Origin of the sequence: Acinetobacter sp. AND/436 (genome assembly GCF_049546925.1) — a bacterium.
GTDB lineage: Bacteria > Pseudomonadota > Gammaproteobacteria > Pseudomonadales > Moraxellaceae > Acinetobacter > Acinetobacter indicus.
This window is the reverse complement of the sequence record NZ_JBMXBO010000007.1, coordinates 1-57,671: the sequence shown is the minus strand read 5'-3', so window position 1 is coordinate 57,671 and position 57,671 is coordinate 1. Positions and strand designations below refer to the sequence as shown.

Below are 57,671 nucleotides of genomic sequence, written 5' to 3'. Positions count from 1 at the left end.
GGTACAGGTTTATGCCGATGAACCGCATCAGGCTGCCTTGCGCCGTTCGCAGTATGCAACCGCAGCGGGCGTGCTGATGTATAGCCAGAGCTACAGTCAGGACACCATTGTCGAAACCGAAGACCCGGAGACCTTATCGGTCTGGGCGCGTGTAGGTCGTGCCTGGTCAGGACTCAACGAAAAACTGAAATCAATTTTTTAGTTGATTTTTTAGGGAATATTGTTAGGAAGTTGTACGGATTATCGCTTGTACTTGACAAGGCAGCCGTTGGACAGCATTCTTAAAAACAATTTTTTATTAAGATCAAGGCAGTATACGGGCTGAAGTGACTGCCAATTATGAATTAGGAAAGCTAAAGGTCATGGCCTCATTTGAATTTTTTGAAGATGATCAAACCGATAACAACGGTCAAGCCCGTTTCACTGTATTTGGTGTAGGTGGTGCAGGCGGTAACGCCGTACAGCATATGCTGGAATCAGATATCCAGGGTGTGAAATTTGTCTGTGCCAATACCGATAAACAGGCACTGGACCGCATGAATGCACAGTGCAAAATCCAGCTGGGCGAGCAAAGTACCCGTGGTCTGGGCGCAGGGGCTAATCCGCAAGTGGGTCAAACCGCTGCTGAAGAAAGCCGCGAGCTGATTCGCCAGCAGTTAGAAGGCACCGATATGGTGTTTGTGACTGCCGGTATGGGCGGTGGTACCGGTACCGGTGCTGCACCTGTTGTCGCTGAAATTGCCAAAGAAATGGGCATTTTAACTGTCGGTGTCGTAACCACACCGTTTAACTTTGAAGGTAAACGCCGTCTGCAATCTGCAGAAAAAGGTATTGAAGCTTTAGAGCAGCATGTTGATTCCCTGATCATCATTCCAAACCAGCGCTTGTTAAAAGTGTTCCGCGACATTTCCATGAAAGATGCTTATAAAAAGGCAGATGACGTGCTGTTAAATGCCGTGCGCAGTATCTTTGATTTAGTGGTACGTCCGGGTCACATCAACCTTGACTTTGCCGATTTGAAAACGGCCATGAGTACCCGTGGCTATGCCATGATGGGTGTCGGTCTGGGGCGTGGTGAAAACCGTGCCCGTCAGGCAGCAGAGCAGGCGATTCGCAGTCCGTTACTGGATAACGTGACCATCATGAATGCCAAAGGTATTCTGATTAACGTGACCGGTGGTGATGACGTGACCTTTGGTGAAATTGAAGAAATTACCGATGTTGTCAACCAGATTGTCGATCTGGATGAAGGCCAGGTATTCTACGGTACCGTATTTGATCCGGATGCGCGTGATGAAATCAGCGTGACCGTAATTGCCACTGGTTTGACCCGTAATTCAGCCGATGCGGTTGAGCCAGTCAAGCGTTCTTCAGTGGTGCAGTCTGCACAGGCAACCGCTCAACAGCCGGTTGAAGAAGATGATGTTCCGGCCATTCAGCGTCAGGCAGAGGCAGCGCCGGCCATCAATGCGACTGCAGGCAGCAGCAATAATTCACGTCCAACGCCAATGAGTATTCAGGAATATCTTAAAAATCAACAACGTAAATAATTTTTACGATATAGATTTTTATTCCAGAACTTGTAAAAGGTAGCCAAATGGCTACCTTTTTGTTTTTTATCAATGGCTAAATATGCTAACGTATAGCGGTTTTATATACAGATGAATTGAGAGCATGTTGAAACAACGTACCCTAGAACGTGTCGTGAAAGCGAGTGGTATAGGTCTGCATAGTGGACAGAAAGTCATGATTAACTTTGTGCCGCACCATGCTGACGGGGGAATCGTGTTTCGCCGTATTGACCTGAATCCACCGGTCGATATTCCGGCCGATGCCATGCTGATTCAGGAAGCCTTTATGTGCTCGAATCTGGTTCAGGACAATGCCAAAGTCGGCACCATTGAACACATTATGAGCGCGCTGGCGGGTCTGGGAATTGATAACCTGATTATCGAGGTTTCCGCCTCTGAAGTGCCAATTATGGACGGCAGTGCCGGTCCCTTCATCTATTTATTAATGCAGGGTGGCTTAAAAGAGCAGGATGCGCCAAAAAAATTCATCAAGATTTTAAAACCGGTCGAAGCGCTAATTGATGATAAACGTGCCATTTTCACCCCGCATGACGGTTTCCAGCTCAATTTCACCATCGATTTCGATCATCCCGCCTTTAAAAAAGAATATCAGTCTGCCACCATTGATTTTTCTACCGAAACCTTCGTCTATGAAGTCAGTGAAGCACGCACCTTTGGCTTTATGAAAGATCTGGATTATTTAAAAGCCAACAATCTGGCCTTGGGCGCCAGCCTGGAAAATGCCATTGGGGTCGATGACACCGGTGTGGTCAATGAAGAGGGCCTGCGTTTCTCGGATGAATTTGTTCGTCACAAAATATTAGATGCGGTGGGCGATCTGTATTTGCTCGGTCATCAAATTATTGCGAAATTTGATGGATATAAATCGGGTCATGCACTGAATAATCAGCTCTTACGGAATGTGCAAAAAGATCCAAGCAGCTATGAAATTGTAACATTTGATGACATCACTCAATGTCCAATTCCGTATGTGAGTGTGACATAAGTCATTGTCTTTCCTTGGTGATGTTATAATGTAACATCTAAAAAAGTGAACTAATTCTCGTTTTTATCGGTTTTGTATTTTTTAGATTGGCGCAATGTTACTTTTTATTGCTTGCCAAACGTAACAAAGCTTGGCTAAGCTTAGGGTCGCTCACAAAGTCAGCAGCACCGCGAAGCATTTCCTGGGTTTCTGTACTGAGTGTTCTTGAAGATTTTTCCTGTTTTGGGGGCGTTTGCAACTGCGGTTTTAACCGGACCTGAATCTTGTGTAAATCTTGAAGTTCTGCCAATTGTGATAGCTGAGCAACATACTGTTTTTGCAAATAGGCCAGTTGACTCACCATCGCCTGATTGGTGCCAGTAATGGTAAGAATCCCTTGCTGATAACAAACAACCTGCCAAAGTTCGGGTTGGGGCAACAAGGGTTGAATAATTTGAGTAAGTTTCTGCCAGGCAGCAACTTGCGTTGAGAGAAACGTTAGGTTTCCTGTTTTTATGTGTTTTCTTGTTTGGCGAAAGACGTTACAAGGCTCGGACATACATATTTCCTTCATGTTTATGTCTTAATCTTATGCGCTCCTTTCAGTGAAGATCAAGGAAGAGATCACCAAGGAACTCTGAGTAAGAACAGTTTTTATGAGGTTTTTATGCATACGCGACGTATTTTATTAGCGTTTTCTTTGGCGGCTTCTGCGGCGTCAGTGGCTTTTGCTGATCTGGTTGACTTAAACAGCCAAAATTCATCGACAGACCGTATTGAAGAATTGACCCGCACCCTGGCACAAGGGACCTATAGCGAGTCACAAGACATCAATATTCCGGCGCAAACTGAAATTAATGTCAAACTGCGTGAAAAAACGGTTGAATTAAACAACGAATCTTTAGCGAAAAAATACGGTTCAGCGTCTTCTGCGAAATCTTATAGCGCTAATCCATATAGCTGGTTAGTGGCGCATCCTTTACCAAATGCCCGTGTAAGCTCAAACTATGGCGGTCGTACCATGAATGGTCGTGCTGAACGTCATTCAGGTTTAGATTTAGCAGCGCCAAGCGGCACACCAATTTATGCCACTGGCCCGGGTATCGTAACTAAATCAGGTTGGGGTACAGGTTATGGTCAATATGTTGAAATTAACCATGGCAATGGCTATTTAACCCGTTACGCTCATGCATCACGCTTAATTGCACGTGTCGGCGATCGTGTTGCTGCAGGTGAGCATATTGCAAACGTGGGTTGTACAGGTCGTTGTACCGGTCCTCATTTACATTATGAAGTAGTAAAAGACGGCGTTCGTAAAAACCCATCAACTTACCTGGCAATGCTGCCTTAACAGCTTGCGGCTTTTGCTCAAAAGGCCTAATTTTTGAGCACGTCATGCATTAAGACCTTATAACGATTATATTATCACTCAAAAGAATATTGTCTGTATATTAAACCGCCGCTATTGGCGGTTTTTTGTTATTTTGGGTAATAAAACGTCAATAGATATTTTTTCTCGAAATACTAGTCTAAAGTCGTATTCACCGATGGCCATACCTTTAGAAAGCAGAAATATGGTACATATAAACCATATAATTAGGATTCAGGAATGACCGACTATGGCGTATTATGGTGATACCGACGCGCAGGAAACCCAAGAGTGGCAGGATGCGTTTGATTCAGTTTTGCAGCACATGGGAACCGAGCGTGCGGCATTTTTATTAGAAAAACTTTATCAACGGGCAATCGCGAAACATGTTCCCATTCAGCGTCTAAATACGCCTTATTTAAATACCATTTCCGTTGAAGAGCAACCACCAATGCCGGGTGATCAGGATATGGAACGTCGTATCCGTGCCCTGATTCGCTGGAATGCACTGGCAATGGTACTGCGTGCCAACAAAACGGGCGATGACCTTGGTGGTCACCTGGCCAGTTTTGCTTCTTCTGCCACCCTTTATGATGTTGGCTTTAACCATTTCTTCCGTGCCAATAGCGATAACTTTGGCGGCGACATGATCTATTATCAAGGTCACTGTGCTCCGGGTATCTATGCACGTTCTTTCCTTGAAGGCCGTCTGACGGAAGAGCATTTAAATAATTTCCGCCGTGAAGTGGGTGGTAAAGGTCTGCCATCTTACCCACACCCATACCTGATGCCAGACTACTGGCAGTTCCCGACCGTATCCATGGGTCTGGGTCCGATCATGTCAATCTATCAGGCGCATATTCAAAAATACCTGATGAACCGTGGCCTGATCAAAGAAGAAGACCGTAAAGTCTGGGCTTATCTGGGCGATGGCGAGATGGACGAACCGGAAAGCCTGGGTGCAATCTCGCTGGCCGGTCGTGAAAAGCTCGACAACCTGATCTGGGTGGTGAACTGTAACCTGCAGCGTCTGGATGGCCCGGTACGTGGTAACGGTAAAATTATTCAGGAACTGGAATCACTGTTCCGCGGCGCAGGCTGGCGTGTAATTAAAGTGGTCTGGGGCCGTCATTGGGACCCGCTACTGGATAAAGATAAATCTGGCGCGCTGAAAGCAGTGATGGAAGAAGCGGTTGATGGTGACTATCAGCGTTATCAGGTGAAAGGTGGTGCTTATGCACGCGCACATTTCTTTGGTAAATATCCAGAAGCAGAAGCTTTGGTTAAAGACCTGAGCGATGAAGATATTGATAATCTGAACCGTGGTGGTCATGATCCGTACAAAGTTTTTGCTGCCTATGCAGAAGCGACCAAGGCCAAAGGTCAGCCAACGGTCATTCTGGCAAAAACCGTAAAAGGTTATGGTCTGTCTGATGAAATTGAAGCGGTGAACAAGACGCACCAAATCAAGAAAATGCAGCTGGAATCATTGAAGTACGTACGTAACCGTTTCAACCTGCCATTTACCGATGAGCAGCTGGAAGAAGTGCCATTCTATCGTCCAAGTGAAAACTCGCCTGAAATTAAATATATGAAGGCGCGTCGTGAAGCACTGGGCGGCTACTTGCCGGCACGTCGTAAAGACAGCGAATCTCTCGCGATTCCTGAGCTGTCGGTGTTTGATGCAGTGCTGAAAGGTTCAAACGGTAAAGAACAATCGACCACCATGGTGATGGTGCGCCTGATCTCTGCGCTGTTAAAAGAAAAAGCCATTAAAGACCGCGTAGTGCCAATTGTTCCAGATGAAGCGCGTACCTTCGGTCTGGAAGGCATGTTCCGTCAACTGGGTATTTATGCCGCACATGGCCAGAAATATACCCCGGAAGACCAGGAACAGTTGATGCATTACCGTGAAGCCAAAGACGGTCACATGCTGCAGGAAGGGATTAACGAAGCCGGTGCAATGAGTGCCTGGGCGGCGTTGGCGACCAGTTATTCGACCAATAACCTGCCAATGATTCCGATGTACATGTACTACTCGATGTTTGGTTTCCAGCGGATTGGCGACATTGCCTGGGCAGCCGGTGATGCACAGGCGCAAGGTTTCTTGCTCGGTGCAACCGCAGGCCGTACTACCCTGAACGGTGAAGGTTTACAGCATCAGGACGGTCACTCGCACATTCTGGCCAATACCATTCCAAACTGTGTCTCTTATGACCCATGTTTCGGTTATGAACTGGCGGTTATCGTCCATGACGGTTTACAGCGCATGTATGTCAATCAGGAACGTGTGTTCTATTACCTGACGGTTATGAACGAGAACTACGAGCATCCTGAAATGCCACAGGGCGTTGAAGAAGGCATCAAGCGTGGTATGTATCTGCTTGAAGAAGATGAGAAAGCCACGGTTCAGCTTCTTGGTTCCGGCGTGATTCTGCGTGAAGTGATTAAAGCCGCGAAAATCCTGCGTGAGGAATACCAGATTCACTCCAATGTCTACAGCGTGACCAGCTTCAACGAACTGGCGCGTGATGGTATGGCATGCGAAGAATACAACCGTCTGCATCCGCTAGCGGAAGAAGCCAAAGAGCCGTGGGTATCGAAACAGCTGCGTGGTACGGACGGTATTGTGGTATCTGCAACTGACCATATGCGTGCTTATAGCGAACAAATCCGTGCTTATCTGCCAGACAGCCGTCCGTTTGTGGCGCTGGGTACAGATGGTTATGGCCGTTCGGATACACGTGCCAACCTGCGTAGCTACTTTGGTGTCGATGCCGCGCACATTGTGGTGGCGACCTTGAAGAAACTGGCCGATGAAGGCGAAGTTGATGCGCGTCTGGTCAAAGATGCCATTTCAAGCTTTGAGCTGGATACCGACCGTCCGGTCGCGTGGGCACCACAGGCTACGCCTGAGCTGCACGCTGTGGCTGACTACAAAGAGGAGAACTAATCATGCACATTACGACTCCTGATATTGGTGTAGATAAAGCCACCGTGGCTGAAATTCTGGTCAAAGTCGGCGATAGCATCGCGGTCGATGACAGTATTGTGTTGCTGGAATCCGACAAAGCCTCTGTTGAAGTGCCAAGCACTTCAGCCGGGGTGGTGAAAAGCATTCTGGTCAATCAGGGTGATGAAGTCGCAGAAGGCGCGGTGCTGATTGAACTGGAAGCCGAAGATGGAACGTCACAAGCCGTTGAACCACAACTGGCTGATGCACCGCAAAAAACGTCTGAAAACACCCCGACCTCATTGTCTGATCAGGACATTATTGCGGAAGTGAGCAGCCATCAACCTGCGGCAGCCTCGCAAAACCAGACAGCAGCGGCTGGCAGCGCTGTAACCGTTGAAGTGAAAGTGCCGGATATTGGTGTAGAAAAAGCGCTGGTTGGTGAAATTCTGGTTCAGGTCGGCGATCAGATTGATGTCGATCAGAGCATTGTGGTGGTGGAATCGGACAAAGCCACGGTGGAAGTGCCAAGTACGGTATCGGGTACGGTGGCCTCTATTGAGATTCAGGCTGGCGATAGCGTCAAAGAAGGTGTGGTGATTCTGACCGTGGCCACGGCAGAGGCAGCACCAGCAGCTGAACAGTCGCAAGCTCAAGCCGAACAGCAACCCGCTGCTCAGGCGGCGCCTGAACCCAAAGCTGAACCAGCAGCGCCAGCTTCTGCAGCACCGGCGGGTGATGTCGAAGTGAAGGTCCCGGATTTAGGGGTTGATAAAGCCGCGGTTGCAGAAATTCTGGTTCAGGTCGGTGATACGGTCGAAAAAGATCAAAGTATTATTGTGGTGGAATCGGACAAGGCCACGGTTGAAGTGCCAAGTACCGCCGCGGGTGTAATCAAGGCGATTCATGTCGAGCTGGGCCAGAATGTGTCAGAAGGCATTGCCTTGGTGACTATTGAGGCGGAAGGTCAGACAGCGCCTGCACCGCAAGCAGCAAAAGCTGAAGCGCCAGCACAAAAAGCCGCACCTGCTGCGCCAGCCGCACAGGCCTCAAGCGCTGTACCGAGTACACATACTGCAGACAAGCTCACCAAAGAGCAAAATGCAGCGAACTCGAAAGTATATGCTGGTCCTGCAGTGCGTAAACTGGCACGTGAACTGGGTGTCATCCTGGCCGATGTCAAAGCTTCCGGTCCACATGCACGGGTTATGAAAGAAGACCTGGTGGCCTATGTGAAGTCGCGTCTGACAGCACCGCAAACTGCTCCGGCAGCCGCAGCGGTGGCAGCAGCACCATCAGGCTTGCCGAAACTGCCAAGTTTCGATGCGTTTGGTGGTGTGGAAGAGAAAGCTTTAACCCGCTTGCAGCAAGTGTCCATCCCACAGCTATCTTTAAACAACTACATTCCGCAAGTAACTCAGTTTGATGCAGCAGATATCACTGAACTGGAAGCATGGCGTAATGAGCTGAAAGGCAACTTCAAGAAAGAGGTCATCAGCCTGACCATTATGGCCTTTATCATTAAGGCAGTGGCTTACTTGCTGAAAGAAGAGCGCGAGTTTGCCGGTCACTTGTCTGATGATGGTAAGTCCGTGCTGCTCCGTAATGAAATCCATATGGGGATTGCGGTAGCGACACCAGATGGCCTGACGGTACCGGTACTGCGTAATCCGGATCAAAAATCAATTAAGCAGATTGCAGTTGAATTGGGCGAGCTGGGCCAAAAAGCGCGTGACAAGAAACTGTCACCGAAAGACCTGCAAGGCGCCAACTTTACCATTTCCAGCCTTGGCGCAATTGGTGGTACTGCCTTTACGCCGCTGGTGAATTGGCCGCAAGTGGCAATTCTGGGGATTTCTCCAGCCACCATGCAACCGGTCTGGAATGGCGAAGGCTTTGATCCACGCTTAATGCTGCCGTTGTCGCTGTCTTATGATCACCGTGTGATTAATGGCGCAGATGCAGCCCGATTTACCAACAAGCTGACCAAGCTGCTCAAAGATATCCGGACTTTGTTAATCTAAAACGCCGCTTGGTGTGTCTCTGTTGCGAAGAACGCGCAAAGTTGAAAAAACCCTGCTTCGGCAGGGTTTTTGCTTTTGGTACTTGAGTTTTTTCTGTGGCCGATTACAATAACAGCACTTCATTGGGGAGTAGCCGCTTTTTACGCAAAGTAAAAAGGTGATGGTCAACATATTTGCTCAACAGGGCATGGTCATCATAGCAAAGAACCAAAATGCTTTTCTCAAGCTTTCTTTTGTTGGCAAGACCTTTGATTTATCACTCTGCAGATTTGGCTAGCAGGAGGGATAGGTCATTGGTATGTGTGCTAGCCAGAGAAATCCATCATGTATGAATTCCTGATCTCAACTGCAATTGTCGCTTTGGCCGAAATGGGTGATAAAACCCAGCTGTTGGCCCTGTTACTGGCGGCCCGCTTCCGTAAACCGCTGCCAATTCTGCTGGCGATTCTGGCCGCCACCCTGATCAATCACGGTTTATCTGCAGCCTTGGGACAATGGATTACCACCATTTTAAGTCCTGAAATTCTGCGCTGGATTCTGGCACTCGGTTTTATTGGAATGGCGATCTGGATGCTGATTCCGGATCAGCTGGATGATGAAAATGAAAGCATCAACAAATGGCAGAAATACGGGGTGTTTGGTGCCACCTTTATTCTGTTCTTCCTGGCAGAAATTGGTGATAAAACCCAGATTGCAACTGTAGCCCTGGCCGCGCGTTTTGACAGTATTTTCTGGGTGATGATTGGCACCACCTTGGGGATGATGATTGCCAATGCGCCGGCAGTATTTATCGGCAATAAAATGGCAGAGAAATTACCGGTATCCTTGATTCATAAAATTGGTGCACTGATTTTCCTGATCATCGGGGTCAGCACCTTGTTGCAATATTATTTCTTTTAAAGGCTGCTACTGATTTTGGCCCAATCTTCCCGGTTGGGCTTTTTTATGGGCTGAACCTGACCCGTGCTTCTACAAAATAGTTGAAAGTTAAATTGTATATTGATTGTAAGTTGGCGGAATACCCTTTATTTTATAGGGAATTAAAAATTTAATGTAAAGATAAGATTTTTTTGGGGACAAGGTATGGCGTTCGATCGCACCACATCACAAGTATTATTTGATAATGGCACGCATAAATGTATCAGTTTCACCAGTCTGGTCAAAGGTGAGGGCGTACAGGCCAACCAGTTTCTGATTCTGGACAATGACCGTGCTGCGGTTCTGGATCCGGGCGGCGATTTGACTTATGTGCCGCTGACCATGGAACTGAATAAATATACCCGCCTGACCAATCTGGACTATGTGATGGCATCGCATCAGGACCCGGATATTATTACCTCAATGCCGCGCTGGCTGGTGTATACCGATGCCAAAGTGGTGGCTTCGAAACTGTGGGCGCGTTTCTTGCCACACTTGAACTCGGCCTTTATGAGTGACCGGATGAAAGGCAACTGGCTGGAGCGTCTGATTGAACTGCCAGATCATGGCCAGGTGATTCCACTGGGACAGGCATCCATTGTCGCCATTCCTGCGCATTTTCTGCATTCGGTCGGTAATTTCCAGTTTTATGATCCGGTGGCTAAAATCCTGTTTTCCGGCGATATGGGCGCTTCAATGGTCGAAGATGCGTCCAAGCCGTTAGAAAACTTTGCCGCGCATATTCCAAAAATGAAAGCTTTTCATCAGCGTTATATGTGTACCAATAAAGTCATCCGTTTATGGGTGAATATGGTGCGTCAAATGGATGTCGAAATGATTGTACCGCAGCATGGTACCGCGTTTGTGGGCAAGGAGCAGATCAACCAGTTCCTGGACTGGATTGAAACGCTGGAATGCGGTGTCGACCTGATGGATGAGTCGGTATTTACCTGTCCGACTTAAGCCAAAAAATCGCGTAAAAAAACTGAAAAAATAACTTGAGTGTAAAAACAACATTTTTTATATTTTCTTCCCCAAAAAAACTCTTTTTTGATGACGAGAATTTTAACAATGTTGTCTCAAGTTGCTTCCTCAGATGCGTGTCTTAGCTGCGGCGCATGCTGCACCTATTTTAGAGTTTCATTTTACTGGGCAGAAGGCATTCCCATGCCTGAGCATTATACCGAACCGGTAAATGCCCTCTATTCATGCATGAAAGGGACCAATCAGGCCAATCCGCGTTGTATTGCGCTGGAGGGAACGGTCGGACAACAGGTCAGCTGCTCTATGTACGAGCAGCGCAGTTCCAGTTGCAAAGAGGTACAGATTGCCGATGAGCAGTGCAATAAGGCACGCCGTGCGCATAACCTGATTCCTTTAGTGCTGGTCGAAGCGGCCAATGATGGCCAGGACCCGGATTTTGACCGGGTCAGTTAAAGACTTCAGCATCCAGATGCTGTTATCGTAGAAAAGCAGGCCATGGCCTGCTTTTTTCATCAGCAAACTCATCCGAATTGTCAGGATGTGCGGAATAAATAATTATTTATGCAATAACAAATGAAATTTATAGCAAGATTTGTTTATAATAGCGCACGGAAATTACCAGTGAGACTGTTATGTTGACCATCGTTCAAGAAGCGCTAACCTTCGATGATGTCTTATTACTCCCTGCCTACTCAACTGTCCTCCCAAAAGATGTCTCTCTAAAGACACGTTTAACTCGCGGCATTAATCTGAATATTCCTCTTGTGTCTGCAGCCATGGATACGGTGACTGAATCTCGTATGGCCATTGCAATGGCGCAAAATGGCGGTATTGGTATCCTGCATAAAAACATGGATATCGCAGCGCAGGCGGCTGAAGTACGTCGTGTGAAAAAATTTGAAGCCGGTATGGTCAAAGACCCGATCACTGTGACCCCAGAAACCACAGTACGTGAACTGATTGCCTTAACTCAAGCCAACAACATCAGCGGTGTTCCTGTGGTGAAAGATGGCAAAGTGGTGGGCATCGTCACCGGTCGTGATACACGCTTTGAAACCAATCTGGAGCAGCCGGTCAGCAACATCATGACCGGTCAGGACCGTCTGGTGACGGTGCGTGAAGGCGAATCAAAAGAAAATATCCAGGCACTGTTGCAACAGCACCGTATTGAAAAAGTACTGGTGGTGGGTGAGAACAACGAACTGCGTGGTTTAATTACGGTCACCGATTTCCGTAAAGCCGAACTTTATCCAAACAGCTGTAAAGATGACCTCGGTCGTTTACGCGTAGGTGCTGCAGTCGGTACCGGTGTAGAAACCCCAAGCCGTGTAGAAGCGCTGGTTGAAGCTGGTGTGGACGTGATTGTAGTCGATACTGCACACGGTCACTCTGCCGGTGTAATTGAACGCGTACGCTGGGTAAAACAGAACTATCCGCAAGTGCAGGTCATTGGTGGTAACATCGCAACGGGTGATGCTGCGCTTGCGTTATTAGATGCCGGTGCAGATGCAGTGAAAGTCGGTATTGGTCCGGGTTCTATCTGTACCACCCGTATTGTGGCCGGTATTGGTATGCCGCAAATCTCGGCGATTGACTCTGTAGCAAATGCATTAAAAGAACAGATTCCATTGATCGCGGATGGTGGTATCCGTTTCTCTGGCGATATGGCCAAAGCGATTGGCGCAGGTGCCAGCACGATTATGGTCGGTTCACTGCTGGCTGGTACTGAAGAAGCACCGGGCGAAGTTGAATTCTTCCAGGGCCGTTATTACAAGGCTTATCGTGGTATGGGTTCATTGGGTGCCATGGCGGGTGCAACCGGTTCTGCAGACCGTTACTTCCAGGACTCTAAAGCCGGTGCTGAAAAACTGGTGCCAGAAGGTATTGAAGGTCGCGTACCGTACAAAGGCCCAATGGGTAATATCGTGCATCAGATGATGGGTGGTTTACGTTCATCAATGGGTTATACCGGTTCTTCAACCATTGAAGACCTGCGTCAGAATGCCAAATTCGTGAAGATTACTGCAGCCGGTATGTCTGAATCTCACGTGCATGATGTGACCATTACCAAAGAAGCACCGAACTATCGCGTTGGTTGATTTTTGGTAATTCGCCTTATAGAAAAGCCGTCATAAATGTGACGGCTTTTTTAATTTTGGTGTAAAGTAAGCGTGTTGAAACAGGATGATGAAAATCACCATAACCCTATAAGAAGTGAGTAAGACATGAGTTATTTTGGAACCGATGGTATACGTGGCAAGTTTGGGGAGCTTCCAATTACACCAGAGTTTGCATTGAAACTAGGTTTCGCGGCAGGTAAAGTTTTAAAAAAATACAGCAAGAAAAATAAACCGATTGTGGTACTGGGCAAAGATACCCGTCTGTCAGGTTATATTCTGGAATCGGCGCTACAGGCTGGTCTGAACGCTGCCGGTATTTATGTACATTTACTGGGGCCATTGCCGACCCCCGCGATTGCACATTTAACCCGTGCCTTACATGCCAGTCTGGGCATTGTCATTTCTGCATCGCATAACCCGTATTTTGATAACGGGATTAAATTCTTCTCCAGCGAAGGCAAAAAACTGCCGGATGAACTGCAGGAAGCGATTAATCAAGAACTCGAAAATGAAATTCAGATTGAAGATAACGCCAATCTTGGTAAAAGCTTCCGCGTTAAAGACTCTGCTGGACGTTATATCGAATTCTGTAAATCGACCTTTCCTTATCATTTCGATCTGAACCATTTAAAAATTGTGGTGGACTGTGCCAATGGTGCAGCCTATAACGTTGGTCCGGCGGTATTTAAAGAGCTGGGTGCCAAGGTCATTCCGCTATATAACACCCCAGATGGTCTGAATATTAATGAAGATTGTGGTTCGACCCATCCGGAACAGTTACAGCAGGCGGTGGTAGAACATCAGGCGGATTTGGGCATTGCCTTTGATGGCGATGCTGACCGGGTGATTATGGTTGACAAAAATGGTGAGCAGATCACCGGCGATCATATTCTGTATATTCTGGCGACGCAGGCCAAAAACAAACCGGCAGGTATTGCCGGAACTGTCATGAGCAATATGGCACTGGAACTGGCGTTAGAAAAAGCTGGAGTCGAGTTTGTCCGGGCCAAAGTTGGTGACCGCTATGTGTTGCAGGCGCTTGAGGAAAATGGCTGGAATATCGGCGGTGAGCCATCGGGCCATGTCCTGACTCTGGATAAAAGCACCACTGGTGATGCGATTATTGCTGCATTACAGGTCTTAACCGTCATGGTAGAGCAGGGCAAAGCCCTGCATGAACTGGTTGCCGATTTTAAACTGTTCCCGCAAGTGCTGGTGAATGTACGTTTAGAGGCCATGTTTGACCCGTATGCCGTGCCCGCTTTAGTGGAAGAATTTGGTAAAGCAGAAGCGCAGCTGCAAGGCCGTGGCCGTATCCTGATTCGTAAGTCAGGCACTGAACCGGTGATTCGTGTAATGGTCGAAGGGGATGACCAGCAGGAAGTGACCGTACTGGCCAACCATCTGGCCGATGCCGTGCGTCATCATGCGATTGCTGCCTAAGGGGAGTATAGATGTCTGATTTAATTAAAGACTTAAGTGAATTACGTTTAAGCTATCAAAAAGGCGAGCTGCATGAGTCAGCCGCTTTGGCTGATCCACATCAGCAGTTCTTAAACTGGTTTAATCATGCACTGGAAATCAAACTGCATGAACCCTATGCCATGTCTTTGGCCACAGCCAATGCGCAGGGCCGTCCGCATGTGCGTACCGTGCTACTGCGCGGTGCAACCGAACTTGGTTATGACTTTTATACCAACTATGACAGCCAGAAAGGCACCGACTTACTGGAAAATCCTTATGCGGAATTGCTGTTTTACTGGCCGGAACTGGAACGCCAGATTCGGGTTAGCGGCCGGGTGAGTAAAATTCCGGAGGAAGAGTCGCATCTGTACTATAACAAGCGTCCACGTGACAGCCAGATTGCGGCGCATATCAGTACCCCGCAAAGTGGTGTGATTGCCAGCCGTGAAGCGTTGCAACAGCGTTTTGCACAGCTTGCTGCCCAGGTGGGTGAGCAGGATGTACTGAGCAAGCCGGAATTCTGGGGCGGTTATCGTCTGGAACCGGATTATTATGAATTTTGGCAGGGGCGCCCGAATCGTTTACATGACCGTTTAAGTTATGAAAAAACCGATGGGGCATGGACACTGCAACGATTGATGCCTTAAATGTCGAATATACAGATTAAACAACGACCTTTTCTGACACGCCCTGAAAGTTTTCAGGGCGTGACGCCGTTGATTGCCCAGATTTTGGCGCGACGTGGTGTGCAATCCGAGCAGGAACTGGAACTGAAGCTGAAACACTTGCTGGCGCCGACCATGAAAGGGCTGGATCAGGCCATTCAGCTTCTGGATCAGGCCATTGACGGGCAAAAAGAGATTGTCATTGTCGGTGATTATGATGCCGATGGTGCCACTAGTACCGCCTTAATGGTACTGGCCTTGCGTGAATTGGGTGCCAAAGTGCAGTATCTGGTGCCGGACCGGTTTAAATATGGGTATGGCCTGACCCCGGCAATTGCCGATCTGGCCTTTACCCGTTTTCAGCCTGATTTATTAATTACCGTTGATAATGGTATTTCCAGTCATGCCGGCGTGGAACGAGCGCAAGCACATGGTATGCAGGTTATTATTACCGACCATCACCTGACTACCAAAGCCACACCAGCGGCGGATGCCGTCGTCAATCCGAACCAGCTCGGCTGCGAATTTCCAAGTAAAGCCTTGGCGGGCGTCGGGGTAGCATTTTATGTCTTGGCCAACCTGTCCAGCTATCGTAAAAAACAAGGCAAATCCAGCAGCAACCTGACCCAATATCTGGATCTGGTGGCCTTGGGCACCTATGCCGATGTGGCCAGTCTGGACTATAACAACCGTATTCTGGTGGATGCCGGACTGAAAAAAATCCAGCAACATCTGTGTCGGCCGGGAATTTCAGCACTGCTGGATATAGCCGGACGAGAGGCAGCCAGCCTAAAAGCCCAGGATTTAGGTTTTGTGTTGGGACCACGGATTAATGCCGCGGGCCGAATGGAAACCATGGATATTGGTATTGAATGTCTGCTGGCCAATGATGCACAAACTGCTTATCGCTTCGCTGAACAGTTAAACCAGTTAAATGTAGAGCGTCGTCAGGTTGAAGGGCAGATCAAGCAGGAAGCATTGCAGGAACTGGAAAAAATCCAGCTCGATGCTAGCGAACTGCCTGCGGCCTTAATCATGTTTGAGCCGCACTGGCATCAAGGGGTGATTGGTATTGTCGCAGGTCGGCTGAAAGAACAGTTCCATCGCCCGAGTATTGTGTTTGCGGCTGATGAAGATGGTATTCATATTAAAGGGTCGGCACGTTCCATTGATGGTATTCATATCCGTGATGCGATTGAACAGGTAGCCGAGCAGTATCCGCATCTGGTCAGCCATTTTGGTGGACATGCAGCTGCGGCCGGACTGACCATTCAAAAAGCTCATTTTCAGGAATTTAGGCAGATTTTTGAACAGCTGATTGCCAGCATGGACCCTGAGCTGTTTCAGGCCACCTTATGGACCGATGGCGAATTGCCGGTAGAAGATTTTCATCTAGACACTGTGCATACCTTGCAGCACTTGGCGCCGTGGGGGCAGAAATTTCCACCGCCAATTTTTGAGGGACAATTTCAGATTGTAGATTATCGTTGGCTCAAAGATGTACATCTTAAATTACGCGTGGCTTTGGAAAATGGGCAGGTGATTGATGCGATCGCCTTCAATGCAGCCGATAAATATGAATTTGATCCGATGAAAGATACGCGCTTGGTGTATGAGCTGGATAAAAATGTCTTTAATGGCAATGTCAGCCTGCAAATGCGGATTATCCATTTAGAACAATAGGCCATAAAAAACCGCTCGAGTGAGCGGTTTTTTGACTTTTAATCGGAATGATTAGAAGCGGAAAGTACCATTGATACCAAACGAGTCAATACCGTCAGTTGTGTGGTAATTTACACCTGCTGCAATAGTTGGCGTAAAGAATTTTTGAGCTTTAATACCGAACAGTGTATCTGAACCATCTGCAGTAGAATCAGCAATAGATAGACCTACACTGAGAGTTGGATCGATATAAAGATCAGCAGCTAAGCGATAAGTTGTTTCATCGCCAATATAAGTTAAACCTTCAAAATTGGTAAAATGATTGCCAATTTGAGTCACGTATTTGGCACGTAAAGATAATGCAGTGTCATCACCTACAGTAACTGCATTTGAAAGATTTGCGATGAAGCCATAGTCTGCTACTTGAACTGGATCTACGCTTTCATTTGCAGCACCTACTGCTAATAACAAGCCATTAATTGGTAAGTAACCAACTTCAAGCGCATAACCGGTATTATCGTCACCTGCAAAATCAACTTGGTTAATGGTACCGCCCACATAGAATTGTGTATTTGGAATATAGAATTCTCCGCTCACACCAAAGACATCAATATCTTCATCGCCATCACCGCTGGCATTGGCATAACCTAAGCCAATATTGCTTGCTTTATTTAGGAAAGCAGCTTCTGCAAGTGGAGAGTTTTTAACTTGGACAGCGTTTAAGTAGTATTTTCCATTGATGAAAAATGTATCTAGATCCCCAAGGTTATCGATATCAGTGTTTTCATACCCTACATTAAGTTCAGCTTGATAAGCGTGTGCAGTTCCTAGGCTAGCAATAAGTGCTGTAGCAAGAGCAAGTTTCTTCAACATTTAGATTTTCTCTCTTTGTTATAAAAATATGACTGTTTTATGAACAGTTGTAACAAATTGTACAGTTTATATTCGTTCAGTCAATGTGCAAAAACTACCTAAATGCTTCTTATCAGTGCAAAAAACCCATCCGAAGATGGGTTTTTTTACGATTTATACGTTTCTATACAGATTAGAAGCGGTATTTTGCTGCTACACCAAAGCGGTTGTAGTCGTTGCTACCTGCTTCACCGAAACCGACACGACCTTCAAGGCTGACTTGTGGGGTGAAGAATTTACGGGCATTGATACCAAACTCGCTGTTGTCGTTCAGATCATTGTTGTAATAATCTGCACCGATACTCAGGGTTTTATCAATGTAGTAATCTGCTGCTAAGTTATATTCGTCCAGATCGCCGAATGCTGCACCGGCTTCAAGGTTAATATCTTTACCATTGCTTAAGGTAGTGACATATTTGGCACGTAAGGTAGGGTCTACACCGTCGTCATAGTCATTGTCATAACCTTTTAAACCTGCAGCAATTAACAGACCCGGTGCTGGCAGATAACCTACTTCTGCACCATATACAGTGGTATCAAAATCGCCACCTCTGTCAAATTTAATGTCATCACGTCCGACATTACCGCTCAAGTAAAAGTCCGAATTAGGTACAAAGTACTCTGCACCTACACCATATTGATGACGTTCATCATTACCGAGTTCGTCATATTGGTATTTGGCATTTACGTTGCTGGCACGATCAAGGAAGGCTGCTTCTGCCAAAGGCGCATTACGCGTTTGAACAGGGTTAAAGTAATAGGTACCATCTACACCAAAAGAACCACTTGTGCCGCCATGATCTGGATCAATTAATCCTGCAGAAGCACCAATTTCAGCTTGGTATGCATGTGCTGTACCTGCGACTGCGAATACAGATAAAAGTGCTGAAGCAATTGCTAGTTTTTTCATGGATCTTACCCCTCTGAAATCAGGTTGACTGTTTAATTTTTTGTTACAACTTCAGTCTAGGCCAAATAAAATTTTGGTCAATTCAGCAAAAGTTACCGCATTGTTTCAGCTGTAATATTGTGTAATTGATTAATTTTAAGATATTGATAAATAATATAAAATAATTAATGTTTTGTTTTATTAAAAGTATGGAGATTCTGTGAATTTAGGTCAATTTGTATAATTTTTGCGCTGTATTATAAGTTATGATGCGGCTTTGTAAAACCCTTTTGCGAAAGATGAAAAATTTCATTTTTATCAATTTGAAAGCCAAGAACGGGCAATTAAACCGAATTTTAAATGCGTTTTTTTCTTGATCTTTCTTCTAGTTTGCTGGTCTCTGTAGGTTGTGCCCATCATGGCCGTCTAAGTTTATATCCATCATTTTAGTTGAGTGGATGCAGGCGCCTCTTACTCCTGATTGGCTCTATGCTACAATACACGGGTTTTATCGATATTTTTTGAGAGCATTCACGTGGAAATTAATCCTTATCTAAACCAGCTAAAAGACTTGAACGAACGTGGTCAAACACTACGGGGGTATCTTTGACTACGATCTTAAAAAAGAGCGTTTAGAAGAAGTTCTCCGTGAATTGGAAGATCCGGCCATCTGGAATGACCAGAACCGCGCCCAAGCCATGGCCAAAGAAAAAGGCGAGCTTGAGAACGTTCTGAATGTATTAGACGGTCTGGCAACACAGCTCGAAGATGCGCAGGCAATGCTGGATCTGGCGGTGGAAGCCGATGAAGAAGCCATGCTGGAAGATGTGCAGGCCGAATTGAGCGCCGCTGAAGAAGAGTTGGCAAAACTTGAATTCCGCCGGATGTTTAACAATCCAATGGACCCGAACCCGTGCTATGTCGAAATTCAGGCCGGTTCTGGCGGTACCGAAGCACAAGACTGGGCTTCAATGCTACTGCGTATGTATATGCGCTGGATTGAGCGTCATGGCTTTAAGGCCGAGCTGATGGAAGAATCAGACGGTGATGTGGCCGGGATTAAATCTGCGACTATTCGTGTAGAAGGCGAGTATGCTTATGGCTGGTTGCGGACTGAATCGGGTGTCCATCGTTTGGTGCGTAAGTCACCATTTGACTCGGGTAACCGCCGTCATACGTCATTCTCTGCAGTGTTCGTTTCACCTGAAGTAGATGACAATATTGAAATTGAAATCAATCCGTCAGATGTCCGTACCGATACCTATCGTGCATCGGGTGCTGGTGGTCAGCACATTAACAAAACTGACTCTGCCGTGCGTTTAACCCACATTCCAACCGGTATTGTGGTGGCCTGTCAGAACCAGCGTTCACAACATGCCAACCGTGACCATGCCTGGAAACAGTTACGTGCCAAACTCTATGAACTGGAGATGAACAAACGTAACGAAGCTGCGCAAGCGCTTGAAGATTCCAAGTCAGATATCGGCTGGGGCAGCCAGATCCGTTCTTATGTATTGGATGACTCGCGGATTAAAGACCTGCGTACCGGTGTCGAAAACTCCAACACAGGCGCAGTGCTGGACGGTGATCTGGACAAATTTATTGAAGCGAGCTTAAAGCAGGGGCTTTAAGCCGCTGGCAATAAAAAAGTATCAACAACAAGGCACTAGTAGTGTAAAACTAATATATCTAAAAAAATCGATATATAAATCGAAAAAATACGATATATTGGATAAGAACACTGAATAGTGCTTTGTTGCGTTCCTTGAACACAGCCTGATGCGACGTGCCTGAATTATGGATATTGATTTAATTTTTAAAGCCTTAGCCAATCCGACGCGCCGACAAATCTTGCTCTGGTTAAAACATCCGGAACAGTTTTTGTCAGAAGAGCAGTGCGGCGGCTTTCAACGTGGCGTCTGTGCCGGCAATATCGAAAAACTCGGTAAGGTGTCGCAGTCAACCATGTCCAATCATTTATCTGTGTTACAGCAGGCCGGTTTAATTCAGGCTGAAAAACATGGTCAATGGTCCTATTTCTCCCGCAACGAAGCCCTGATTCAGCAATATATTGAATTTTTAGAAAGCTCACTCTAAGACAAAACAGCATCTGTTTGGTCGCGTGCAGCTACAGAGGCATCTATGGCAGAACTGAATACTCCCTTAACCCTGGGTCAACTCCAGTTAAAAAATCGTGTGGTGATGGCACCCTTAACCCGTAGTCGGGCTACGGATGATCGCGTTCCGACGGCATTAATGGCGGAATATTATGCCCAGCGTGCCAGCGCCGGTCTGATTATTTCTGAAGCCACAGTCATTTCTGAAGAAGCCAATGGCTATTTAAATACTCCGGGCCTGTTTAGCGATGCTCAGGTTGAAGGCTGGAAGCTGGTCACCCATGCAGTGCATGAGCGCGGCAGTTTAATTGTGGCGCAGTTATGGCATGTAGGTCGTGTTTCACATCCAGATTTACTCAATGGTGCAACACCAGTATCGGCAAGTGCGGTACAACAAGCAGGTTATGTCAGTTTGTTGCGTCCTAAACGTGAATATGTGTTGCCACGTGCCTTAGAAATTTCAGAAATCCACGCCATTACCGAGCAATATAAACAAGCCGCCATCCGTGCCAAAGAAGCAGGATTTGATGGGGTAGAGTTGCATGCAGCCAATGGTTATTTGATTGATCAATTCCTGCAAAGCAAAACCAACCAACGTGACGATGAATACGGTGGTTCGGTTGAAAATCGTGCGCGTTTCTTGTTAGAAGTGATGGACGCCTTAATTGAAGTCTGGGGCGCTGGTCGTGTTGGTGTGCATTTAGCACCACGTGGTGATGAGCACGACATGGGAGATGATGATCCACGTGAAACCTTTGGCTATGTCATGCAGCAATTGGGTCAGCGTAAAATCGCCTTTTTCTTTACCCGCGAATATTTAGCCGAAGACAGCATTTCCGAAGAAATGAAAGCACGTTCAGGCGGTGTGCCATATATCGCGAACATGCGTTTAAGTCGTGCCGATGCCGTGGAATTACTGGCTTCGGGCAAAGCCGATGCCGTGTCTTTTGGTAAGGCTTATATTGCCAACCCGGATTTATATGAACGTCTGCTGGATGATGCACCGCTAAATGAACTGCAGCTGGAAACCATGATTGGGGTGCAGGGTGCAGCAGGCTATACCGATTATCCAACTCTGGCTGAAAGCGTGGTGAATGCCGACTAAAGCAGCCGCGTTGTTGCTTTGCTTTTTTATTTGGAGCCATATCCATTAACATGCGGATAGGGCTCTGTTATATTCTCAGGGCAAAAAATCAGTTTGAGGCATCTCTTTGGCTACTCCGTTTTGGTATAACGCAGCGTTATCTGTTCTAAAACCGTTGTATCGGTCGCGTATTAAAAAGCGGGCCGAGAGTGAAGCGCAGTATCAGCAGGAAATTGTAGAGCGTTTCGGGCCATTTCAGCCGCCGAAAAATCTGCAGGCGATCTGGTTTCATGTGGTCTCGGTGGGGGAAACCAATGCGGCCCAGCCTTTAATTGAACATTATTTAAAAGCCGGTCATCCGGTGCTGGTCACCAACACCACCAAAACCGGACAGGCACGCGCTAAATCTCTCTTTCTGAAAGCACCGCATGAGGCGCTGTTTCAGGCAGTGTATTTGCCAGCCGACCAGAAACATCTGATTGCCGATTTTTATCAGAAGTATCAGCCCAAATTATTATTGTTGATGGAAACTGAGCTGTGGCCGAACCTGATTGATCAGGCTCAAAACTTCCATGTGCCGTGCCTGTTGCTGAATGCACGGCTGTCCGAAAAATCGGCCAAAGGCTATGCCAAAGTCTCCGGCCTGACCCGGGCGATGTTGCAGGGTTTGACGCAGCTGTTGGTACAAGATCAGGCCTCACATAGCCGTTTTGTGGCACTCGGTGCAGTTGCTGAACAGACCCAGGTGGTGGGTAGTATCAAGTTTGATATTAGTGCGCCGCCGGCCTTTATTGAACAGGCCAACATGTTGCAGCAGGACTGGCAGCTGGCAGGCCTTAAAGTGATCACACTGGCCAGCACCCATGCTCCAGAAGAAAAAGATGTGCTGGCCGCGTTAAAACCAGCCCTGATGGCAGATCCGGCGCTGGTTTGTATTGTGGTACCGCGCCATCCGGAACGTTTTGATGAGGTCTTTCACGCGGCACAGGCCTTGGATTTGCGTACCCAACGCCGCAGTTTGGGACAAACTATTGAAGCGAATACCCAAGTCTATCTGGCCGATTCAATGGGCGAAATGTGGCTCTGGTACGGTCTGAGTCAGGCCTGTTATGTCGGTGGTTCTTTAAATGAACCGGGCGGTGGACACAATATTCTGGAGCCGATTGCGCTGCATGTGCCGACTATTCTGGGTAAGAATTATTTTAACTTCCAGACCATTGTCGATGAGTTTGTCGACGCTCAAGCGGTGGTGGTGGTAGAGAATGCTGAACAAGCGGCACAGACCATGCTGGAGATCTTATCGGATTCCTCCAAAGCACTGACTTTAAATACTGCAGCACAAAAGATTATGCAGCAGAATCAGGGTTCACTGGCAAAGCATATTTCGGTGATTGATCAATATCTTTGATGATATTCTGATGGGTAAAGAAGCTGATTTTCATGGATTTACGAGATCAGATTAAAACTGAGCCTTCTCTTTATCGATTTAATGCCAGGAACTCTTCTTCTTTTACTTTAGTTTGGCAAAAGGAGTCCTGCCTCGGACCGTTGTGGATGACGTTTCCGCCTATCCAGTGATGGATTTGTTGAGTTATTTTTTTATGAATATTGTCCTTCTTGATCCTCGCCAAACTGAATCTGAACTGTGGTCGATTAGTTCAACGCGGCAGTTAGCGCATTTGCAACAGCATCTGGATATTCAGGTTGGTGATACCCTGAAAGTTGGGATTCGTGAAGGCAAACGGTATCTCACGGAAATTATCGAAATTACAGACAAAACAGTTCGTCTAAAACCGTTAAAAGAAGAAGCTGTGCCAGCAAAATTGCCAGTGACGTTAATTGTGGCTTTACCACGTCCGAAAGTGCTGCGCCGTTTAATTATGGATGCAGTCACGGTCGGGGTGGAAAAAATTATCCTGATGCATAGCTATCGGGTCGATAAAAGCTACTGGCAGACGCCATTTTTACAGCAGCTGGAGCATTATATTGAACTGGGGCTGGAGCAGGCTGGCGATACCATTGCACCAAAAGTTGAACTGTACAAACGCTTTAAACCCTTTGTTGAGGATGTTTTACCGGGTCTGATTAGCGCCGATTGTCCTGCCTATGTGGCACATCCCTATGCAGAGATGCGCATGCCTGCCGCGATTCAGCATCCCTGTAGCATCGTGATTGGGCCGGAAGGCGGTTTTATTCCTTACGAGGTCGATCTTTTGATACATAACGGCTGCCAGGCGGTGAGTCTGGGCAACCGGATTATCCGTACAGAAACTGTGATTCCGTATGTGCTGGGACGATTATTTAGCCTCTGAGCTGTCTGCCACCGATGGATCACCGCGATAGACTTTCACTTCCTGCACCGGGTAAGGAATGGAAATGCCCTGTTCGGCAAAGCTTTGAATGACTTCTTCCTGAATTTTACTGATAGATGCCGCGCTATTGGTTTCGCTGGTATTAATCCACCATTGCACGCGTAAATTGACCGAGAAATTGGCCAGCGCATCGACATTAACGCTAAATTCCGGCTGGGTCAGAATGGTTGGGTCACGTTTCAGAATGCACATCACCAGATCTTTGGCTTTCTGAATGTCATCTTCATAGCCAATGCCGACCACAAATTCGCAGCGGCGGCGTGGAAAGGCAGTATTGACAGTAATGGCGCTGGTATAGACCGTGGCATTGGGAATCACAATGCGGCGACCATCGGCCGAGCGTAAAAAGGTCGCGCGAATCTGGATATCTTCGACCGTACCTTCTAATCCATTCACCAGAATGCTGTCGCCAATTTTAAAGGGCTCACCCAGTAAAATCAGCACGCCGGAAAGCAGGTTCTGGAAAATATCCTTAAAGGCAAAGCCAATGGCAACCGAGCCAATCCCGAGGGCGCTCATCAGCTGGCCCGGGGTAAAACCAGGAATGGCAATCACCAGACCAATTAAGAAACCGAAGAAGATAATCACCGAACTGCCAACCCGGTTCAGTACCAGCACCAGATTTTGCCGGGTATAACTGCGGTTGGATAAGGTTTTTTTCACAAAAAATTTAAACAGCTGGGCAATCAGCCAGAAAATCAGAATCACGCCAAGCGCGATCAGGAAATAGGGCACACGCTCCCAGAAGCCTTCCATGATTTTATCAATAGCAGAATAGGCATCATTGTATTTATGGGTATGTTCAATGACTGTCTGGGTGGTTTTTTCCGTGGCCTGTTGAATCAGCTCGGAAGTTTCTTGGGTGACTTCGCCCAGTTGGGTTTTTTCTTCGGCCACGAATCTGCCAGTCCTCAGCAATAAAATTGTATTTTGCCTGAAATCCGGCCGGATTTTAATAAACATTCTGCAAGCGCGCTGCCGATTTTTGCAAAGTACACTGCGGTTTTGACTGCAAGCGGGTTGTTTTTATAGATAAAGCTACTGCTTTTATACTGAAAAGTACGGCAAAGACATTGAATCTGCTGGTGTATCTGTGCTTAAAATTAAATCAATCGCTACGACCAAAGCATGATTGTGGTGGAGAAAAAATAAGCGTCATACTGCTGATATGCAGAAATAAAAATCAAGAATGTGGCATATATCTCGTGATGAGATGAGAGAAGATCAAGGAAGTATAATATGAATGAGATCTATCCTGTACCCGAAGAATTTAAGAAAACTGCGCGTACCAACGAGGCAGAATATTTCGAACGTTATCAGCAATCCATTGAACAACCCGACGAGTTCTGGGCCGAGCAGGCCAAGCGTCTGGACTGGATTAAACCGTTTACCCAGGTCAAAAATACCAATTTTGATCCGGACAATTTCAAGATTGAATGGTTTGCCGATGGCCAGCTCAATGTCAGTGCCAACTGTCTGGACCGGCATTTAAAAGAACATCCTTATAAACCGGCAATTATTTGGGAAGGTGACCATCCTTCACGGCATAAAATTATTTCCTACCGTGAGCTGTACGATGAAACCTGCCGCTTTGCCAATGTGCTGAAGAAAAATGGCGTCACCAAAGGCGACCGCGTAGTGCTGTATATGCCAATGGTGTCCGAGGCTGCCATTGCCATGCTGGCCTGTGCCCGGATTGGCGCGGTGCATTGTGTGGTGTTTGGTGGATTCTCTCCAGATTCGCTGGCCAGCCGGATTGAAGACAGCCAGGCCAAACTGGTGATTACCGCAGATTCGGCCATGCGCGGCGGCAAGCCGATTTATTTAAAGGCCAATGTCGATCAGGCCCTTACTGTGGCCGGTACCGAGTCGGTGCAAAACGTGATTGTGGTCCACCGGACCGGTAACCCGATTGAAATGAAAGCCGGGCGTGACCTGTGGTATCACATGGAAATCATGACGGTCAATGAAATTTGCCCGCCTGAGCCAATGAATGCCGAAGACCCGTTATTTATTTTATATACTTCCGGCTCGACCGGTAAGCCGAAAGGGGTGCTGCACACCACCGGCGGTTATCTGACTTATGTCAACAGTACCTTCCGTGAAGTGTTTGATATTAAACAGGATGATGTGTTCTGGTGTACCGCCGATGTCGGCTGGGTGACCGGGCACTCCTATGTAATTTACGGGCCATTATCGAATGGCACCACCACAGTGATGTTTGAAGGGGTGCCGCAATATCCGACCTGGGCGCGCACCGGGCATTTGATTGATAAACATAACGTCACGATTTTATATACCGCACCCACTGCGATTCGCGCCATGATGCGTGAAGGCGACAGCTTTGTACGGGAAAGTGACCGCAGCAGTCTACGTCTGCTTGGTTCGGTTGGTGAACCGATTAACCCGGAAGCCTGGAACTGGTACTACACCGTGGTTGGTGAAAGCCGCTGCCCAATTGTGGATACCTGGTGGCAAACCGAAACCGGCGGGATTCTGATGTCGCCGCTGCCGGGCGCAACGCCACTGAAACCGGGCTCGGCCACGCGTCCGCTGTTTGGGGTACAACCGGCCCTGGTCGATGCTGAAGGTAATGAGCTGGAAGGTGAAGCCGAAGGTAACCTGATTATCAAGGATTCCTGGCCGGGGCAAATGCGCACCATCTGGGGCGATCCGGCTCGCTTTATTGAAGCCTATTTTGCCACCTATCCGGGCAGTTACTTTACCGGAGATGGCGCGCGCCGCGATAAAGATGGCTATTACTGGATTACCGGCCGGGTCGATGATGTCCTGAATATTTCCGGACACCGCCTAGGCACGGCTGAAATTGAAAGTGCGCTGGTGGCACATGATGCGGTGGCCGAAGCCGCGGTGGTGGGCATGCCGCATGATATTAAAGGTCAGGGCATTTGTACCTTTGTTACCTTGCAAGCCGGCGTGACAGAAAGTGATGAGCTGCGTACCGAACTGGTCAACTGGGTCCGGAAAAATCTGGGACCGGTGGCCACTCCAGATGCGCTGCATTGGGCACCGGCCTTACCAAAAACCCGTTCCGGTAAAATCATGCGCCGGATCCTGAGAAAAATTGCCGCCAATGAGCTGGATAGTCTGGGCGATACTTCGACCCTGGCGGAACCGCAAGTGGTGGATCAGCTGATTGCCACGGTGCAAGCCAGCCGTTAAAAAATAAATATTAAAATACCGCCTCTCGTAGGCGGTATTTTTATACTGAAAGCCGTGTAGCATAGATAGACCAGAAGCGAGCACAACAGCCAGCTCCACCCACAGTATTACGATTGATCAAGGATATGATTTTCAGATGAACCCGACTACGGCCACTGTTTTAGACCCGCGTGAAATTGCCCGACAACTGGCCCGCCAGTTTGCCCAGACCGCTGCTGAACGTGACCGGCAGGGTGGTAATCCCAAAGCAGAGCGTGATCTGATTCGCCGTAGCGGTTTGCTGAGTTTATCAATTCCGACAGAATATGGCGGGCAGGGTGCCGCCTGGTCGACTATATTTAAAACGGTCCAGATTTTGGCGCAAGCGGACAGCTCCTTGGCGCATGTCTATGCATTTCATCATTTACTGATTGCCACCGTGCAGCTGTTCGCCCAGCCCGCACAATATCAGCACTGGTTGCAACAGACAGTTCAGCAGCAGCTGTTTTGGGGCAATGCCCTGAATCCGCTGGATCAGCGTACCACGGTCACACCGGTTGCAGATTCTGAATATCTGTTTCAGGGCGATAAAAGCTTCTGCTCCGGTTCGGTCGATTCAGACCTGTTGCTCTGTTCCGGTTATGATGCGACCGGCAGGCTTTTGATTGCGGTGATTCCGAGTACCCGGAGTGGTGTCCATTTTCTGGGTGACTGGCACAATATGGGACAGCGCCAGACCGATAGCGGCACGACCCATTTTGAACAGGTGCGTGTTCATCAACATGAATTGCTGCTGAATCCCGGACCGCTAAGTACGCCTTATGCCAGTTTGCGGCCGCTAATTGCACAACTGATTTTTGTGCATCTGTTTTTGGGTGTGGCCGAAGGGGCATTTGAAACCGCGATTCAGAGCGTGCAAGGTCAAAAAGCCTGGTCAAAATCGCGGGTCGAGCAGGCGGTGGATGACCCGTTTATTCAACGGCATTGCGCCGAGTTTTATCTGCAGCTGGAAAGTGTCCGGCTTTTGGCAGATAAAGCCGTGCAGAGTGTGCAGCAGGCTTGGCGCATCGGACCGGAACTCACGGCTGAACAGCGCGGTGAAGTAGCGGTGGCCATTGCTACGGCCAAAATTGCCTCGACCAATACCTCTTTATATATTACCGAGCAGATGTTTCAGGTAATGGGCGCACGGGCCACCACCGCCCAGCTGAATCTGGACCGTTTCTGGCGCAATGTGCGTACTCAGACCCTGCATGATCCGGTAGATTATAAATATCAGGAACTGGGCGAATGGGTGCTGACTGGCAAAGTGCCAGATCCCAGTTTTTATTCTTAGGACTAAAACCGCTTCATTCTCATTTCATTGAGTCAGATAAAATGAAAAAATCCCTCAAGCCGAGTCTTGAGGGAAAAATAAGGGGCCTGTTGTTGTGTTTATTTGATCCGGCATTGCAGCGATGTTTCGCTGCAAGCTTGCGGACCCAGGCTGCTGCAAGCCTGAATCCGCAGGATCAATGGCCAAGACTACACTCGGAAGAAGGGGATGCCAGCGGGTCAGCAGATTACGCCACTTGAGGTTTGACCTTGTTCTGATGCAGACGCGATTCTGCTGCATCCAGACTAGGTACTGCAGCAGAAGGTAGTACTTCATCCTGCTCAATCTGTTTATTAATGCCCAGGTTCTGGTTGGCCTGCTGGGTTTTACTTTTCACCACTTCGGCGCGCTGGCCTTTGGCCGGTGCCCATTCCAGAATGGGCAGGGCGCGTGCCACAGCCAACGTAATCCGGTCACGCAGGGCCTCGCTATGGATGGTGTATTCCGGGGTAAAGTCACGATCTGTGGCATAGACACCAATAGGCAAGGTTTGCGCCTGGAAAAAGCTGAATAACGGACGCAGCTGATGCTCCAGTACCAAGGCATGGCGGTCACTACCCCCCGATGCCGCCAGTAATACCGGTACATCTACCAGCGCAGTCTGTTCGACAAAATCAAAGAAATGTTTGAATAGACCGGTAAAGGAGGCGCGATATACCGGTGTACCGACAATTAACGCATCCGCCGCTTCAACGGCAGCCAGATCATCCTGCACGCGCTGTGGCAACTGCTTGCGGTAAATGGCGCCGCCCAGCAAAGGGGCAATTTCACTGAATTTAATAAAATGCACCTGAATCGGGGTGGCTTCGCCCAGTTCATCAATAATGGCTTGTACCAAAGCTTCGGTTTTAGACGGATGATTTAAGCCGCCCGATACTGCGACAATATTGAGTGGTTTGGTTGAATTGAAAACAGACATAGGCTTACCTGAATTGTGGTTGATCTCGGAATGTCTGTTATTAATCAATAGTTGAATTACCCTGTAAAATAAGCAAATGCAGAAAAGTTATCTGTTTTTCAGATAACTTTAAAATGAGCAATTAATAACCAAATTTAATGAAATAAATAATTGAAATTTATACTTATATGCGACTCAGATAAGCATCTGAATCAGGCTGATAAATGTTATATTAAAATCAGATTTCCTATCTCAGATTTAAGAAAATGTAAGAAAATATGAATAATCGGACAAAAAATCTCGTTTAAGCCAAAAATAGTTCACTCTTGCATATCCTTAACCGCATTTGTATGGGTAGAATAGGAGCCATTGTGCACAAGATCTCTCACGTCACTTATGAATATTTTAATCGTTGATGATCATCCGCTGTTTCGTCATGCTTTAATTCAGGCTGTACGCTATAGCTTACCGCAAGCTCAAATTCATGAAACTGCTGCAGTCAATGAATTCTATGAACGTTTAGAAAAAGGACCTGAACCTGATCTTGTTCTCCTCGATTTAAATTTGCCAGGCGCTTCGGGTTTCTCGGCGCTGGTGCATGTGCGTGCACAATATCCTTCAATTCCGATTATTGTGGTGTCGGCACATGAAGAAGTGTCGATTATCCAGCGTGCCATTGCGCACGGTGCCATGGGCTATATTCCAAAATCTGCCCATCCAAGCCATATTGGCGAAGCGATTCGTCAGGTGCTGGAAGGGGAAATCTGGTTACCGCCAAACCTGCCGGCCAATGTCAATTTTGACCCGCGTGCTGCCGATGAAACTGCACTGGCAGAGCGGATTCAGTCCTTAACGCCGCAGCAGTTCCGTGTGTTGATGATGGTGGCTGAAGGCTTGCTGAATAAACAGATTGCCTATGAACTGGATGTTTCTGAAGCGACCATTAAGGCACACGTGACGGCGATTTTCCGTAAACTGGGCGTACAAAACCGTACCCAGGCGGTATTGGCGATTAATGCGCTGAATATTGAAGAAAAGAAAATCTAAATATTGAAAAATATATAAAAAGGACATCAAATGATGTCCTTTTTGTTTTGCAGATCGGCTAAGGCTTAAGCCAGACAATCCTGTTTCGGTGTGGCATCGGTACAGAACAGCGGATTCAAAGCGCATTGCAATTCATCAATCTGTTCCTGAGTCACATAGTCCTGAGATTTTAAGTAGTCGGCAATACGGTGATCGCGCAGGCTTAAAAATGCCGGATCATAGACGCCTAAATCGACAAATAGCGCGGCAGTTTCCAGACTGTTAAAACGGTCCAAATAGACATCATTGCCATACATCAGGAAGATATGATCTTCATGGGAATGAATATCCACACCTAAACGCTGTGCCAGTTCATGCGGCGGGGTTTTGATAAACAGTAAATCGGACAGTTCATCAAACTGGCTGGTATCGAGTTCGGTTTTATCGGTTTTGACTTTGCCGAGCCAGGCTTTAAATACCAGGACCGCACCACCGCGCAGCAGCATGCTCCAGATCTGGTGACGGGTGGTGGCACCAAGACAGTCACATTCAGTTTCCAGCGAACGCAGCAGTTTCTGTTCCTGTTCAGACAGTTTTTCAAACAGGCCCAGTCCTTGTGGTTTATAGGCTGCCGGACTAAATACATCAAAATGCAGTTCATCAAAGACCTGTAAGGCCAGCGGTACAGCGGTTTGATAAATGGTATTCAGGGCTTCAATATGCGCATGTTCTAATTTGCTGTGCTGAAACAGGGTTTTCCAGTCGATGGCCGGCAACAGGGCATTGGCGCCATACTGACGGTGAAACTGTTGGTTCTGCTCATGACCTTGCTGTACTGCGCTTGAAAGACTCATCAAAAAACTCCTCTAGGCTAGATGATGATCAGCTCCGGACAGGACGTTCAGGGGCTCATCTCCAGACTAAACACTGATCTTTTCTTTTTAATGTCTTTTTTATGCGCGTATTGCTACATATCAGATATACGACTAAAGTCTAATGTGTATTTTTTAATCAAAAAATAATTTTAAAAATCATAAGATTAAAATTTTGTAACCAGGTATACAGCTGTACACTGAGATTTTTGGTAGCCTTTGCCATAGTAAATAATTCAATGGAATTTTCTGCCAATGGCTGTCAGGCAGATAGCGCCTGTTTTGAGCAGTTTTGCCTAGCGGGCTGCAATAAATCGCCATTTTCAGGCCCAAAATACAAAACCTCTTTGTTACCGAAGCCGCAAAGAGGTTTCAAAATATGTCAGCCTAAGCTGAAATTTTCAGACCGGATAACCAGGCTCGCAAGGAGGCCGGTTTCAGCGGTTTTTTCAGCAACACGATATTCAGCTCTTTTAGACGCTGCGGTAATTCCGGATCCGAATCGGCGGTAATTAATGCCACTGGTACATTTTCCTGACGGTTGGCCAGAATAAAGTCCAGACCGACTTTATTGTTATTTAAATGCTGATCGACCAGCCAGACCTGAATATTTTCCTGCTGGATAATCTCCAGGGCCTGTTCCGGTTCGGTGGCTTTAAAGACCTGATAGCCCCATTTGCCCAATAAGGTCGCCATGCCTTCTAAAATGGTTTCATCATTATCCAGACACAGAATTTTATAGGCCTTGGTTTTCAGCGGTACGGCCTGAACCGGTGCAGCCACGGCTTTAGGTGCATCCACCACCGGTACTTCAATTATGAAGCAGGAGCCCTGTCCGAGAGTGGAATAGACATAGACCGGATAATCCAGCAGGCTGGTCATACGCTGCACAATGGCCAGACCGAGGCCCAGACCCTGTTCACCCCACGGCGAGGTATGGCCGCAACGTTCAAATTCCTGGAACAGTTTAATGCGCTGTTCTTCGGCAATGCCGGGACCGGTATCCCAGACCCCGATGCGGATATGCTGCGGATGCTGTGCAGAACGTAATACCCCGACCACGACTTTGCCTTTGGCGGTATAACGCAGTGCATTGCTGACAAAGTTTTGGATAATCCGGCGAATCCATTGCGGATCGGTGTCAATCCAGAACTGGGCATCATGCACGGCAAACTGGATGCCACGCTGTGCAGCAATGGATTTAAATTGCAGTTCCAGATCACTGAGCAGGTCATGCAGTGGATAAGGCTGACGTTTTGGCTGAATAGTGCCGCCTTCTAAACGGGCAATATCCAGCAGTGCAGACAGCATGCTTTCAGCCCCATGCAGCGCACGATCCAGCTGCTGCAAGGTTTTACGGTCATCATCTGACTGGATGCTTTGCTCCAGCGCGGTACTGAACAGACGGGCTGCGTGCATCGGCTGTAATAGGTCATGACTGGCCGCGGCAATAAAGCGGCTCTTGGACATATTGGCTTTATCGGCCTGTTCGCGCGCCAGCTGCTGTTCGGCCAGGGCATCGGCCAATTGCTGGGTACGGTCTTGTACACGTGCTTCAAGGACCGCTTCATTTTCACGGAAGGCGGTAATATCGGCAAAGGTGGTCACGAAGCCACCGCCTTCAATCGGATTACCGCGCATTTGAATCACGCGGCCATCTTTACGGATACGTTCAAACTCATGCGCACTGCCGACTTTCATCCAGTGAATCCGTTTACGCACGTGTTCTTCCACCGAGCCCGGGCCACATTCGCCGCGCTCGGCGTTATAGCGGATCAGGTCGGCAATTGGACAGCCGACATAGACAATATCTTTTGGATAATCAAACAGTTTTAGATATTGATTGTTCCAAGCCACCAGACACATATTTTCATCGACCACGCTCACCCCCTGGGTCATGTGGTCGATCATGGTCATGATCAGATTCTGGTTAAAGCGCTGCCATTGGGAGGCCTGGTCAAGAATATTGGCGACCTGACCCAGTGCCAGACCATTGTTGACCATCGCCGTGGTGAGCAGGGTTCGCGCCGATGCCGCGCCAATGGTGCCGGCCAGGTACTGTTCGGTAAAACGCCACCACATGCCGTTGGCATTGCTGTTTTCATTCAGCACCACATTATTCTGTTCACTGAACTGCCGGAAGGCCTGCATGGTTGGCTCATCGCCGGTAATGCGTTTGGCCAGCGTAATCAGGTCACCGACTTTTAAACGCGCCACATCCTGATGCGAATAGCTGACTTCATTGCTGGTGGTGTGCGATGGCAGCGGCTTGGTTTCATAGTAGAAGAAACTTTCAGCCTGAATCTGTTCAGCCACACTCGGGCGGAATATGCGCGATACCCAGACATACAGCAATAGGTTCAGACCAAGTGACCAGACCACCCCATGTGTCAGCGGCGCAAATGATTCAAAACCTAACAGCGCTTCCGGACGTAAGCCATTAATACCAAATGGCCCCACAGTTAAATAATACTGGGTAATCGCCGAGAACTGTTCTGGCAGACTGCGTAAAACCGTTGGCCAGAGCAGGGTATAGGCCCACATGATAAAACCGACAATCAGGCCGGCATAGACGCCCTGTTTACTGCCGCCGCGCCAGTACAGCCCGCCAATCAGGGCCGGGGAGAACTGCGCTACCGCACTAAAGGCCAGTAAACCGAAGACCGAAAGCTGGTCAATATCATTAAAGAAATGGAAGAACAGGAAGCCAAGCAGCATCACCGCCAGAATACAGATGCGGCGGGTGAATTTCAGCACCAGTGGCAACCGTTTGTCATGACGCGAAATCAGGCCCGAGCGCCACAGCGCCGGCATGATCAGGTCATTACTGAGCATGATCGACAGCGCCACTGAAGACACCAGCAACATCCCGGTTGAAGCCGAAAAACCACCCAGGAAGGCCAGTAAGGTCAGCCATTCCTGATTATAGCTGAGCGGTAAGGACAGCACCGCGACATCCGGAATCATCAGATATTGCGGCGCGGCATGTAAGGCCCAGCTGGCAATTGGAATAATCGCGATGGTGGTTAAAATCAGATAAACGGCAAACCAGCGCCGTGCCCCGCGAATATGTTTTTCATCGCGTAATTCGACCACCGCCACGTGGAACTGGCGTGGCAAGCAGATAATCGCCAGTGCGGCCAGCAGGGTTTGCACCCAGAAAGTTTCCGGTACGCCCAACAGCTGCACTTCATGGAAGGTCTGGGCCACATCATTGCTGATCTGCTTCAGGTTATCGGCTGATTCAAAGACAAAGAAACCGGCCACACAGAGCAGGGCAAACAGCTTGACGAAAGATTCAAACGCCACCGCCAGCATTAAACCGCCGTGCTGTTCGGTGTTGGCAATTTGCCGGGTGCCAAACAGCATCGCCAGAATTGCCAGCAGCGCGGTTAAAAACAGTACACCATTGGTGGTACTTTCGACATGGGTGGTCTGATCCAGAATTACGGCAGCACTTAAGGCAATTGCGCGTAACTGCAGGGCCAGATAGGGAATAATCGCAATGACTGCCAGAATGGTCACCAGCGAGGCCAGGGCACCACTTTTGCCATATCGCGCTGCCACGAAGTCGGCAATCGAGGAAATGGCATGATGTTGCCGGACCCGGCCCAAACGGCGCCAGATGTCATAGCCAACCGCCACGAACAAGAGCGGCCCTAAATAGATCGGCAGGAAGATAATGCCTTCGCGTACCGCTGCACCGGTGGCCCCGTAAAAGGTCCAGGATGAACAGTAGACGCCCAAGGTCAGACTGAACAGCAGCATACGACCGCGCGTACTGAGGCGGCTCGCATGTTTTTCACCAAAAAATGCACAAATAAAAAGTAATGCAATATAAAGGGCTAACACCCCGATAATCAGCCAGCTGTTCATAATACCCGCGGTGTATTTATCTCGCGTTATAATACTCTATTCGTGAACGCATCAGTTTGAATTGCTCAAAATTTAACGACCAAAGTCTAAATTACAAGCACCCTACAAACTTGTTAGTTTTCATCATGAATATAATTCGAATTAAAAATTACGCCTAAGGCTGGGCGTTTCAAGGAGTAAAACTATGGATGAGGCTCAAGTAGATCGAATTCTACACAATCCAAAATTCAAAGAAATGGTTGCAAAAAAGCGTAATCTTAGCTGGACGCTTACCGCAATCATGTTAATCGTTTATGTCGGCTTCATGTTGTTAGTTGGCTATAACAAAGAGTTTCTATTATCTTCCATTTCTGGTGGCGTGACGACCTGGGGTATTCCACTGGGTCTGGGCATCATCGTGTTATCTTTCATTTTGTGTGCAGTGTATTCCTATATTGCGAATAACAAGCTGGATCAACTGAATGAAGAAGCAATGCGTGAAGTAGAAGCAATTGCACAACAAAAAGGACAAGACTAAGATGAAATGGACTTCATTGAAGGCGCAAGCTGCTGCAGCTTCAGCGTTGATGATGTCAGGTATGGCTTTTGCCGCACCTGATCTGGGCGCAGCAGAACAACAAGCCACCAACTGGCCTGCAATTATCATGTTCCTGATCTTTGTGGGTGCGACCCTGTTCATTACCAAATGGGCGGCGAAACAAACCACCAATACCAAAGACTTCTATACTGCCGGTGGTGGTATTTCAGGTTTCCAAAACGGTCTGGCCATTGCCGGTGACTATATGTCGGCTGCGTCTTTCCTGGGTATTTCCGCCATGGTGTTTATGTCAGGCTTCGACGGCTTGCTGTATTCACTGGGCTTCATGGTGGGCTGGCCAATCGTATTGTTCCTGATTGCAGAACGTTTACGTAACCTGGGTAAATACAACCTGTCTGACGTAGTTTCCTTCCGTTTATCAGAAAAACCGGTACGTACCCTGGCGGCATTCAGCTCGCTAGTCGTCGTGGCGTTCTATCTGATTGCACAGATGGTGGGTGCAGGTCAGCTGATCAAACTGCTGTTCGGTCTGAATTATAACATCGCAGTTGTGCTGGTTGGTTTATTGATGATGGCTTACGTTATGTTCGGCGGCATGCTGGCAACGACCTGGGTACAGATCATTAAAGCGGTACTGTTACTGTCTGGTGCAACCTTCATGGCTTTCATGGTAATGAAAGGCGTGGGCTTCAGCTTCACTAACATGTTTGAACAATCAATTCAGGTGTTCTCGAAGGTACATGACCTGAGCCTGGCTGATGCAGCCAATATCATGGGTCCAGGTAGCCTGGCATCTAACCCGATTGATGCGATCTCACTGGGTCTGGCATTAATGTTCGGTACTGCAGGTCTGCCACACATCCTGATGCGTTTCTTCACGGTAAAAGATGCCAAAGAAGCACGTAAATCTGTTGTGGTTGCAACCGGCTTTATTGGTTACTTCTACCTGTTAACCTTCATCATTGGTTTCGGTGCGATCCTGTATGTGGCCAACAACCCGCAATTCCTGGATGTCGCGAAAATGGCAGTCACTGGCAAGCTTGAGCTGGTGGGTGGTAACAACATGGCGGCGGTACACCTGTCTGACGCAGTCGGTGGCGACCTATTCATGGGCTTCATTTCAGCAGTTGCATTCGCCACAATTCTTGCGGTGGTTGCCGGTCTGACCCTGTCAGGTGCTTCAGCAATCTCTCACGACTTGTATGCCAACGTATTCAAGAAAGGTCAAACTACACCTGAATCTGAACTGCGCATGTCTAAAATCGCAACTTTAGGTTTAGCGATCTTCGCGATGATTCTGGGTATTCTGTTCGAGAAACAAAACGTTGCGTTCATGGTGGGTCTGGCATTCTCGGTAGCTGCATGTGCGAACTTCCCGGTACTGGTTCTGTCGATGTTCTGGAAAGGTTTAACCACACGTGGTGCGGTGATTGGTGGTGTTGCAGGTCTGGTGTCTGCTGTCGTGCTGATCGTATTGTCGAAAGCAGTTTGGGTCGATACGCTGGCAATTTCTGATACACCAGTGGTGCCATTTAACGGTCCTGCAATCTTCGCAATGCCATTGTCATTCTTCTGCTGCTGGTTGTTCTCGATTACCGATAACTCTGCGCAAGCACAAGCGGAACGTAAAGCATTCGATGCACAGTTTGTCCGCTCACAAACCGGTATTGGTATCTCAGGTGCATCTGATCACTAAGATGAGCAGATATGCCTAAAAAAAGCCCCGCAAGGGGCTTTTTTATGGCTGCGGTTTTTGCTTGCTGGCCCAGTAGGCCTGTAGTTTGCGATATAGCGCTGATTCTTTTTCAAACCAGGTGGCTTTGGCATTCAGTAACAGCTTGGCGACCAGGTAGGCACCCGTGACCTGACCGACCACCGGTAGACCCAACAGCAGGCCAATAAAGGCAATTTTACTGACCTTGATGCCAGATACTTTGGCCGCCATCCATTTAAATTCTGACCAGCTGATTTCCTGCTGCTGATAGCGCCGGAACAGTTCATAAATCGCCAGTGAAACACTGGCCACGGAGATGGCCGGAAAGTAGTCCCAGAAATGTTCATCATTCGGGTCTTTGGCGGTGACAATCACATCAATCGCATCTTCCACGCTCTGGGTCAGCTCTTTGGTGCTGAGACCAGAACTTTCCAGACCCAACTGTGCCGCGATTTCTTCAGTGGCAAGCAACATTTCTTCAGGAGGGGCAGCAATCCAGTCTTTGCCGGTGCCAGTACCTTCGATGGCTTTTAGTTGCAGTTGCCAGCTTTCGCCGCTGTGCTGATCGGCCAGAAGCACATCAAAATCGGTATGGTCGTGCTGGTCCAGATACGCGGCATACAGACTGTCGCCATCTTCATGGTCCAGCCGTACAAACTCCATATCATGCAACATGCCTTTAACCGTCGATACCAGCCCGACAATCTGCTGCTCATCAAAACCCTGTAAATAAGCCTGAATATCTTCCAGAGGGGCGTTTGCCAGTTCAGCATGGCTGCGTCTTAATGCAGCCAGTACCGCCTGATCCGCTTCAGTCAGTTGCGGCGTGCGCGCGTTCCAGGCCAGTTTGGCCAATACGGTGGTGATGGCCAGCGCATCAAAATTTTTACGGAGATAGTGAATCGGAGAGGACGATCGGGTCATGGCTTAATCCTCTGGCTGTTGCAGCTGCTCTGCCTGAGCCTGTCCCTGTTTTTTACCTTGCTGGAACGCCTGTTTCCATACCGCTTTAATGCGTTCCTCACTGAGTTTTTCATTACGGGCTTTATGGGAAAAATACAGATCAGCCACTTTCATAATCGCAAAAGTCAGGCCGTAGACCAGTGGAATGGTCAGCAGGCCGCCAAAGCCAAAGGTCACGGTTTTCCAGACCCCCAGTGCAATCTGCTGCGCGGCGATGCCCAAACCCACCAGCCCGATCAGTTCCTTGACCCAGTCCAGCGCTTCATTGTCGGTCAGTTTAATACCGTGAATGGCAGCAATCCGGCTGGCAAAGTAGCCTTGTAAGGGTGTCAGAATCAGAATATCGGCAAAAGGCAGGGGCTGAATGGCGACACCGGCACAGGTGGCACAGGCCAGATGGGTGATTTTGGCAATTTTTTTATCCTGAGAAAGGTCATCCCGGAATTCAATCTGGGTGATTTCTTGACGTACTTTTTCTGTAATTTTCATACAAAGGAGTGATCTGTCTGCGCTTTTAAGCATGCTATGGTAATCAGAACAAAAAAGAAAGTGATGTCCGCATTACACCAAGATACCCAGGATGTGCCCATGCAAGCATTCATTGATTTATGGAAAGGATTCCGGCTGTTGCCTTCGGCCTGGCTGCTGTTAATGCAGTTTTTTATTCTCGTATTGTCGCTGCTTAGCCATCATGCCACCTATCGCGTGCTGATCTGGATGCTGGGTGTGGTGGTATTGCTGTTAATTGCCAAAGTCATTCGCCAGACCCCGATGTTTACTTTTTTAGGGCTGAGCTTTGTTACGGGCGCCTTGTTCTTTTCTCTGCTGATTGTGCTGGGGGTTAATAACCCGACCGTGCTGGTGATTAGTCATGCCTTTGAAGCCGCGGCCTATTTAAGTGCGGCCTATGGTTTGCTGCGTTATATGTTTGAAGACCGTTACCTGACTCGCGATGAACTGTTTGCCGCCGGCGCAGTATTCACCTTAATTGCCTGGGCGTTTGCCTTTGTTTACAATATTTGCCAGATACTGGATCCTTCCAGTTTTTATCATCCGACCCAACCACATTTACAAAGCTGGCTGGATCTACTGTTTCTGAGTTTCAGTTTGCAGTCTGCCACCGGCCTGTCTGACCTGATGCCGATTGGTCCGGCAGTACGGGTGATTGCCATGCTGCAAATGTTTTGCGGGGTGATGTATCTGGCCTTAATTGTTTCCCGGCTGATTGCCCTGCAATACATTCGTCATTTGCCCAGAAATAAAGATTAATCATCGGCTTGGGCTATTTTGTTACAGCAGTTAATAGTGTTTCTGCTGCAAGAGGACTAAGCTGTGCGCGAGTTTAAGCTCACGACACTCATCTTTTGTTCACCTTTGCGGTGAATGCTGCCCGGACCTAAAGCGTCTGTCTATCATCTTTAAAAATAAAATGGGGGAGTTATGCCTTCCGAAAAATTGCCCTGGTGGGGCAATATCAATCCGAATGTATTTATCAGTACGGTCGCGGTTATTGCGATTTTTCTGGCGGTGGTGCTGCTGGCGCCCAATAGTTTTGAACTGCTGACCCAGCGCATGAACCAGTGGATTACTGATTCTTTTAGCTGGTTCTATGTACTGTCAGTGGCGGTATTCCTGATTCTGCTGATTTATATTGCACTGTCCGATATGGGCAAAATCAAGCTCGGTCCGGACCATAGCCAGCCGGAATATCATCAGGGTTCCTGGTTTGCGATGCTGTTTACCGCCGGCATGGGCATTGGCCTGATGTTCTTTGGCGTGGCTGAACCGGTGATGCACTATGTCTCGCCACCGGTCGGTGAGCCGGCCACCATCCAGGCAGCGCAGCAGGCGATGCGTATTTCTTTTTTCCACTGGGGCATTCATGCCTGGGCCATTTATGCGCTGGTCGGGCTGGCGCTGGCTTATTTTGCTTACCGGCACAATCTGCCACTGAAAGTCCGTTCCGCCCTGTATCCGCTGATTGGCTCAAAAATTTACGGCCCGCTCGGAGATGGGATTGATACCTTTGCCACGCTCGGTACTGTCTTCGGAATTGCCACCACTTTGGGTTTTGGCGTGACCCAGATCAATTCCGGCTTAAATTATTTATTCGGGATTGAACAAAGTGCCAGTACCCAGATGATCCTGATTATTGTGGTCAGCAGCATGGCGTCTTTATCGGTGTTTTTTGGTCTGGACAAAGGTATTAAACGCCTGTCAGAGCTGAATCTGGTGCTGGCGGTGGTGCTGCTGTTATTTGTATTTATAACGGGGCCGAGTATCTATTTACTACAAACCACCATTCAGAATATTGGTCAGTATGCCTCGAATCTGTTTCATATGACCTTCAATTTATATGCCTATCAACCGAGTGGCTGGATTGGGGGCTGGACCATCATGTACTGGGCCTGGTGGATCTCCTGGTCGCCATTTGTGGGACTGTTTATTGCCCGGGTATCCAAAGGACGCAGTATCCGTGAATTTATTGTGGGGGTAATGCTGATTCCGACTGGTTTTACCCTGGTCTGGATGGGTTTTATGGGCAATGCCGCGCTGTATAGCATTTTGCATGAAGCGAATCTGCAATTGATGACCGCAGTACAGCAGGACTCCTCGGTGGCCCTGTTTGAGTTTTTAAGTAATCTGCCTTTTGCCTCCATCATGAGTCTGCTGGCGACCCTGCTGGTGATGCTGTTTTTTGTTACTTCGGCAGATTCAGGTGCGCTGGTCACAGATTTTCTCACTGCAAAAACGGAACATTCTCCGGTCTGGCAACGGCTGTTCTGGACCGTATTGATGGCGGTGCTGGCGATTATCCTGCTATTGGCCGGTGGCCTGAGTGCGCTCCAGTCGGCCACCATTATGAGTGCCTTGCCATTTACCTTCATTCTGCTGCTGATGTGCTGGGGCCTGCTCAAAGCCCTACGGCTAGATGTCACCAAAATGAATGCCTTGCAGGAAGCGCGGATTACGCCGCGCGCCATTCATAATCCACGCAGCTGGCAACAGCGTCTGGGGCTGATCATGCATTATCCGCATAGCCAGGCCGAGGTAGAACAGTATATTCAGATTCAGGTACAGCAGGCTTTTGAGAATATTCAGAAGGAGTTCCTGAAGCGGCATCTGACTGTGTCGATTGATTCGCTGGAAGATGGCCTGCGTTTAAAGGTCGATCATCAGCATGAGATTAACTTTATTTATCAGGTGGTGTCCCGTGAAACTGTGCCGCCGAGCTTTATGCCAGAAGTTACGGCCGATGCACCATTTTATCAGGCCGAGGTATTTTTAAGAGAGGGCGGGCAGAACTACGATGTAATGGACTGGACCCAGGAAGATTTACTGCAGGATATCCTGGATCAATATGAACGGCATTTATATTTCCTGAGTATTGTACGTAGTCCGGAATAATCATTTCTTTCAAACAAAAAAAGACGCTCATAGAGCGTCTTTTTTACATCAGTTTCTAAATCAGATTAGAAACGGAATTTAGCATTTAAGCCAACAGTTTGAGTATCTACTGCTGCATTTTCAGCGTTAGCATTTACATAGCTTGCGCCAACTGCAACTGCTGGAGTGATGAAGTAGTTTACGTTTGCACCCCAAGCTGAATCAATTAGGAAATCATCACCGCTAGTTTCAGCATAAGAAGCACCTACGCTAAGAGCAGGCGTTAAGTAAAGATCAGTTTTCAGGTTGTACGCTGTGCTTTCACCGTAAACAAGGCCAGTTTCAAAACCGATTGCCATGTTTGTACCATCAATTGCACCCACGTATTTAGTACGTGCAGTAATAGCATCTTGATCTTCATTGATTGTTAATGCTTCACCAACGGCTTTAACTGCACCATTTGCAAGTGTACCGAAGGCATCAACAGCCATTGTGTCAGCAATGCTGGTATAACCTACAGCAACCAGAAAGTTTGGTGCTAGCAATGCACCCACTTCTAATGCATAGCGGTCGCCATTGTCATCAGCAGTAAATTCATTTTTGCCATCGTTGTGCGTGTGGCTATAAGAAGCGCTTGCATAGGCTGGAACGAATTTTGTCGGAATGTAAGCTTCAGCTTTAGCACCGTAAACATGAGATTCTACATCTGAACGACCACCTTCACGTGGCGCATCGTATTGACCATATTGGTAAGCTAAAGAAAAGTTAGATGCTTGGTTTAAAAATGCAGCTTCAGCTAAAGGCCCTTTAGTTGAATCAACATTTTTGAAGTAGTAAGTACCTTGAACTGCACCAGTAAAGTTTTGATTGTTTTCAGTTGTATCTAGGAATTCTGATTGACCTTGAACTTCAAATTGGTACGCTTGAGCACCGGTCATGGCTAATAATAAAGCTGTGGCTAAACCGAGTTTTTTCATGATAGTTACCAGTTTTGTTAAAAATGGATTAAACAATAGGCATTGTATTGTAACAATTTATTAAGTCAATGAAGACAAAGGAGATTATTTAGTTGAGTAATTGCTCTAAAATGCGTATAGGCGAAAAAGTAGTCAATTGAGAAATCTGTTGTCAACCTAAAAAGTGTATAAAGAACAAGCGGCTAAATCTCATTTGCGAAAGAAAAGTGTTTGCTGCCTCACTTTTCTTTATAGTTAATATGAATTGATTCAATATAAATTATCTATAAAAGCAATCTAATAAAAATGTGAAAAGCAGCGCATAAAGCTTAAAAAATGAAACTTAAGACCAGGATTATGTAGCTGAAATTGATAACGCTTTACTTTTTTTCTACGTTTTCTGGTTTTTATAGGTCTAAATTCGCTGACTATTAATACTGGTTAAACTAAAAGTAGACTATTTTAATAGGCTTTACAAAAAGTGTGATAAGTATCATAATGGCTAGATAAAGTTATACCGTTTGGTCGGCTTTATCGAAATTGTGATTTCGGTCATGATTTTTCTTGATGCAGGACTAGAGGTTAGAGGAACTGCACTGAGATTCTCCACAAAGTTTTACTTTTTATATGCCCAGCTTTCCCCAAGGCTGGGTTTTTTTTATGCCTGAATCCTGTAGTCAGGATTAAAAACCGCTTAAGTATAAATTTATTGTGCACCATATTGGTGCAATATTTCTTGAATTAAAAAGCGCTATTGAATATATGACCATAAAAAAATCCCGGTTTTCAACGAAAACCGGGATTTTTTAGCCAAAATTTGCGGGAAAATTTAAAATTCTGCTGAGGAATATCTAAAGTCGCCCCAATGCGGTGCATTATGCACTTATTTGATGCAGCTGTAAAATGTTTTCTTTAATTTTTTATACAATTTTTAAAACCTTGTTTTTGCTATATAAATCATTGACTTATATTTAATTTTTAAGAGAATGCAATCTCGGTTGCCCTTCAAAAAAAATAGAAACTTACTCTAATTTCGTCAGTTTTTATTCAATTTAATCAATAAATTTGTTAACCTTGTCACAATTTTTTAGTTATCTTGCTGATTTATTCGACTTATAGTTGAATGAACGCTACCGCTGTCCTGTTATTTTTTCCTCAGCAGTGTGGTCATCCGCTTCAGGTCGTTGCTCTGCCTTTGTTGATTCAATACGTTCAGTTCATGCTCATGGTAGTGAGGTTATAAACATGTCCCATCGCTTGCATTCAGAGAATACTAAGCAGCGTCTGTTTATTTCTATGCTCATTATCATCCTGTCGATTCTGTTTATTTCGGTTCCGGTGACGCTGAAGAGTTATCGCTCTTATCAGCAGTCCGATGTGGTGCTGACCGAAATTTCAGTCTTACGTCATGTGGCCGATCTGGCCAATGAGATTTCACGCGAACGTGGTCCGGCCAATAAGGTCATGTCCAGTACTCCAGATGAACTCAGTGCCAACCTGAAAGAGCTGACCCTGTTTCGAGAGCGGGTCGATCTGCAGATTGAACACACCATGCAATTGTTAAATAGCGCCGGTTTTGCTGCACAGGCCAATGCCTTGACCACCGATTTAAAACCGGCTTTGGCAAAAGGACGTGCTGCGGTGGATGCCTATGCAGCACAACCCTATGCCCAGCGCAGTTCAGCACAGCTGGATCAGGCCATTCAGGCCATGTTTCGTGCCTGGGATGAAGTCTATGAGGTGCTGAAGCATGTCATGATGCAGTCGGAAGGCAAAAAGACCATGCTGTCGGAGTCCTATAGTCTGATTCTGGTACTGGCCGATTTACGTGATCAGGCCGGACGTCTGGCCTCGACGATTATGGCGGCCGTGACTTTTAAAGAACCAATTCCTGAACAGAACCTGGCTTATTCCTTACAGAGCCAGCGGCAATCTTATTATTTATGGGATCTGGTCAACTCGATTCAGCCTGAACAGCACAAAACGCCTGAATACCTGGGACTGCATCAACAGGTTAAACAAAAATATCTGGATCAGGGGGTTCCTATTGTCAGCCAGCTGATTGAAGAAAGTCTGCATGCGCGCCTGTATTCGTTAAGTGGGACTGAACTGACCCTGAATATTGTCGATAAATTTACGACGGTGGTGAATCTGCAGAAATATCTGCTGGATTATAGTGTCTGGCTGGCCCAGCAGGAGCGTCATGCTGCCTGGCAGCAGTTTATCCTGACGCTGTCGGTGTCGATTATTTCTTTGCTGGCGGCGCTGTTTACCATGGTCTATGCGCGTTTTAAGGTATTTAAACCTTTAATTGAAGCGCGGGATCTGATTTTAGAGTTATCTGAAGCCCAGCCGCAGACGGCCACAGCTCCAGATTCCTCACCCACCTCTTTATTTGCTGCGCTCAAGCAGTTGCAGGCACGTTTGGCTGAACGGGATTTGCTGGAATTCCAGCTACGCAATATGGCGAATACCGATACCCTGACCGGGGTTTCCAATCGTCTGGCGCTGGAAGAATATATTCAATATCTGAATCAGAATCCGGACAAGCTCCATCAAACCGGTTTAATTATTATTGATATTGATGACTTTAAAGAGGTCAATGATCAGTATGGGCATATTGTCGGTGACCGGGTGATTCAGGGAATTGCCGAAGTGTTAAAACACAGTGTGCGTTCATCTGACCTGATTGTGCGTTATGGGGGCGATGAATTCCTGATTCTGATTGAGCAGATTGATCTGGACGGGGCCTTGAGTATTGCCGAGAAATTACGTCAGGAAATTAGCCAGAATGTTCTGACCCTGCCGGGACTGGACACGCCGTTAAATATTTCTGTCAGTGCCGGGGTCGCCGCAGATGCAGGCAGCTGGATGGAACTGTTTGGCCGGGCAGACCAGTCCTTATTTAAGGCCAAAGAGAAGGGGCGGAATAGGGTGGTTGGAGTCTAATTCTCTTAATAGCCGTTTTATAATTTAAAAAATTTATTCCTTTTAGATATTGATAAACATGAATTCAGAAGAAAGATTAAGAAAAATATTTATAGAAAATGAAAAAAAAGGTATGGCTATTGCTATCACTGGATCTTGGGGAGTGGGTAAAACTTTTTTTTGGAATGAGTTTAGAAAGAATAGTCCAAATAAAAAGAAATATGTATATGTTTCTTTGTTTGGATTGGAATCACTGAGTGATCTAAAAACTCATATTTATAGCCATATTGAAAATAATAATTCTGCTATTGAAATTCCTAGATGGATAAGAGGATTACCTTCGATTTTAAAAGAAACCAGAATTTCTCAGTTCGGCATCAGCTCTTCCGCAAAGATATTTGATAGTTTGATGTTTAATCAAGTTAAAGATGCCATTATCTGTTTTGATGATTTCGAACGTATGTCAAATAAGCTAGATATCAAAGATGTTATGGGCCTAGCGAATCAATTGAAATTAGAACGTAATTGTCAGGTAATTCTAATTTTAGATGAATCAAAGACTGAGAAGGAAAATAAGAGAAAATATGCTGAGTACAAAGAAAAACTGATTGATGAAGAAATCAAAATTACATCTGTTGAGCCTTTGCTTCGTGAAAATGCAAAGGATATAGATGAACCATTAATTGATTTAATGGTTGAGTTCGCAGAAAAATTAGAAATTCATAATTTTCGATTTTTTCAAAAAGTGATTAAGTTGTATGGACAATTTATAGAGCAATTACCAAACGAAGTTGCATATTCAACAAAAAAAATTATTTTGATTCGAGTATTACAAGGTTATTTTATTGAGGATTTCGGGAAAAAATATGAATTTGGTTGGGAGGATGTCAAATTAGTATTTGAGGATAAACAGAAAGACTGGCCTGAAATAAAACAGAAAACATATGAGTCTTTGAAGTTAATAGCCTATGATTTTGTTTATGCTGATGAATGGTTAATTGAGTTTAAAAGGTGGTTTGATCAAAAAGGAGAACTAAATTTTTCTAGGATTTATGAGTTAGCTAATTCTGAACTAATATCTGAAAAGAATAATCAGATTCGAGATGATTTAGATAATTTAATGGAGGAATGGCGTAACTTTGAAGTAGATAACACTTTTTGTATGAGACTTTATAAAGCTGCTAGTCAAATAATTGGTATTGAGAATTTAAAAAACTTAGCCTTTTACTGTAAACTTTTAATGGAGTTTGGCGATAAGGATTTATCGGAAAAATTGCAGAATAATATTAATAATTGGCTTTCAGAGGAGTATGACTCTAAAGGTTATCTATTTTCAAATGAACAATTTAGCTTTGATTTTAATGAGGATAATCAATTCTATAGTTATTTAAAGAATTTAGAAAAGCAAAAACCATATCAGGGATTACCAACTTTAATAGAGGTAATTTATCGTTATATCGAACATAATGGATCGAATTCACTCACAGATCCCAAAGTACTTGAATTAGCAACTAAACAAGATTGGAAAAAATTAATTTTTATAGATATTCCAAAAGATGAACGATTTAACGACTTTAATAAGCTTCGAATTTTGAGAAAAATATTAAATCAGCAAATCTCAACTGAGCTACAGCCTAAAATAAATACCTTAATTTTTGAAGTTTTAAAAGATGAAGCTCGTACATCAAGCGTGCTGAGATGTAAGAATATTGAGTATGTGATTAGACGTTTAAAAGAATAAAAAGGACTCCTCAGAGCCCTTTCATTTTATTTTAACATCGGTTTCAGGAATTTTCCGGTATGGGAGGCTTTCACTTTCACCACCTCTTCCGGGGTACCTTCGGCAATAATCATCCCACCGCCGGCACCGCCTTCCGGGCCTAAATCCACAATCCAGTCTGCGGTTTTAATCACATCCAGATTGTGTTCAATCACCACAATGGTATTTCCCTTGTTGCGCAGCTCATGCAGGATGTCCAGTAGCTTGGCAATGTCATGGAAATGCAGGCCAGTAGTCGGTTCATCCAGCACATACAGGGTTTTACCGGTATCCCGCTTGGCCAGTTCGCGTGCCAGTTTGACCCGCTGCGCCTCACCGCCAGATAAGGTGGTGGCTGACTGACCCAGACGGATATAGCCTAAACCGACCTGATTCAAGGTTTCCAGACGGCGGTGAATCACCGGAATGGCATCAAAGAAATGCATGGCATCTTCGACCGTCATTTCCAGCACATCGGAAATATTTTTGCCTTTGTAATGCACTTCCAGGGTTTCGCGGTTATAGCGTTTGCCATGGCAGGCATCACATGGCACATACATATCTGGCAGGAAGTGCATGGCGACTTTAATCATGCCATCACCTTCACAGGCCTCGCAGCGTCCGCCTTTAACGTTAAAGGAGAAACGGCCTGCCGCATAACCGCGGCCTTTGGCTTCAGGTGTCTGGGCAAACAGTTCACGAATTGGGGTAAACAGACCGGTATAGGTGGCCGGATTGGAACGCGGGGTGCGGCCAATCGGACTCTGGTCAATATCCACCACTTTATCCAGGAATTGCAGTCCTTCAATGGTGTCAAACTTTTCCGCGCTGAGCGTGGTGGCGCCATTCAGCTGGGTTGCGGCCAATGGCAGCAGGGTACGGTTAATCAGGGTCGATTTACCCGAACCGGATACCCCGGTAACGCAGGTCATCACGCCTAAAGGCAGGGTCAGATCGACATTTTTCAGGTTATGGCCGCAGGCGCCCATCAGCTTGATCTGCTCATCTGGTTTCGGTGGCTGGGTGCGCTGTTTCGGCACTTCAATCTTGAGCTTGCCCGACAGGTATTGACCGGTCAGGGAATTGGCATTGGCCGCCAGTTCCTGATAGGTACCTTCAGCAATCACATTCCCGCCATGCACGCCGGCGCCCGGCCCGATATCAATAATATGGTCTGCGGCGCGAATCGCATCTTCATCATGTTCGACCACCAGTACGGTATTGCCCAGATCACGCAGGCGAATCAGGGTTTCCAGCAGGCGGTCATTATCACGCTGATGCAGACCAATAGACGGTTCATCCAGCACATACATTACGCCCATTAACCCGGCACCAATCTGCGATGCCAGTCGGATGCGCTGGGCTTCACCACCCGAGAGCGTTTCGGCAGAGCGCGACAGACTTAAATAGTTCAGACCGACTGAGACCAGAAAGTGCAGACGTTCACGGATTTCCTTAAAAATTTTATCGGCAATTTCGCCTTTGGCACCTTCCAGATTTAGGTTCTGATAGTAATGCTCGGCGTCACCAATCGACATTTTGGTAATCTGGCTGATGGTTTTGTCTTTGACTCGCACATGACGCGAAATTTCATTCAGACGTGAGCCGTCACAGGCATCACAGGCGGCATTGGAGAGATACTGCGCCAGGTCATCGCGGACATAATTACTTTCTGTTTCACGATAGCGGCGTTCCAGATGCGGCAAAATCCCTTCAAACGGTTGTACCCGGTTATGGCGACGACCACGTTCATCGACATAGCTCAGGTCAATTTTTTCCCGGCCACTGCCGTAGAGAAATTTTTTCTGGGTGTTTTTGTCCAGTTCATTCCACGGTGTATCCAGCGAAAAATCATAATGATCGGCGACTTTTTGCAGCATGCCATAATAATAAGGACGCTGACGGTCCCAGCCACGAATCGCACCCTGGCTTAAAGAAAGTTCCGGATTGGGAATGAGCTTGTCAGCACTAAAATGGCTGCGTGTGCCCAGGCCATCACAGACCGGACAGGCACCAAACGGGTTGTTAAATGAAAACAGGCGCGGTTCCAGTTCAGCCACGGCACGGTCACATTCCGGGCAGGAGTGTTTGGCCGAGAATACCCGGTCCGGATGTTCGCCTTTCATCCACGATAAAATCGCAATATCTCCACCTAAACGTAAAGCGGTTTCAAAACTTTCGGCAATACGGTTGCCCAAATCATCCCGGACTTTAAAACGGTCGACCACCACTTCAATGCTGTGTTTTTTCTTTTTGTCCAGTTCTGGTGGCGGATCAATCTCCATAATTTCGCCATCTACCCGGGCACGGACAAAACCCTGGCTTTGCAGCTGTTCAAACAGATGGGTATATTCGCCTTTACGTTCACGTACCACGGGTGCTAACAGCAGCAGGGCGGTGCCTTCTTCCAGACCTTTAACCACATCGACCATTTCAGACACGGTCTGCGCCACCATCGGCAAGTCATGTTCCGGACAGTAGGGCGTACCCACGCGTGCATAGAGCAGACGTAAATAGTCATAAATTTCGGTAATGGTGCCGACGGTAGAACGCGGGTTGTGGCTGGTCGATTTTTGTTCAATGGCAATGGCCGGACTTAAGCCTTCAATCGAGTCGACTTCCGGTTTTTCCATTTGTGACAGGAACTGGCGCGCATAGGCCGAGAGCGATTCGACATAACGGCGCTGACCTTCGGCATACAGGGTATCGAAAGCCAGGGAAGATTTACCTGAACCGGAAAGTCCCGTAATCACCACAAACTTGTCGCGTGGAATATCAAGGTTCACATTCTTCAGGTTATGGGTACGTGCGCCTCGAATACGGATATGACTTTGGCTCATGCAATGATCCTAGAAAATTCATTTAAAACCTCTATATGATAGCGCATGAAAAATGTTCAAGTGCAGGCTTAAGGTATTTCTACGTCAAATTATGTCGGTTGATTGCAAATAAAGGCCAAGATCTGAAAACGATAAGGATAAAAAATTGTCAGGAGAAAAAGTACGGGGATCAAAGCACGCAAGAATGAAAGAGAGCTGTCGGCCCTTGTGCAAGTCTACTAATCTTGCACCAGGGCGAGTAATCAAAGATTAGTTGCTGCTGTCCAGTCCCGGCCAGTTACGCTGTGCATAGGCACTGTCCCAGAACAGCCATTCCAGTTCAGCAGCACGGGTATAGGCCTGACGCATTTTCGCCAGTGTGTCTTCATCACAGCGCTCGGCCACGCGGTCAACCGTGGCAATCACATTGCGCACTGCGGTATGGAACTCTTCGCCGGCATAGGTATCGACCCAGGCCTGATATGGGTTGTTGGCGACCGAGTTACCGACAATATCTTTACCGACTTCGGCATAAATCCAGAAACATGGCAATAATGAGGCCAGCACCACCGGATAGCTTTCTGACCAGGCAGTGGCAACCAGATAACTGGTGTAATGATGGCAGGCCAGGGTCAGCGGCGTATTTTCAAACTGTTCCTTGCTAATGCCAAAATCCTGCATAAAACCGTTATGCAATGAACGTTCCACCACAATCGCTACCTTGGCGGCTTCGGCAAACTGGATCACATCATCGGCATCAAAGGCTTTGGCAGCACACACCGCCAGCGCGCGGCCATAGGCCAGTAAATAATGCGCATCCTGAATCACATAGTGGCTAAAGGCCTCACGACTTAGGCTGCCTTGCGCCAGTTCCTGGTTAAAGGGCAGGGCCAGGGTGTTTTGATACAGTTCTAAATTCTGTTGCCACAATTGTTCAGAAAAACGCATGTCCGGTTCCTGTAAAGCATCAAGATCAATGCCCAAAGACTAGCATACTTGCGCCGCAAAGATGAGCCGCTTTGATTTGTATCAGAATCAACAAAAAAGCATACGAAGTGTTTTGGCATCGTCATCAAAAAGCGTCATAATAGCGGCCATATCTCTATCGCCGAGGTCCTGCATGTCTTCAGCAGGATGCACGCGGCGCATTCGGTGTAATTCAAGTTTAATATTTACCGAATTTCTTTATCTAATAATGTCATAGGTCGATTTGTCATGATGAAACATTTTGGTTTCTCTATTGCATTTACGATCGTGTGTCTCGGTTTGTCTGCTTATTGGGGCTATACCCACGGCCCGGAAGCAGGCCTGAAAACCATGTTCACAGCACTGACCATTACGGCCATTCTCGCCATTATGGAAGTGTCGTTATCGTTTGATAACGCGGTTGTTAACGCATCAGTCCTGCGCGGTTGGGACCATTTCTGGAAAATGCTGTTCCTGACGGTCGGGATTCTGATTGCCGTATTCGGTATGCGTTTAATTTTCCCGGTGGTGATTGTTGCCGTCACAGCCGATATGGGCATGATGGAAGTGGTGCAGCTGGCACTGAATAATCCAAAAGAATATTCGGCCAAATTAATGGCGCATCATCCTGAAATTGCAGCGTTTGGTGGTGCCTTCCTGTTAATGGTGTTCCTGAACTTTTTCCTCGATGATGAAAAAGACACCCACTGGTTCCGCTGGATTGAGCGCCGTTTATCCAATCTGGCCAGCGTACCGGCCATGTCGGTCTTTATTGCACTAGTGGCCTTGCTGATCATGGCAGCCAATGTGGTTGAGGACAAACGCCTGGTGGTGACCATGGCCGGCATCTGGGGCATCGTGATCTATATTGGCGTACAGGTATTGAGTCATTTACTGGGTGGCGAACCTGAAGTCGATGAAAACGGCAATGCGATTCGTCATGATGAAAATGGCGTGCCGACCGGTGTGGTCAAAGCCGGTATTGGTGGCTTCTTGTATCTGGAAGTGCTGGATGCCTCGTTCAGTTTTGACGGTGTGATTGGTGCTTTCGCGATTACTTCAGACGTGGTGATTATCATGCTCGGTCTGGCGATTGGTGCGATTTTCGTGCGTTCGATGACCATTTATCTGGTAGAAAAAGGCACCCTGGATGCCTATATTTACCTGGAACATGGTGCGCATTATGCGATTGGTGCACTGGCCTTTATCATGATTGCCAGCGGAACCGGTTTACATGTCCCGGAAGTGGTCACCGGTCTGATTGGTGTGGCCTTTATTGTCTGGGCGGTATTTGCCTCAATTCAATATAAAAAACGTCAGGCACTGCACTAAGTTGCAGTCTGATCTAAAGAAGGTGCAAACAATTGCACCTTTTTTTATGACTGGCAGTTCAGATGCAGAATATTGTGCTGAATATCGCAGCATCTGCAGCATGAATGATGTAGGATATTCGCATACAAAATTGTTGCACTTAGCCTATTGATATGATGAATGCCTTAGAACGCCGTTCAACTTTTGCCTTAAGCAGTATTTTTGCCTTACGCATGTTGGGTCTGTTCATGATTATTCCGGTTTTCTCGGTGGCAGGGCAATCCTATCAATATGCAACCCCGACCTTAATTGGTCTGGCGGTTGGGGTGTATGGTTTGACCCAGGCCATTTTACAGATTCCATTTAGCCTGATTGCTGATCGCTATAGCCGTAAACCGCTGGTGGTGCTTGGACTGTTACTGTTTGCTTTAGGCGGTGCCATTGCTGCAATGTCAGAGACCATTTATGGGGTCATCATTGGCCGGGCCATTGCCGGTGGTGGCGCGGTGTCTGCCGTGGTGATGGCTTTACTGGCCGATGTCACCCGTGAAGAACAGCGCACCAAAGCCATGGCCATGATGGGCATGAGTATTGGTTTATCCTTCGTGATTGCCTTTAGTGCCGGGCCGTGGCTGACCGGACTGGTTGGTATTTCCGGGTTGTTCTGGGTGACCACCATTATGGGACTGGCGGCCATTGCCATGTTGCTGCTGGTGCCTAAAGTCACGCGCCATCATCGTAATTTCCAGCAGGGCTATTTGCCGCAGCTCAAACAGGTGCTAAAAATGGGCGATTTAAACCGCCTGCATCTGTCAGTTTTTACCCTGCATTTACTGCTAACGGCGATGTTTATTTATGCACCGCCGCAGCTGATTGAATATGCCGGTCTGCCATTGTCCAGTCACGGCTGGGTGTATTTGCCGCTGCTGGTGCTGAGTCTGTTTTTTGCCTTCCCCAGTATTATTCTGGCGGAAAAATATCGCAAAATGCGCGGTATTTTCCTGACCGCGATTGGCGGGATTATTCTTGGCCTGATCGTGATGATTTTTGGTTTTGAATCTAAATATATCCTGCTGATTGGACTGGGCCTGTTTTTTATTGCCTTTAACGTGATGGAAGCGCTGTTACCGTCCTGGTTATCGAAGGCGGCACCGATTCAATCCAAAGCCACTGCAATGGGCGTCAATGCCAGCAGCCAGTTCCTCGGTGCCTTCTTTGGCGGCATGATTGGCGGGCAACTGTTACTGCTGAATAACACGGCGATGGGTTGGAGTATTCTGACCGCAGTTGCTATAATTTGGCTGCTGATGAGTTTTGGTCTGGCCCAGCCGCGTTATCTGTCGTCGATGGTATTTCGCCTGCCTGAGGCCAAACAAACGGATGAGTGGACTTCTCAACTTTTGGCCATTCATGGTATTGAAGAAGTCGTGGTGATGTCTGAACAGCAAGTTGCCTATATAAAAGTCGATAAACAGCAAATTGATGATACTGCGCGACAACAATTAACGCACTTGTTGGGTAAAGAGGTAGCCATTTAAGCATAACTCTTATAAAGTAAATAATAGAAACAAATAGGAAGAATACAGCTGATGCGTGGTGTAAATAAGGTCATTATTGCTCACTAATAGTTTACTCTAATACTTTACTCTAAGAATGCTGTATATTCATTTATGTTCGTTTCAGTGCTATGTTAAGAAAACATGGTTCATTCAAACAGTTAAGGTGGATATATGGCATATGTTGATTACGCTGATGAAGTAATCTTTGCTGGAAAATCTCATAAAAAATTTCCCCTAATTTTAAATAATGAACACATTATAAATCGCCTCACACTTAAATATTTTCTATCTCAAAGAGTTTTATGGAGCGAAGGTACTTTGCATACCTATACCAAGCATGTATGTGACTTCATTTCTCAGTTAGAACTTGAAAATAAAGAGTGTTCGTTTGATCATATAGATGAGTACTGGTTAGAGGCTTACGCAAATCAAATATCGAATCGGAATCCCGGCTCTGAAGGTTACGTATCACAATTATTATCTAGCGTAATTGATTTCTTGTTTTGGTGTGAAAATAATAATTATTGTAAAAATCTAATAGGAGTAACTTCTAAATTTAAAATAAAAGTTTTTCAGACCAAAAATGGTGTCACCCATAATTTGGTTAAATACTATAACAAACAAGGGGCATCACCTAAAATTGCGCCAAGAGATGAATGGATTGAAACGGTATTAAGTGAAGAATACTTTAAGTCTGAAGATTTAGAAATTCGCTTTAATTTGATGGTTGAGTGGGGACGTAGGTGTGGATTGCGGGCACATGAAATATGTGCGTTAAGCGTTGATCAGATACCGTCAAGGGAGACTCTAGAACAAAATATTATAGAGAAAAATAATTCCTTTATTGAATGGCTTTGTTGCATAAATATGTAAGCATCTGATTTAAATAAATTTAATTTTGGATCAAAAAATAATCAAAACCTTTAAAATCATATAGTTATGAAATCTTTGTGCAACAAAGCCTTATTGAATTGACTGTAACAAAGGGAAAAAAGAAAGCACGGATTCCGGTGAGTGGAATTTTATTAAAAAAAACGTTGGACTATATTGAATCTGAACGGAATCAGTTAATAAAAAAATTTAAGAATGAAGCACGACTACAGCGTAAGGCATATATTCCACCACAACAGGTATTTATTTCCTCTACAACAGGTCAAGCACTTCATCGTCGAACATTCTCTAATCAACTTAGATCTAGATGGCTGCAAGCTTTGGAAAATGGCAACCTAACACAAGACCAATACGTATGGGTACATGGGTTAAGACATAGATTTGCTACAGATAAGCTTAAAAAAATTTCCCAGCTCAAGCATATTCGTGACCCTCGTGAAGTTACGAAGACGCTTACAAGGCATAGTCATTCTTCAACATTAGATATATATACTGCCAGTATTCATTTGGAAGATATGAATGACTAAGCTAAAGCGTGAACTTATTGTACTAAAACCATTGATAAAAGAATCTATTATAGAATTTCCTAAATTAGAAATTACTGTTGAAGAAAAGACCTATGATATTAGTGATTTAACTAATTTAGAGAATATTCATGCAATAGCTACGGCTTTAAAAATATATTTAAAGGGACAACAGTCTAGCAGAGCTGTCTTTCTGGAATTAAGAAATTTTCTTAGATTTATTTCAAAACATAGTGAAAAAATTGATGAGAAATCAATTATTAAATATAAAAAATCCTTAGATACTAATGTAGAAAATGGTTTATCCACTAAGTACCAAAAATTTTCTAGAGCTTCTGCATTTGTTAAAGGTTTAATTAGTGAAGATATTATTGAAGATTTCCCTATTCCTCCTAATTTCTCAAATTTTAATAGCAATCAAAAAGATTCTTTTGCTGAAATAGCTAGATGTTATATTGAGGATGATAGCCATTTTGATCATCAAGATATTAAAGTTATCATGGATCGGTTTGAGTTAGAGCACTTGCAAGCTAAAGCTCTAAATTATTCTTTAGGCGCAATAGATATCATTCATAAAAAGGCCATTGTTGATATATATAAATGGGAAGAGGATTGGGAAAAGGTAGAAAAAATAATAGAACAGCTAAGTGAGAATGATCTTGAAAAATTAAGATGTGTAACTGATTTTAATTCTTTTTATCGTAGACGTGAAAGAACACTGGAAGAAGCATTCCAAATATTATATTCAAAATTTGGAGATAATATTCCAGCAGTAAAATATTGGCCTAAAGGAATGGAAGAATTTTTTCGTACGAAAGGTTGGAAAAGTAGCAGGGTTAAAAACTTATTAAATGGGATGTCAACCAATATTGATGATATGACTATCTTGAATAAAAGTATTAACAATCTGTTATTGGAACAAAAAGAAAAATTTAATAAAGTTGAAACTTACTATATTGATTCAGATGGAAGGGATGATCCTAGGACTATTGAACTAGCATTGTCGATTCTTTATGCACACTATGGACGTATTTTACCAGAATCAATAAAATGGCCTAAAGGTATAAGCGACTATCTGAAATATAGAAAATGGGGTTCTTCTAGGGTACATTCAGCATTTTTTCCAACTCCAGAAACATTAGCTCCTTTCATTGTGGGTTTACTTTCTCATATTGAAATTGCACCAAATGTTGATTGTGTTGCTTTTTATACATATTTAACAAGTTTTAAGCCTAGTTCGAAAGAAGGAAAAACACATGTTTTTATGGACAAACCTAGAGCAAATAAGCCAATAGAAAAAGATATAAAAACAACAGATCCTATGATTTCATTATGTATCAAGCATTCTGAAAGAATGATTTCTGTATTGAAGAGTATTCAGACTAATGAGTCAAATAGTCTAATTCTACAAAAAAAGACCCCATTATTTATACAACGCAATACTATGAGTGCAAGAAGAGATATCCATACTTTAGATAGCTCTACAGTAGTAAATATTGTTAAGAGATTTTTAGCTGATTTAGCTAAAGAAGATCCCTTTATTTCGCCTTTAGTAGAAGGTGGATGTACTGGACAAAATTTTAGACCAACCATAGTATTGATTCAAAAATTGTGTGGAGAAAGTACGAGGGTAATTCAAAAATTACTGAATCACTCTAATTCCGAAACAACGAAAATCTATACTGAGCGTGTATTAACGCAATCCATGATATTGAGTAAATCTAAAAAATTTCAGAACTACCTTGTTGAAAATGCATTAAAAAATGATTCTTCTAATAACCGACAGCTATTAAATACAGCAATAGAAGATGCTGTAGATGAATGGATCAATTGTGATGCTAAGAGAATATGGTTTAAAGATGATGCGATAATTGCAGAGTGGATTGCATGGGAAAAAATCATAAGTGATTCTGAGAATGAATTGAAGTTTCAAAATCCAATAAGATGGGAAAAATACTGGTTGCCAAGGTTGGTCAAGTATCAGAGTTTACTAGAAAATGTTCTGGAGATTGATAAAAAATCTGCTCTAACACTAGCTGAAACTATTAAGCTTCCCCC

44 protein-coding genes and 1 riboswitch (1 of these 45 running past the window's edge) are annotated in these 57,671 nt (G+C 46.2%); of the genes, 32 read left to right on the top strand and 12 right to left on the bottom strand.

Annotated features, from left to right (window positions below):
- The 3 genes from ftsA to lpxC form a co-directional block, all read left to right on the top strand.
- A protein-coding gene (gene ftsA / locus ACPEPR_RS07280; RefSeq protein WP_005180811.1) for a cell division protein FtsA crosses the window boundary here: on the top strand, positions 1-202 show its 3' portion. The gene continues 1,061 nt to the left of window position 1, outside the view; only the last 202 of its 1,263 coding nucleotides appear in the window; its start codon lies off the left edge, out of view; the stop codon is at positions 200-202.
- 160 nt (positions 203-362) lie between these two features.
- Entirely contained in the window at positions 363-1,550 is a 1,188-nt protein-coding gene (gene ftsZ / locus ACPEPR_RS07275) for a cell division protein FtsZ (protein ID WP_005180810.1), read from the top strand.
- 124 nt (positions 1,551-1,674) lie between these two features.
- Complete coding sequence (lpxC, locus tag ACPEPR_RS07270; RefSeq protein ID WP_104513188.1) at positions 1,675-2,577, top strand: UDP-3-O-acyl-N-acetylglucosamine deacetylase; 903 nt, start codon at positions 1,675-1,677, stop codon at positions 2,575-2,577.
- A 97-nt stretch (positions 2,578-2,674) separates the two neighbouring features.
- On the opposite strand, the gene ACPEPR_RS07265 is transcribed toward lpxC, so the two are convergent.
- On the bottom strand, positions 2,675-3,115 hold the full coding sequence (locus tag ACPEPR_RS07265; protein ID WP_016658741.1) for a hypothetical protein: 441 nt from the start codon (positions 3,113-3,115) through the stop codon (positions 2,675-2,677).
- Positions 3,116-3,223: 108 nt separating this feature from the next.
- Between ACPEPR_RS07265 and ACPEPR_RS07260 the strand changes: the two genes are divergently transcribed.
- From ACPEPR_RS07260 to recJ, 10 genes are all read left to right on the top strand, one after another.
- Positions 3,224-3,907 carry a M23 family metallopeptidase gene (locus ACPEPR_RS07260; protein ID WP_005180807.1) on the top strand — a complete coding sequence of 228 codons (684 nt, stop codon included), beginning with the start codon at positions 3,224-3,226 and terminating at the stop codon, positions 3,905-3,907.
- 268 nt (positions 3,908-4,175) lie between these two features.
- Entirely contained in the window at positions 4,176-6,878 is a 2,703-nt protein-coding gene (aceE, locus tag ACPEPR_RS07255) for a pyruvate dehydrogenase (acetyl-transferring), homodimeric type (protein ID WP_104513189.1), read from the top strand.
- A 2-nt stretch (positions 6,879-6,880) separates the two neighbouring features.
- Entirely contained in the window at positions 6,881-8,902 is a 2,022-nt protein-coding gene (locus ACPEPR_RS07250) for a 2-oxo acid dehydrogenase subunit E2 (protein WP_423562222.1), read from the top strand.
- Positions 8,903-9,014: 112 nt separating this feature from the next.
- A riboswitch (yybP-ykoY riboswitch) is annotated at positions 9,015-9,156 on the top strand.
- A gap of 70 nt (positions 9,157-9,226) precedes the next feature.
- Positions 9,227-9,802, top strand: coding sequence for a TMEM165/GDT1 family protein (locus tag ACPEPR_RS07245; protein WP_016658743.1), 576 nt, complete (start codon positions 9,227-9,229; stop codon positions 9,800-9,802).
- Between the two features lie 183 nt (positions 9,803-9,985).
- Positions 9,986-10,783 (top strand): MBL fold metallo-hydrolase, encoded by a 798-nt coding sequence (locus ACPEPR_RS07240; RefSeq protein WP_286421353.1) that lies wholly within the window; start codon positions 9,986-9,988, stop codon positions 10,781-10,783.
- Positions 10,784-10,891: 108 nt separating this feature from the next.
- Positions 10,892-11,257 (top strand): YkgJ family cysteine cluster protein, encoded by a 366-nt coding sequence (locus ACPEPR_RS07235; RefSeq protein WP_075167288.1) that lies wholly within the window; start codon positions 10,892-10,894, stop codon positions 11,255-11,257.
- Positions 11,258-11,436: 179 nt separating this feature from the next.
- Complete coding sequence (guaB, locus tag ACPEPR_RS07230) at positions 11,437-12,903, top strand: IMP dehydrogenase (protein WP_005180795.1); 1,467 nt, start codon at positions 11,437-11,439, stop codon at positions 12,901-12,903.
- A gap of 126 nt (positions 12,904-13,029) precedes the next feature.
- The gene (gene glmM, locus ACPEPR_RS07225) at positions 13,030-14,367 is read left to right on the top strand and encodes a phosphoglucosamine mutase (RefSeq protein ID WP_005180793.1); all 1,338 of its coding nucleotides are present in this window, start codon (positions 13,030-13,032) and stop codon (positions 14,365-14,367) included.
- Positions 14,368-14,378: 11 nt separating this feature from the next.
- Positions 14,379-15,035 (top strand): pyridoxamine 5'-phosphate oxidase, encoded by a 657-nt coding sequence (gene pdxH, locus ACPEPR_RS07220; protein ID WP_005180791.1) that lies wholly within the window; start codon positions 14,379-14,381, stop codon positions 15,033-15,035.
- Positions 15,036-16,736, top strand: coding sequence for a single-stranded-DNA-specific exonuclease RecJ (gene recJ / locus ACPEPR_RS07215; protein WP_423562221.1), 1,701 nt, complete (start codon positions 15,036-15,038; stop codon positions 16,734-16,736).
- A gap of 51 nt (positions 16,737-16,787) precedes the next feature.
- Here recJ and ACPEPR_RS07210 read toward each other — a convergent pair whose 3' ends face one another.
- Positions 16,788-17,588 carry a putative porin gene (locus tag ACPEPR_RS07210; RefSeq protein ID WP_104513194.1) on the bottom strand — a complete coding sequence of 267 codons (801 nt, stop codon included), beginning with the start codon at positions 17,586-17,588 and terminating at the stop codon, positions 16,788-16,790.
- 172 nt (positions 17,589-17,760) lie between these two features.
- Entirely contained in the window at positions 17,761-18,537 is a 777-nt protein-coding gene (locus tag ACPEPR_RS07205) for a putative porin (protein ID WP_104513195.1), read from the bottom strand.
- A gap of 514 nt (positions 18,538-19,051) precedes the next feature.
- Here ACPEPR_RS07205 and prfB point away from each other — a divergent pair.
- From prfB to ACPEPR_RS07180, 5 genes are all read left to right on the top strand, one after another.
- Positions 19,052-20,147, top strand: a protein-coding gene (gene prfB / locus ACPEPR_RS07200; RefSeq protein ID WP_104470758.1) for a peptide chain release factor 2 whose coding sequence is annotated in 2 segments (ribosomal slippage) — positions 19,052-19,123 and positions 19,125-20,147 — 1,095 coding nt in all. Because the reading frame shifts where the segments join, the coding sequence is not laid out codon by codon here.
- 166 nt (positions 20,148-20,313) lie between these two features.
- Entirely contained in the window at positions 20,314-20,613 is a 300-nt protein-coding gene (locus ACPEPR_RS07195; RefSeq protein ID WP_104489264.1) for an ArsR/SmtB family transcription factor, read from the top strand.
- A gap of 45 nt (positions 20,614-20,658) precedes the next feature.
- Positions 20,659-21,738, top strand: a complete 1,080-nt coding sequence (locus tag ACPEPR_RS07190; RefSeq protein ID WP_423562220.1) for an alkene reductase — start codon at positions 20,659-20,661, stop codon at positions 21,736-21,738.
- Between the two features lie 106 nt (positions 21,739-21,844).
- Positions 21,845-23,125, top strand: a complete 1,281-nt coding sequence (locus ACPEPR_RS07185; RefSeq protein ID WP_423562219.1) for a 3-deoxy-D-manno-octulosonic acid transferase — start codon at positions 21,845-21,847, stop codon at positions 23,123-23,125.
- Positions 23,126-23,318: 193 nt separating this feature from the next.
- The gene (locus tag ACPEPR_RS07180) at positions 23,319-24,029 is read left to right on the top strand and encodes a 16S rRNA (uracil(1498)-N(3))-methyltransferase (protein WP_005180773.1); all 711 of its coding nucleotides are present in this window, start codon (positions 23,319-23,321) and stop codon (positions 24,027-24,029) included.
- Here the strand turns inward: ACPEPR_RS07180 and ACPEPR_RS07175 are convergent.
- Complete coding sequence (locus tag ACPEPR_RS07175; protein ID WP_104513198.1) at positions 24,015-24,986, bottom strand: mechanosensitive ion channel family protein; 972 nt, start codon at positions 24,984-24,986, stop codon at positions 24,015-24,017. The genes ACPEPR_RS07180 and ACPEPR_RS07175 overlap by 15 nt on opposite strands.
- Positions 24,987-25,328: 342 nt before the next feature.
- Between ACPEPR_RS07175 and acs the strand changes: the two genes are divergently transcribed.
- Both acs and ACPEPR_RS07165 read left to right on the top strand, forming a co-directional pair.
- A complete protein-coding gene (acs, locus tag ACPEPR_RS07170; protein WP_104483887.1) occupies positions 25,329-27,272 on the top strand; it encodes an acetate--CoA ligase in 1,944 nt (647 codons plus the stop codon).
- A gap of 136 nt (positions 27,273-27,408) precedes the next feature.
- A complete protein-coding gene (locus ACPEPR_RS07165) occupies positions 27,409-28,587 on the top strand; it encodes an acyl-CoA dehydrogenase family protein (protein ID WP_168395791.1) in 1,179 nt (392 codons plus the stop codon).
- A gap of 226 nt (positions 28,588-28,813) precedes the next feature.
- On the opposite strand, the gene msuE is transcribed toward ACPEPR_RS07165, so the two are convergent.
- Complete coding sequence (gene msuE, locus ACPEPR_RS07160) at positions 28,814-29,545, bottom strand: FMN reductase (RefSeq protein WP_075167298.1); 732 nt, start codon at positions 29,543-29,545, stop codon at positions 28,814-28,816.
- Between the two features lie 375 nt (positions 29,546-29,920).
- Between msuE and ACPEPR_RS07155 the strand changes: the two genes are divergently transcribed.
- Entirely contained in the window at positions 29,921-30,571 is a 651-nt protein-coding gene (locus ACPEPR_RS07155; protein ID WP_005180757.1) for a response regulator, read from the top strand.
- A gap of 65 nt (positions 30,572-30,636) precedes the next feature.
- Here the strand turns inward: ACPEPR_RS07155 and ACPEPR_RS07150 are convergent, their stop codons facing one another.
- Complete coding sequence (locus ACPEPR_RS07150) at positions 30,637-31,404, bottom strand: hypothetical protein (protein ID WP_104513199.1); 768 nt, start codon at positions 31,402-31,404, stop codon at positions 30,637-30,639.
- A 405-nt stretch (positions 31,405-31,809) separates the two neighbouring features.
- Positions 31,810-35,298, bottom strand: a complete 3,489-nt coding sequence (locus tag ACPEPR_RS07145) for a hybrid sensor histidine kinase/response regulator (RefSeq protein WP_423562218.1) — start codon at positions 35,296-35,298, stop codon at positions 31,810-31,812.
- 184 nt (positions 35,299-35,482) lie between these two features.
- Between ACPEPR_RS07145 and ACPEPR_RS07140 the strand changes: the two genes are divergently transcribed.
- A complete protein-coding gene (locus tag ACPEPR_RS07140) occupies positions 35,483-35,815 on the top strand; it encodes a DUF485 domain-containing protein (RefSeq protein ID WP_005180745.1) in 333 nt (110 codons plus the stop codon).
- Between the two features lies 1 nt (position 35,816).
- Positions 35,817-37,532: a cation acetate symporter gene (locus tag ACPEPR_RS07135; protein ID WP_075167300.1), complete on the top strand. Its 1,716-nt coding sequence runs from the start codon at positions 35,817-35,819 to the stop codon at positions 37,530-37,532.
- Positions 37,533-37,574: 42 nt separating this feature from the next.
- On the opposite strand, the gene ACPEPR_RS07130 is transcribed toward ACPEPR_RS07135, so the two are convergent.
- Entirely contained in the window at positions 37,575-38,474 is a 900-nt protein-coding gene (locus tag ACPEPR_RS07130) for a hypothetical protein (RefSeq protein ID WP_104505649.1), read from the bottom strand.
- A 3-nt stretch (positions 38,475-38,477) separates the two neighbouring features.
- Complete coding sequence (locus ACPEPR_RS07125; RefSeq protein WP_005180740.1) at positions 38,478-39,002, bottom strand: DUF697 domain-containing protein; 525 nt, start codon at positions 39,000-39,002, stop codon at positions 38,478-38,480.
- Between the two features lie 99 nt (positions 39,003-39,101).
- Here ACPEPR_RS07125 and ACPEPR_RS07120 point away from each other — a divergent pair, with 99 nt between their 5' ends.
- On the top strand, positions 39,102-39,782 hold the full coding sequence (locus ACPEPR_RS07120) for an ion channel (protein WP_104505648.1): 681 nt from the start codon (positions 39,102-39,104) through the stop codon (positions 39,780-39,782).
- Between the two features lie 171 nt (positions 39,783-39,953).
- Positions 39,954-41,921 carry a BCCT family transporter gene (locus ACPEPR_RS07115; RefSeq protein ID WP_104489300.1) on the top strand — a complete coding sequence of 656 codons (1,968 nt, stop codon included), beginning with the start codon at positions 39,954-39,956 and terminating at the stop codon, positions 41,919-41,921.
- 65 nt (positions 41,922-41,986) lie between these two features.
- On the opposite strand, the gene omp33-36 is transcribed toward ACPEPR_RS07115, so the two are convergent.
- A complete protein-coding gene (omp33-36, locus tag ACPEPR_RS07110) occupies positions 41,987-42,880 on the bottom strand; it encodes a porin Omp33-36 (protein WP_265734836.1) in 894 nt (297 codons plus the stop codon).
- 1,221 nt (positions 42,881-44,101) lie between these two features.
- On the opposite strand from omp33-36, the gene ACPEPR_RS07105 reads away from it, so the two are divergent.
- A complete protein-coding gene (locus tag ACPEPR_RS07105; RefSeq protein WP_423562217.1) occupies positions 44,102-45,805 on the top strand; it encodes a GGDEF domain-containing protein in 1,704 nt (567 codons plus the stop codon).
- Between the two features lie 58 nt (positions 45,806-45,863).
- On the top strand, positions 45,864-47,525 hold the full coding sequence (locus ACPEPR_RS07100) for a P-loop NTPase fold protein (RefSeq protein WP_423562216.1): 1,662 nt from the start codon (positions 45,864-45,866) through the stop codon (positions 47,523-47,525).
- Positions 47,526-47,551: 26 nt separating this feature from the next.
- On the opposite strand, the gene uvrA is transcribed toward ACPEPR_RS07100, so the two are convergent.
- Both uvrA and tenA read right to left on the bottom strand, forming a co-directional pair.
- Positions 47,552-50,383: an excinuclease ABC subunit UvrA gene (uvrA, locus tag ACPEPR_RS07095; protein WP_411683925.1), complete on the bottom strand. Its 2,832-nt coding sequence runs from the start codon at positions 50,381-50,383 to the stop codon at positions 47,552-47,554.
- 249 nt (positions 50,384-50,632) lie between these two features.
- Positions 50,633-51,310, bottom strand: a complete 678-nt coding sequence (gene tenA, locus ACPEPR_RS07090; protein WP_075167304.1) for a thiaminase II — start codon at positions 51,308-51,310, stop codon at positions 50,633-50,635.
- 267 nt (positions 51,311-51,577) lie between these two features.
- On the opposite strand from tenA, the gene ACPEPR_RS07085 reads away from it, so the two are divergent.
- The 5 genes from ACPEPR_RS07085 to ACPEPR_RS07065 form a co-directional block, all read left to right on the top strand.
- Positions 51,578-52,660: a DUF475 domain-containing protein gene (locus ACPEPR_RS07085; protein ID WP_005180731.1), complete on the top strand. Its 1,083-nt coding sequence runs from the start codon at positions 51,578-51,580 to the stop codon at positions 52,658-52,660.
- A 152-nt stretch (positions 52,661-52,812) separates the two neighbouring features.
- Entirely contained in the window at positions 52,813-54,177 is a 1,365-nt protein-coding gene (locus ACPEPR_RS07080) for an MFS transporter (protein WP_075167305.1), read from the top strand.
- Positions 54,178-54,369: 192 nt separating this feature from the next.
- Complete coding sequence (locus tag ACPEPR_RS07075; protein WP_423562215.1) at positions 54,370-55,071, top strand: hypothetical protein; 702 nt, start codon at positions 54,370-54,372, stop codon at positions 55,069-55,071.
- 77 nt (positions 55,072-55,148) lie between these two features.
- Positions 55,149-55,616 carry a hypothetical protein gene (locus tag ACPEPR_RS07070; protein ID WP_423562214.1) on the top strand — a complete coding sequence of 156 codons (468 nt, stop codon included), beginning with the start codon at positions 55,149-55,151 and terminating at the stop codon, positions 55,614-55,616.
- Positions 55,609-57,671 (top strand): hypothetical protein (locus ACPEPR_RS07065; RefSeq protein ID WP_423562212.1); only part of this gene is annotated, 2,063 nt, incomplete at its 3' end. The genes ACPEPR_RS07070 and ACPEPR_RS07065, both read left to right, overlap by 8 nt.

Excerpts from the sequence above, each read along its gene's own strand:
- msuE (WP_075167298.1), bottom strand. The coding sequence starts at position 29,545 with ATGTCTGTTTTCAATTCAACCAAACCACTCAATATTGTCGCAGTATCG.
- ACPEPR_RS07205 (WP_104513195.1), bottom strand. The coding sequence starts at position 18,537 with ATGAAAAAACTAGCAATTGCTTCAGCACTTTTATCTGTATTCGCAGTC.
- ftsZ (WP_005180810.1), top strand. The coding sequence starts at position 363 with ATGGCCTCATTTGAATTTTTTGAAGATGATCAAACCGATAACAACGGT.
- guaB (WP_005180795.1), top strand. The coding sequence starts at position 11,437 with ATGTTGACCATCGTTCAAGAAGCGCTAACCTTCGATGATGTCTTATTA.
- recJ (WP_423562221.1), top strand. The coding sequence starts at position 15,036 with ATGTCGAATATACAGATTAAACAACGACCTTTTCTGACACGCCCTGAA.
- ACPEPR_RS07250 (WP_423562222.1), top strand. The coding sequence starts at position 6,881 with ATGCACATTACGACTCCTGATATTGGTGTAGATAAAGCCACCGTGGCT.
- aceE (WP_104513189.1), top strand. The coding sequence starts at position 4,176 with ATGGCGTATTATGGTGATACCGACGCGCAGGAAACCCAAGAGTGGCAG.
- ACPEPR_RS07165 (WP_168395791.1), top strand. The coding sequence starts at position 27,409 with ATGAACCCGACTACGGCCACTGTTTTAGACCCGCGTGAAATTGCCCGA.
- ACPEPR_RS07140 (WP_005180745.1), top strand. The coding sequence starts at position 35,483 with ATGGATGAGGCTCAAGTAGATCGAATTCTACACAATCCAAAATTCAAA.
- pdxH (WP_005180791.1), top strand. The coding sequence starts at position 14,379 with ATGTCTGATTTAATTAAAGACTTAAGTGAATTACGTTTAAGCTATCAA.
- lpxC (WP_104513188.1), top strand. The coding sequence starts at position 1,675 with ATGTTGAAACAACGTACCCTAGAACGTGTCGTGAAAGCGAGTGGTATA.
- ACPEPR_RS07245 (WP_016658743.1), top strand. The coding sequence starts at position 9,227 with ATGTATGAATTCCTGATCTCAACTGCAATTGTCGCTTTGGCCGAAATG.
- ACPEPR_RS07115 (WP_104489300.1), top strand. The coding sequence starts at position 39,954 with ATGCCTTCCGAAAAATTGCCCTGGTGGGGCAATATCAATCCGAATGTA.
- ACPEPR_RS07235 (WP_075167288.1), top strand. The coding sequence starts at position 10,892 with ATGTTGTCTCAAGTTGCTTCCTCAGATGCGTGTCTTAGCTGCGGCGCA.
- ACPEPR_RS07155 (WP_005180757.1), top strand. The coding sequence starts at position 29,921 with ATGAATATTTTAATCGTTGATGATCATCCGCTGTTTCGTCATGCTTTA.
- ACPEPR_RS07100 (WP_423562216.1), top strand. The coding sequence starts at position 45,864 with ATGAATTCAGAAGAAAGATTAAGAAAAATATTTATAGAAAATGAAAAA.
- acs (WP_104483887.1), top strand. The coding sequence starts at position 25,329 with ATGAATGAGATCTATCCTGTACCCGAAGAATTTAAGAAAACTGCGCGT.
- tenA (WP_075167304.1), bottom strand. The coding sequence starts at position 51,310 with ATGCGTTTTTCTGAACAATTGTGGCAACAGAATTTAGAACTGTATCAA.
- ACPEPR_RS07135 (WP_075167300.1), top strand. The coding sequence starts at position 35,817 with ATGAAATGGACTTCATTGAAGGCGCAAGCTGCTGCAGCTTCAGCGTTG.
- ACPEPR_RS07265 (WP_016658741.1), bottom strand. The coding sequence starts at position 3,115 with ATGTCCGAGCCTTGTAACGTCTTTCGCCAAACAAGAAAACACATAAAA.
- glmM (WP_005180793.1), top strand. The coding sequence starts at position 13,030 with ATGAGTTATTTTGGAACCGATGGTATACGTGGCAAGTTTGGGGAGCTT.
- ACPEPR_RS07190 (WP_423562220.1), top strand. The coding sequence starts at position 20,659 with ATGGCAGAACTGAATACTCCCTTAACCCTGGGTCAACTCCAGTTAAAA.
- ACPEPR_RS07180 (WP_005180773.1), top strand. The coding sequence starts at position 23,319 with ATGAATATTGTCCTTCTTGATCCTCGCCAAACTGAATCTGAACTGTGG.
- ACPEPR_RS07105 (WP_423562217.1), top strand. The coding sequence starts at position 44,102 with ATGTCCCATCGCTTGCATTCAGAGAATACTAAGCAGCGTCTGTTTATT.
- uvrA (WP_411683925.1), bottom strand. The coding sequence starts at position 50,383 with ATGAGCCAAAGTCATATCCGTATTCGAGGCGCACGTACCCATAACCTG.
- ACPEPR_RS07210 (WP_104513194.1), bottom strand. The coding sequence starts at position 17,588 with ATGTTGAAGAAACTTGCTCTTGCTACAGCACTTATTGCTAGCCTAGGA.
- ACPEPR_RS07240 (WP_286421353.1), top strand. The coding sequence starts at position 9,986 with ATGGCGTTCGATCGCACCACATCACAAGTATTATTTGATAATGGCACG.
- ACPEPR_RS07080 (WP_075167305.1), top strand. The coding sequence starts at position 52,813 with ATGATGAATGCCTTAGAACGCCGTTCAACTTTTGCCTTAAGCAGTATT.
- ACPEPR_RS07125 (WP_005180740.1), bottom strand. The coding sequence starts at position 39,002 with ATGAAAATTACAGAAAAAGTACGTCAAGAAATCACCCAGATTGAATTC.
- ACPEPR_RS07145 (WP_423562218.1), bottom strand. The coding sequence starts at position 35,298 with ATGAACAGCTGGCTGATTATCGGGGTGTTAGCCCTTTATATTGCATTA.
- ACPEPR_RS07130 (WP_104505649.1), bottom strand. The coding sequence starts at position 38,474 with ATGACCCGATCGTCCTCTCCGATTCACTATCTCCGTAAAAATTTTGAT.
- ACPEPR_RS07260 (WP_005180807.1), top strand. The coding sequence starts at position 3,224 with ATGCATACGCGACGTATTTTATTAGCGTTTTCTTTGGCGGCTTCTGCG.
- ACPEPR_RS07195 (WP_104489264.1), top strand. The coding sequence starts at position 20,314 with ATGGATATTGATTTAATTTTTAAAGCCTTAGCCAATCCGACGCGCCGA.
- ACPEPR_RS07075 (WP_423562215.1), top strand. The coding sequence starts at position 54,370 with ATGGCATATGTTGATTACGCTGATGAAGTAATCTTTGCTGGAAAATCT.
- ACPEPR_RS07150 (WP_104513199.1), bottom strand. The coding sequence starts at position 31,404 with ATGAGTCTTTCAAGCGCAGTACAGCAAGGTCATGAGCAGAACCAACAG.
- ACPEPR_RS07120 (WP_104505648.1), top strand. The coding sequence starts at position 39,102 with ATGCAAGCATTCATTGATTTATGGAAAGGATTCCGGCTGTTGCCTTCG.
- ACPEPR_RS07085 (WP_005180731.1), top strand. The coding sequence starts at position 51,578 with ATGATGAAACATTTTGGTTTCTCTATTGCATTTACGATCGTGTGTCTC.